At 38.1% G+C, this 45,054-nt stretch carries 39 protein-coding genes, 1 rRNA gene, 1 CRISPR repeat array and 1 riboswitch; of the genes, 38 read left to right on the forward strand and 2 right to left on the reverse strand.

Going from position 1 to position 45,054, the window contains the following annotated elements; translation table 11 throughout:
* From rrf to BAZO_RS10865, 5 genes are all read left to right on the forward strand, one after another.
* Positions 1-71: ribosomal RNA gene (gene rrf, locus BAZO_RS23430) — 5S ribosomal RNA — on the forward strand; the annotation flags it as partial.
* A gap of 241 nt (positions 72-312) precedes the next feature.
* Positions 313-1,263, forward strand: coding sequence for an ABC transporter permease (locus BAZO_RS10850; protein ID WP_003331551.1), 951 nt, complete (start codon positions 313-315; stop codon positions 1,261-1,263).
* Positions 1,256-2,203, forward strand: a complete 948-nt coding sequence (locus BAZO_RS10855; RefSeq protein WP_003331552.1) for an iron chelate uptake ABC transporter family permease subunit — start codon at positions 1,256-1,258, stop codon at positions 2,201-2,203. The genes BAZO_RS10850 and BAZO_RS10855 overlap by 8 nt, the downstream gene beginning before the upstream one ends.
* Positions 2,200-2,961 carry an iron ABC transporter ATP-binding protein gene (locus BAZO_RS10860; RefSeq protein ID WP_003331553.1) on the forward strand — a complete coding sequence of 254 codons (762 nt, stop codon included), beginning with the start codon at positions 2,200-2,202 and terminating at the stop codon, positions 2,959-2,961. The genes BAZO_RS10855 and BAZO_RS10860 overlap by 4 nt, the downstream gene beginning before the upstream one ends.
* Positions 2,962-2,995: 34 nt before the next feature.
* The gene (locus BAZO_RS10865; protein ID WP_003331554.1) at positions 2,996-3,973 is read left to right on the forward strand and encodes a siderophore ABC transporter substrate-binding protein; all 978 of its coding nucleotides are present in this window, start codon (positions 2,996-2,998) and stop codon (positions 3,971-3,973) included.
* A 107-nt stretch (positions 3,974-4,080) separates the two neighbouring features.
* On the opposite strand, the gene BAZO_RS10870 is transcribed toward BAZO_RS10865, so the two are convergent.
* A complete protein-coding gene (locus tag BAZO_RS10870; protein WP_003331555.1) occupies positions 4,081-4,515 on the reverse strand; it encodes an Hsp20/alpha crystallin family protein in 435 nt (144 codons plus the stop codon).
* A 217-nt stretch (positions 4,516-4,732) separates the two neighbouring features.
* Here BAZO_RS10870 and BAZO_RS10875 point away from each other — a divergent pair, with 217 nt between their 5' ends.
* The 14 genes from BAZO_RS10875 to purD all read left to right on the forward strand — a co-directional run bounded on the left by BAZO_RS10875 (position 4,733) and on the right by purD (position 18,832).
* Positions 4,733-5,275, forward strand: coding sequence for a DUF2179 domain-containing protein (locus BAZO_RS10875; RefSeq protein ID WP_003331556.1), 543 nt, complete (start codon positions 4,733-4,735; stop codon positions 5,273-5,275).
* Positions 5,272-5,484 (forward strand): NETI motif-containing protein, encoded by a 213-nt coding sequence (locus BAZO_RS10880; RefSeq protein ID WP_003331557.1) that lies wholly within the window; start codon positions 5,272-5,274, stop codon positions 5,482-5,484. The genes BAZO_RS10875 and BAZO_RS10880 overlap by 4 nt, the downstream gene beginning before the upstream one ends.
* Before the next feature lie 92 nt (positions 5,485-5,576).
* A riboswitch (purine riboswitch) is annotated at positions 5,577-5,678 on the forward strand.
* 140 nt (positions 5,679-5,818) lie between these two features.
* Positions 5,819-6,310, forward strand: a complete 492-nt coding sequence (gene purE / locus BAZO_RS10885) for a 5-(carboxyamino)imidazole ribonucleotide mutase (protein ID WP_003331558.1) — start codon at positions 5,819-5,821, stop codon at positions 6,308-6,310.
* The gene (gene purK, locus BAZO_RS10890) at positions 6,303-7,430 is read left to right on the forward strand and encodes a 5-(carboxyamino)imidazole ribonucleotide synthase (protein ID WP_003331559.1); all 1,128 of its coding nucleotides are present in this window, start codon (positions 6,303-6,305) and stop codon (positions 7,428-7,430) included. The genes purE and purK overlap by 8 nt, the downstream gene beginning before the upstream one ends.
* Before the next feature lie 33 nt (positions 7,431-7,463).
* Positions 7,464-8,759 carry an adenylosuccinate lyase gene (gene purB, locus BAZO_RS10895; RefSeq protein WP_003331560.1) on the forward strand — a complete coding sequence of 432 codons (1,296 nt, stop codon included), beginning with the start codon at positions 7,464-7,466 and terminating at the stop codon, positions 8,757-8,759.
* Between the two features lie 142 nt (positions 8,760-8,901).
* Positions 8,902-9,627, forward strand: coding sequence for a phosphoribosylaminoimidazolesuccinocarboxamide synthase (purC, locus tag BAZO_RS10900; protein WP_003331562.1), 726 nt, complete (start codon positions 8,902-8,904; stop codon positions 9,625-9,627).
* Complete coding sequence (purS, locus tag BAZO_RS10905; RefSeq protein ID WP_003331563.1) at positions 9,615-9,869, forward strand: phosphoribosylformylglycinamidine synthase subunit PurS; 255 nt, start codon at positions 9,615-9,617, stop codon at positions 9,867-9,869. The genes purC and purS overlap by 13 nt, the downstream gene beginning before the upstream one ends.
* On the forward strand, positions 9,866-10,552 hold the full coding sequence (purQ, locus tag BAZO_RS10910) for a phosphoribosylformylglycinamidine synthase subunit PurQ (protein WP_003331564.1): 687 nt from the start codon (positions 9,866-9,868) through the stop codon (positions 10,550-10,552). The genes purS and purQ overlap by 4 nt, the downstream gene beginning before the upstream one ends.
* Positions 10,536-12,767 carry a phosphoribosylformylglycinamidine synthase subunit PurL gene (gene purL / locus BAZO_RS10915; RefSeq protein ID WP_003331565.1) on the forward strand — a complete coding sequence of 744 codons (2,232 nt, stop codon included), beginning with the start codon at positions 10,536-10,538 and terminating at the stop codon, positions 12,765-12,767. The genes purQ and purL overlap by 17 nt, the downstream gene beginning before the upstream one ends.
* Before the next feature lie 13 nt (positions 12,768-12,780).
* Positions 12,781-14,184, forward strand: a complete 1,404-nt coding sequence (gene purF / locus BAZO_RS10920) for an amidophosphoribosyltransferase (RefSeq protein ID WP_003331567.1) — start codon at positions 12,781-12,783, stop codon at positions 14,182-14,184.
* Between the two features lie 50 nt (positions 14,185-14,234).
* The gene (gene purM / locus BAZO_RS10925; RefSeq protein ID WP_003331568.1) at positions 14,235-15,275 is read left to right on the forward strand and encodes a phosphoribosylformylglycinamidine cyclo-ligase; all 1,041 of its coding nucleotides are present in this window, start codon (positions 14,235-14,237) and stop codon (positions 15,273-15,275) included.
* Complete coding sequence (purN, locus tag BAZO_RS10930) at positions 15,272-15,850, forward strand: phosphoribosylglycinamide formyltransferase (RefSeq protein WP_003331569.1); 579 nt, start codon at positions 15,272-15,274, stop codon at positions 15,848-15,850. Before purM ends, purN begins: the two co-directional genes overlap by 4 nt.
* A gap of 87 nt (positions 15,851-15,937) precedes the next feature.
* Positions 15,938-17,476: a bifunctional phosphoribosylaminoimidazolecarboxamide formyltransferase/IMP cyclohydrolase gene (gene purH, locus BAZO_RS10935; protein WP_003331570.1), complete on the forward strand. Its 1,539-nt coding sequence runs from the start codon at positions 15,938-15,940 to the stop codon at positions 17,474-17,476.
* Between the two features lie 81 nt (positions 17,477-17,557).
* Positions 17,558-18,832 (forward strand): phosphoribosylamine--glycine ligase, encoded by a 1,275-nt coding sequence (gene purD, locus BAZO_RS10940; RefSeq protein WP_003331571.1) that lies wholly within the window; start codon positions 17,558-17,560, stop codon positions 18,830-18,832.
* A gap of 46 nt (positions 18,833-18,878) precedes the next feature.
* On the opposite strand, the gene BAZO_RS10945 is transcribed toward purD, so the two are convergent.
* Complete coding sequence (locus BAZO_RS10945; RefSeq protein WP_003331572.1) at positions 18,879-19,166, reverse strand: YgaP family membrane protein; 288 nt, start codon at positions 19,164-19,166, stop codon at positions 18,879-18,881.
* A 115-nt stretch (positions 19,167-19,281) separates the two neighbouring features.
* Between BAZO_RS10945 and BAZO_RS10950 the strand changes: the two genes are divergently transcribed.
* The 19 genes from BAZO_RS10950 to cas2 all read left to right on the forward strand — a co-directional run bounded on the left by BAZO_RS10950 (position 19,282) and on the right by cas2 (position 44,347).
* Positions 19,282-21,021, forward strand: coding sequence for an adenine deaminase C-terminal domain-containing protein (locus tag BAZO_RS10950; RefSeq protein WP_003331574.1), 1,740 nt, complete (start codon positions 19,282-19,284; stop codon positions 21,019-21,021).
* 86 nt (positions 21,022-21,107) lie between these two features.
* Positions 21,108-22,187 (forward strand): DUF3048 domain-containing protein, encoded by a 1,080-nt coding sequence (locus BAZO_RS10955; protein WP_003331575.1) that lies wholly within the window; start codon positions 21,108-21,110, stop codon positions 22,185-22,187.
* 19 nt (positions 22,188-22,206) lie between these two features.
* Complete coding sequence (locus BAZO_RS10960) at positions 22,207-22,524, forward strand: YerC/YecD family TrpR-related protein (RefSeq protein ID WP_003331576.1); 318 nt, start codon at positions 22,207-22,209, stop codon at positions 22,522-22,524.
* 191 nt (positions 22,525-22,715) lie between these two features.
* Entirely contained in the window at positions 22,716-23,408 is a 693-nt protein-coding gene (gene pcrB / locus BAZO_RS10965) for a heptaprenylglyceryl phosphate synthase (RefSeq protein ID WP_003331577.1), read from the forward strand.
* A 186-nt stretch (positions 23,409-23,594) separates the two neighbouring features.
* Positions 23,595-25,823, forward strand: a complete 2,229-nt coding sequence (gene pcrA / locus BAZO_RS10970; protein ID WP_003331578.1) for a DNA helicase PcrA — start codon at positions 23,595-23,597, stop codon at positions 25,821-25,823.
* A gap of 204 nt (positions 25,824-26,027) precedes the next feature.
* The gene (gene ligA, locus BAZO_RS10975; RefSeq protein ID WP_003331579.1) at positions 26,028-28,034 is read left to right on the forward strand and encodes an NAD-dependent DNA ligase LigA; all 2,007 of its coding nucleotides are present in this window, start codon (positions 26,028-26,030) and stop codon (positions 28,032-28,034) included.
* Between the two features lie 15 nt (positions 28,035-28,049).
* Entirely contained in the window at positions 28,050-29,186 is a 1,137-nt protein-coding gene (locus BAZO_RS10980; RefSeq protein WP_003331580.1) for a CamS family sex pheromone protein, read from the forward strand.
* Positions 29,187-29,568: 382 nt separating this feature from the next.
* A complete protein-coding gene (gene gatC, locus BAZO_RS10985; RefSeq protein WP_003331581.1) occupies positions 29,569-29,859 on the forward strand; it encodes an Asp-tRNA(Asn)/Glu-tRNA(Gln) amidotransferase subunit GatC in 291 nt (96 codons plus the stop codon).
* A 17-nt stretch (positions 29,860-29,876) separates the two neighbouring features.
* Positions 29,877-31,337, forward strand: coding sequence for an Asp-tRNA(Asn)/Glu-tRNA(Gln) amidotransferase subunit GatA (gatA, locus tag BAZO_RS10990; protein ID WP_003331582.1), 1,461 nt, complete (start codon positions 29,877-29,879; stop codon positions 31,335-31,337).
* A gap of 15 nt (positions 31,338-31,352) precedes the next feature.
* Positions 31,353-32,783, forward strand: coding sequence for an Asp-tRNA(Asn)/Glu-tRNA(Gln) amidotransferase subunit GatB (gatB, locus tag BAZO_RS10995; RefSeq protein ID WP_003331583.1), 1,431 nt, complete (start codon positions 31,353-31,355; stop codon positions 32,781-32,783).
* A gap of 258 nt (positions 32,784-33,041) precedes the next feature.
* Complete coding sequence (locus tag BAZO_RS11000; protein WP_003331585.1) at positions 33,042-34,724, forward strand: methyl-accepting chemotaxis protein; 1,683 nt, start codon at positions 33,042-33,044, stop codon at positions 34,722-34,724.
* Between the two features lie 245 nt (positions 34,725-34,969).
* Positions 34,970-35,875 carry a formyltetrahydrofolate deformylase gene (gene purU / locus BAZO_RS11005; RefSeq protein WP_003331586.1) on the forward strand — a complete coding sequence of 302 codons (906 nt, stop codon included), beginning with the start codon at positions 34,970-34,972 and terminating at the stop codon, positions 35,873-35,875.
* Between the two features lie 376 nt (positions 35,876-36,251).
* On the forward strand, positions 36,252-38,684 hold the full coding sequence (locus BAZO_RS11010; RefSeq protein WP_003331587.1) for a CRISPR-associated helicase/endonuclease Cas3: 2,433 nt from the start codon (positions 36,252-36,254) through the stop codon (positions 38,682-38,684).
* Positions 38,685-38,884: 200 nt separating this feature from the next.
* Positions 38,885-39,607 carry a type I-C CRISPR-associated protein Cas5c gene (gene cas5c / locus BAZO_RS11015; RefSeq protein ID WP_003331588.1) on the forward strand — a complete coding sequence of 241 codons (723 nt, stop codon included), beginning with the start codon at positions 38,885-38,887 and terminating at the stop codon, positions 39,605-39,607.
* Positions 39,604-41,493 carry a type I-C CRISPR-associated protein Cas8c/Csd1 gene (gene cas8c, locus BAZO_RS11020; RefSeq protein WP_003331589.1) on the forward strand — a complete coding sequence of 630 codons (1,890 nt, stop codon included), beginning with the start codon at positions 39,604-39,606 and terminating at the stop codon, positions 41,491-41,493. The genes cas5c and cas8c overlap by 4 nt, the downstream gene beginning before the upstream one ends.
* 16 nt (positions 41,494-41,509) lie before the next feature.
* Positions 41,510-42,373, forward strand: a complete 864-nt coding sequence (gene cas7c / locus BAZO_RS11025; RefSeq protein ID WP_003331590.1) for a type I-C CRISPR-associated protein Cas7/Csd2 — start codon at positions 41,510-41,512, stop codon at positions 42,371-42,373.
* Positions 42,363-43,019 (forward strand): CRISPR-associated protein Cas4, encoded by a 657-nt coding sequence (gene cas4 / locus BAZO_RS11030; RefSeq protein ID WP_003331591.1) that lies wholly within the window; start codon positions 42,363-42,365, stop codon positions 43,017-43,019. The genes cas7c and cas4 overlap by 11 nt, the downstream gene beginning before the upstream one ends.
* Positions 43,016-44,047, forward strand: coding sequence for a type I-C CRISPR-associated endonuclease Cas1c (gene cas1c / locus BAZO_RS11035; protein WP_003331592.1), 1,032 nt, complete (start codon positions 43,016-43,018; stop codon positions 44,045-44,047). The genes cas4 and cas1c overlap by 4 nt, the downstream gene beginning before the upstream one ends.
* Positions 44,048-44,056: 9 nt before the next feature.
* A complete protein-coding gene (gene cas2, locus BAZO_RS11040) occupies positions 44,057-44,347 on the forward strand; it encodes a CRISPR-associated endonuclease Cas2 (protein ID WP_003331593.1) in 291 nt (96 codons plus the stop codon).
* Between the two features lie 168 nt (positions 44,348-44,515).
* Positions 44,516-45,004: a CRISPR direct-repeat array (repeat unit 32 nt; unit sequence GTCGCATCCCACGCGGATGCGTGGATTGAAAT).
* The last annotated feature ends 50 nt before the right edge of the window (positions 45,005-45,054 follow it).

Consider the following 45,054-nt stretch of genomic DNA (forward strand, 5'->3'; position numbering starts at 1 on the left):
CGGAAGTTAAGCTCTTCAGCGCCGATGGTAGTTGGGGGCTGTCCCCCTGTGAGAGTAGGACGTTGCCAAGCAAACAAAAAGAGTAGCAGAGATGCTACTCTTTTTGTTTGCATATTTTGGGACAGAGAACCCGACCCTGTGGCTCTGGCTCACCCAAAATTTTCATAATTCTAATTGACAATGATTATCACTACTGTTAAGATAAAAATAGGTTATAAATGATAACGAATCTCATTATCAACTGACGATCTTATTATCAATTAACAATATATACATAAAATCGATGAAGTAAACTACAGGGGAAAGTAAGTTATGAAAAAACGATATCTTGTTTTCGCGTTAATTGTATTATCGGTGGCTTCGATTTTTATCGGGGTTACCGATCTATCTCCAAAGCACATTTTCAATTTAAGTAATGATCAAACGCAAATCTTATATGTCAGTCGTATACCGCGTTTATTGAGCATTATTATTGCAGGAATGGGTATGAGTGTTTGTGGATTGATTATGCAGCAGCTGAGCAGAAATAAGTTTGTATCACCGACAACTGCCGGGACAATGGATTCGGCAAGATTCGGGATTTTAGTTTCGCTTATGCTGTTTTCTTCAGCAGGACCACTTGAAAAAATGCTGATTGCCTTTGTATTTTCACTTGCGGGGACATTTTTATTTATGAAAATTCTCGACAAAATTAAGTTTAAAGATGCCATCTTTATTCCTTTAGTAGGGTTAATGTTTGGGAGTATCGTAAATTCAATGACAACCTTCTTTGCTTACAAAAATAATCTCATTCAAAATATGTCATCGTGGCTGCAAGGAAATTTTTCACTCATGATTCAAGGGCGGTATGAACTCCTATACATCAGCATTCCGTTATTGATTGTTGCCTACCTTTATGCAAATAAATTTACGATTGCTGGGATGGGGGAAGAATTTTCGACGAACTTGGGTCTGAAGTATAAGCAGGTTGTTAATATTGGTTTAACAATTGTCGCCTTAATTACCTCATTAGTTGTGCTTACCGTAGGGATGATACCTTTTCTCGGGTTGATTATTCCTAATATTGTGACAATATATCAAGGGGATAACCTTCAGAAAAATCTTCCGCATACCGCATTATTGGGCGCAGTGTTTGTGCTAGCCTGTGACATTCTAGGTAGGGTCATTATTTATCCTTACGAAATTGCTATCGGCGTAACCGTAGGCGTCATTGGGAGTGGAATCTTTCTTTACCTGTTATTGAGGAGAAAAGCTTATGAGTAATAAGGTCAAAATAATCGTTCTTGTCGTATTATCAGCTTTATTAGTAACGCTATTTTTGTTTGTCGACATCGGCAGCAATTGGGATTACATCCTGCCAAGTAGGGGGAAGAAGATTCTTGCCATTATGTTAACGGGAACTGTTATCGCCTTTTCAACGATGGTGTTTCAAACGATTACGAATAATAGAATTTTGACTCCCAGTTTAATAGGTTTGGATTCACTTTACTTGCTCATCCAAACATTTATTATATTCATGTTTGGGTCTACCAGCCAAACGGTTACAGATAAAAACATAAATTTTATCATCTCAGTTGGCTTGATGATGATCTTTGCGGCGGTGCTGTTTAAGGTTCTTTTTAAACGTGAAGGCCAAAATATTTACTTCTTATTATTAGTAGGGTTAATATTTGGAACTTTTTTCGAAAGTGTTTCTTCCTTTATGCAGGTGCTCATTGATCCAAATGAATTTCTTGTTGTTCAGGATAAGATGTTTGCAAGCTTTAATAATGTAAATACCGACCTACTCGTCATATCGTTCGTTATTGTAATCATCGTTGCTATTTATTTTAAAAAGTTTGCAAGATACCTAGATGTTTTATCTCTAGGAAAAGAACAGGCTGTAAATCTAGGGGTTGATTACGATTATGTAGTAAAAAGGCTGTTAATCATTATCTCTGTGTTAGTTTCTGTTTCAACCGCGCTTGTTGGTCCGATTACATTTCTAGGGTTGCTTGTCGTCAATGTCGCTCATGAATTTTTAAAAACATACCGTCATTCACAGTTGATTTTAGGTTCAATCTTCATAAGTATTATTGCCTTAGTCGGTGGTCAATTGCTTGTTGAACGAGTATTTACTTTTTCAACAACGATAAGTGTCATCATCAATTTCATTGGTGGAGTTTATTTCATTTATCTTCTTTTGAGGGGGAGAAAATTATGATCGAGGTAAGAAAACTGAGGAAGCAATATGGAAGTAAAAATGTCATTGATAATGTTTCTATTAACATTCCTAAAGGAAAAATTACTTCTTTTATTGGACCGAATGGGGCCGGTAAAAGTACCGTCCTTTCCATGATCAGCCGTTTGATTACGAAGGATGATGGAGATGTATTGGTTGATGGAGCTGAACTTAGCCGCTGGAAAAGCAATGAACTTGCTAAAAAGATTGCTATTTTAAAACAATCGAATCATATTAATATTCGTCTCACCATTAGGGAGTTAGTAAGTTTTGGGCGTTTTCCGTATTCACATGGCAGGCTTTCGAGAGAGGACTGGAAATATGTCGATGAAGCTATTAACTATATGGAGTTAAAAGATATCCAACATAAATATCTGGATCAATTAAGTGGTGGTCAAAAACAAAGAGCCTATATTGCGATGGTTATCGCTCAGGATACGGAGTATATCCTTTTGGATGAACCGCTCAATAATTTAGACATGAAGCATTCCGTTCAGATCATGAAGGTGTTGCGAAAACTAGTTGATGAGTTGGATAAAACCGTTGTTATTGTCATTCATGATATTAATTTTGCCTCTTGTTATTCAGATTATATTGTTGCTTTAAAAGGTGGCAAAGTGATCAAGGAGGGCACTACAGAGGAAATTATATCAAAGCAGGTTTTGAAAGAGGTTTATGATATGGATATCCAAATTGAAACAATTAACGAGAACAAAATTGGGATTTATTTTGCAGGTTAAAATACAATAAAAAAATTTTAGAGGTGGAAAGTAAATGAAAAAGCTAGCATTATTATTTTTAGTATTCGTATTAACAATTGTTACTGCAGCATGCGGTACCGGCAGTTCAAGTCAACCAGCTGGGCAAACAGAAAATAATACAACCGCAAACAATGCAACTGAGCCCGGAGCTACTGAATTAACGATTAAGCACAAGCTTGGAGAAACCCCTGTTACAAAAAATCCTGAGAAAGTAGTCGTATTTGATTTCGGTGTATTAGACACATTGGATAAACTTGGGGTTGAGATAGCAGCTGTTCCGCAAGGCGGCACCATTCCTATATATCTATCAAAATATGAAGATTCTAAGTATGTGAATGCTGGAGGTTTAAAAGAGCCGGATTTTGAAACGATTGCCGGTCTTAATCCAGATTTAATTATTATTTCAGATCGTCAGGCTGATCTTTATGAGGAATTTAATAAAATTGCACCAACCATCCACATGGGGGTCGATTACACAAGATATATGGATTCATATAAAGAAAACTCTATAACATTAGGTCAAATTTTTAATAAAGAGGCAGAAGTAGAGGCAGAACTCGTCAAGGTGGATGAAGCAATTAAATCCCTTCATGAAAAAGCAACAGCAAGTGGTCAAAATGCCCTAATTGTTTTAGCAAACGCAGGTAACCTAAGTGCATACGGACCAGGATCAAGATTCGGATTAGTTCATGATGTATTTGGTTTAAAAGCTGTAGATGAAAATATCGAAGTTTCTACACACGGTCAAAATATTTCGTTTGAATATATTATGGAAAAAGACCCGGATTACTTATTTGTAGTTGACCGTGATGCAGTAGTGGGCGGTGATGCCTCTGCAAAACAAACGATCGAAAACGAGTTAATCAAAAATACAAAAGCATATAAGAATGGAAATATCGTTTATTTAGATCCTAATTATTGGTACTTATCCGGAGGTGGACTTGTTTCCGTTGCTGGGATGGTAAAGGCAATTGAGGCTGCCATTCAATAAAGTTGGCTGGGTCAGAAATCCCTGGGCCAGAGTTCCCGACCCTGTGGGTCGCTCAAAAGAAAAAATGTCTGACATGATGTCAGGCATTTTTTCTTTGTCAGCTTTTCCTATTCTTCAATTTTCTTAATAGAAATCTTTTGTCGCCGCATATCATCGGGAATTAGGCGGTGAAGATGGATAATAAGTAAACCATTTTGATAAGTGGCATCTATTCTGTCATCCTTAACAGGGTATGGCAACTCGATGCTTCGTTCAAAATGCCCGTTAAATAACTCATCTTGAACTAAGTTATAGCCTTTGTAACGTAAATTAATATCACCCTTTAATTCGAGTGACTGGTAATCAATATACACATCGACGTTGTTAATATCATTTAACCCAGGAATGTTAGCTATTACCAATATTTCATTTTCAGTTTTACATACATTTACTAGAGGGAAATGATTATATTGAAGAATGCTTTCAAAACTGCTTAAAAAACCGTCACCTAAAAAAGTATCGATATTTTTATGCCATTCCTGCCAATTTTTAAATGGATCCATAGGATATAGGCCCCCTTCCTGCTTTTGCTATTCTATTTTTCATCATATGCTATTTGTGGTTTTGGGTGATTGTCTAATGTCAGATATCTGTGACAAATTGGTACTAATTAACAGGAGATTTTTAGTTAAAATGCAACATGAGGAGGATTCCTTTTCATAAATAGTCGAATGTTGTAGAATAGGGGAAATAAACCATTAGGTAAGGTGGAATCTCCGAATGCTGCAAAACTCTGTAGTGATGGTTGCCATTATTCTTTCTATAAATATTGTCTATGTATCATTTTTTACAATTCGAATGATTTTAACGTTGAAGGGTCAGCGGTACCTTGCAGCTGCGATAAGCTCAGTTGAGGTTGTCATTTATGTAGTTGGTTTAGGTCTAGTATTGGACAATCTGGATCAGATTCAGAATTTGATTGCTTATGCCGTGGGATATGCTTTAGGGGTTTTAGTAGGCATGAAGATAGAAGAAAAATTAGCACTAGGTTATATTACCGTGAATGTAATTTCCAATGAGTGGGAAAAGCCTTTCACAAAGCTGCTTAGAGAAAAAGGATATGGCGTGACAAGCTGGATGGCTTATGGGATGGAAGGCGATCGGCTGGCCATGCAAATTTTAACACCAAGAAAGTATGAAGAATCCTTATACAAATTAATTAAAGAAATCGATCCAAAAGCATTTATCATTGCCTATGAACCTAAAACAATTTATGGCGGTTTTTGGGTGAAGTCAGTTCGAAAAGGGAGATTAGGTCAATGAGCGATAAACCAAAAAAGAAAAGGTTTGAAGTTGAGGATCATGAGAGTATTTCCGATTGTTTAGACAGAATGGATAAAGAGGGCTACCAGCCGGTAAGGCGAATGGAAGAGCCAGTGTTTATCGAGGTAAAAGAAGGAAAAACAATCGTTCAAAAGGTCCATAAGCAAAAAATAGTGTTTGAAGGTATATTGAAACAAGAAAATAAGTGAAGCAAAAACCGAACATTAAAATCTTAATAAAATAATATTGTTCGATATTTGTTGACATTTTTAAGAATTGCTTGTTAAAATTAAGAAGGTAAAATGAAAAGCCAACATCGCCTCATATATCATTGGGAATAAGGCCCGAAAGTTTCTACCCGATTACCGTAAATGATCGGACTATGAGGAAGGTATATTTCATCAGTGGCACGACCCTTGCATAAGGAATGGCTATTTCTCTTTATTTCTTTATGTAATCATGTCCAGGTGTGGATTCCTTTCTCATTCATGAAAGTATCTGCCCTGGACTTTATTTATTTCATTTAGTAGGAGGATTTTTTCCATGGAGCAACCTTTAGTTGGGGTTATTATGGGTAGTACATCTGATTGGCCAACAATGGAACATGCATGTGTTATTTTAGATGAATGTCAAATCCCTTATGAGAAAAAAGTAGTTTCTGCCCATCGGACACCAGATTTAATGTTTGAATATGCGGAAACAGCAAAAGGTAGAGGAATTAAAGTTATCATCGCTGGTGCCGGGGGTGCGGCACATTTACCGGGTATGGTTGCGGCAAAGACGACATTACCTGTTATTGGCGTTCCGGTCCAATCAAAGTCGTTGAATGGACTTGATTCATTGCTATCGATTGTACAAATGCCGGGTGGTGTACCGGTAGCAACAGTAGCAATCGGGCAAGCAGGTGCAATGAATGCAGGCTTACTTGCGGCCCAAATTTTAGGGACACAATTTCCTGAAATCGATGAACGCTTAGTAAATAGACGTATTGCAACACGAAATGCTGTATTAGAAAGTAGTGATCAACTTGGCTAAAAGAATAGTACCTGGACAAACGATTGGAATTATCGGCGGCGGACAGTTGGGGCGAATGATGACTATTGCTGCAAAAGAAATGGGCTATCGGGTGGCAGTTATGGACCCAACAAAGGATTCCCCGTGTGCGCAAGTATCCGATATCGAAATTGTTGCGTCCTATGATGATCTGGATGCAGCTAAGAAATTAGCCGAGGTCAGCGATGTGATTACATATGAATTTGAAAATGTGGATCACATTGTCTTAGGGTGGCTTGAAGAGAATGCTTATTTACCACAAGGCAGTGAGTTGATAAAAATAACACAAGATCGTGCCAATGAAAAGAAGGCAATCGTCCGAAGCGGAGCTGAGGTTGCCCCATATTTTCTTGTTAATAATATAGAAGATTTACAGGCTGGACTAGAAGAATTAGGAATGCCAGCCGTGTTAAAGACATGTAGAGGCGGCTATGACGGAAAAGGTCAGGCTGTTATCAAAGAAACAAATGATAGAAGTGATGCTGAAAAACTTCTTTCACATGGTCAATGTGTATTGGAAAAATGGCTGTCTTTTGAAAAGGAGATTTCAGTCATCGTTACAAGAAGCGTATCTGGAGAAGTTAATACCTTTCCGATAGCTGAAAACATTCATGTTGAAAACATTCTTTCACAATCGATTGTACCGGCAAGAATTGATGCTCAAATCGCCCAAAAAGCAACTGAAAAAGCTATTAATCTTGCAAAATCAATCAATATGGTCGGTACTTTAGCGGTGGAAATGTTTTTAACAACCGATGGTGAAATTTTTATTAATGAATTAGCGCCAAGACCTCATAACTCAGGACATTACACACTGAACGCTTGTGAGACTTCGCAGTTTGAGCAGCATATACGTGCAGTTTGTGATTGGCCATTAGGAAAACCAGATTTATTGAAGCCGGTTGTGATGGCTAATATATTAGGGGAACATCTACAGCCTGTTCTCGAGAAAATTGATCAGTTTTCAGATTGCAAGCTTCATTTATATGGAAAAGCGGAAGCGAAAGTAAAACGTAAAATGGGTCATCTCAATATTCTTGCAAATACTATTGAAGAAGCTTTAGATAAATATGAATCCTTAAATATATGGAATAATAATTAAGCTAGGCATCGAAGGAACTGGAGGAATTATTTAATGATCGAGCGCTATACCCGCCCTGAAATGGGAGCAATTTGGACTGAGGAAAATAAGTTTAAAGCATGGTTGGAAGTTGAAATCTTAGCTTGTGAGGCTTGGGCTGAGCTAGGAGAAATACCGAAGGAGGATGTAAAAAAACTTCGTGAAAATGCATCCTTTAACATTGAGCGGATTAATGAAATTGAACTAGAAACAAGACATGATGTTGTTGCTTTTACACGTGCCGTTTCTGAAACGCTTGGCGAAGAAAGAAAATGGGTTCACTACGGTTTAACATCAACAGATGTAGTTGATACAGCACTTTCTTATTTAGTGAAACAAGCCAATGACATCCTTCAAAAAGATATTGAGAATTTTATTGAGATATTAAAAGAAAAAGCAATTGAGCATAAGAAAACTGTGATGATGGGCCGTACGCATGGTGTTCATGCAGAACCGACTACTTTTGGTTTGAAGCTTGCTCTTTGGTATGAAGAAATGAAACGTAACTTAGAGCGTTTTAAAAACGCAGCGGATGGAATTCGAGTTGGCAAGATTTCAGGAGCCGTTGGGACTTACGCCAATATTGATCCATTCGTTGAACAATATGTATGTGAAAACTTAGGTTTAAAAGCTTCTCCTATTTCAACCCAAACATTACAACGTGACCGCCATGCAGACTACATGTCAACATTAGCGTTGATTGCAACATCGATTGAAAAATTTGGTGTTGAAATTCGTGGATTACAAAAGAGTGAAACAAGAGAGGTTGAAGAGTTTTTTGCTAAAGGTCAAAAAGGTTCTTCAGCTATGCCACATAAACGTAATCCAATTGGTTCAGAAAACATGGCAGGACTTGCTCGTCTGATTCGTGGATATATGATGACGGCTTACGAAAACGTACCACTATGGCATGAACGAGATATTTCTCATTCATCTGCTGAACGTGTGATTCTACCAGATGCAACAATTGCTTTGAACTATATGTTAAATCGTTTCGCTAATATCGTGAAAAACTTAACAGTATTCCCTGAAAATATGAAACGCAATATGGAAAGAACATTTGGTTTAATTTATTCTCAACGCGTATTATTAGCGCTTATCGATAAAGGGATGTCAAGAGAAGAAGCCTATGATACTGTGCAACCAAAAGCAATGGAGGCATGGGAAACGCAAGTGCCTTTCAGATCACTTGTTGAGGCAGAGGAGAAAATCACAAGCAAGTTAAGTTCTGCTGAAATTGAGGATTGCTTCGATTATAATTATCACCTTAAGCATGTTGATATGATCTTCGAGCGTTTAGGTTTGGAATGAAAAATTTGTATTCAATAAAAGTAAATTAAAATAGATGTCAGGTATCAATAACAAAGCGATCCATGTTTGTGATGCCTGACAATCAAAAATAATATTTTTTAATATAAATTTTCGCATATTTCCGAATACGGGGGAGTCTTTAGTGGAAAAAGGGCAGTTGTTATATGAAGGCAAAGCAAAAAGAATTTACACCACAGAAGAAGAAAATATCGTTTGGGTTGAGTACAAGGACGATGCAACTGCTTTTAATGGTGAGAAAAAGGCGCAAATCAGTGGAAAAGGCCGCTTGAACAATCAAATTACGACATTGCTTTTTGAAAAGTTAGCGGAGGCAGGCATTGAAAACCACTTTGTTGAAAAGCTTTCTGATACCGAGCAACTTGTAAAAAAAGTAAAAATCATTCCGCTTGAAGTCGTAGTTCGCAATATTATCGCAGGCAGCCTTGCAAAAAGATTAGGAAACGAAGAAGGCACTGAACTAAAAAACGCAATCGTTGAATTTTATTATAAAAACGATGCATTAGGCGACCCAATCGTTAATAACGATCACATTCAATATCTTGAAATAGCAACGGAAGCAGAGTTGCAAAAAATTAAACAGACGGCCCTTAAAGTGAATGACATTTTAGATCCATTTTTTGCAGAAAGAAATGTGATTTTAGTCGATTTCAAGCTTGAATTCGGTGTAACAGACAAAGGTGAATTGATTTTAGCTGATGAAATTTCACCTGACACATGCCGTCTTTGGGATAAAGCAACCAATCAAAAGCTTGATAAAGATATTTTCCGCCGTGATTTAGGTAATTTAACAGATGCTTATGAAGAAATTTTAAAACGTTTAGGAGGCGTAACTCAATGTTCAAAGTAAAGGTATATGTAACGTTAAAAGAAAGTGTTTTAGACCCGCAAGGTGCAGCAGTTAAAAATTCATTACACAGCATGTCTTACAAGGATGTAACTAATGTCCGTATTGGTAAATATTTAGAATTAACACTTGATCAAAATACAGCAGATGTTGAACAAACAGTTAAAGAAATGTGTGACCGTCTATTAGCAAATCCAGTCATTGAAGATTATCGTTATGAAATTGAGGAGGTTGTCGCTCAGTGAGATTCGCAGTGATCGTTTTTCCAGGATCCAATTGTGATATTGATATGTATCATGCGATTAAGGATGAATTAGGGGAAGAAGTAGAATACGTTTGGCATACAGAGTCAGATTTGAGCAGATTTGATGCAATTCTACTACCTGGTGGTTTCTCTTATGGAGACTATCTACGTTGTGGAGCCATCGCTCGTTTCTCAAACATAATGGAAGCTGTTATACAAGCAGCTGAAGAAGGGAAGCCGGTTTTAGGAGTATGTAATGGCTTCCAAGTATTGTTGGAATCTGGGCTTCTTCCAGGTGCGATGAAGCGCAACAATAATTTGAAATTTATGTGCCGTCCGGTTGATCTTGAGGTCGTTAATAACAACACCATGTTCACAAGCGGTTATGAACAATCCGAAATTATTTCTGTTCCGATCGCTCATGGCGAAGGAAATTACGAGTGTGATGATGAGACTTTAAAAGAACTAGAGGAAAACAACCGAATTGTCTTCCGTTACCATGGCACGAATCCGAACGGTTCAAAAGCTGACATTGCTGGAATTATCAATGAAAAAGGAAACGTATTAGGCATGATGCCTCATCCAGAACGTGCCGTTGATGAATTATTAGGTAGTGCAGACGGGCTTAAACTATTTCAATCAATCTTGAAAAAATGGAGGGAAGCACATGTCGTTACTTCTTGAACCAACAGCAGCGCAAATTAAAGAAGAAGCTATATATCGTGAAATGGGATTGAATGATGAAGAATTTGCAATGGTCGAAAAAATTCTTGGACGCCTTCCCAATTATACAGAACTAGGCCTATTTTCAGTAATGTGGTCAGAGCATTGCAGTTACAAAAACTCAAAGCCGGTCTTAAGAAAATTCCCGACTAAAGGTGAACGTGTATTGCAAGGACCTGGTGAGGGTGCTGGTATTGTTGATATTGGTGACAAACAAGCCGTTGTTTTTAAAATTGAAAGTCATAACCATCCATCAGCAATTGAGCCATATCAAGGGGCAGCAACAGGGGTTGGCGGGATTATCCGTGATGTCTTTTCAATGGGGGCACGCCCAATAGCAATCCTAGATTCACTTCGTTTTGGAGAGCTCACAACACCGCGCATGAAATATCTTTTCGAAGAAATTGTTCATGGGATTGCGGGATACGGAAATTGTATTGGAATCCCAACTGTCGGTGGAGAGATTCAATTTGATCCGTCTTATGAGGGAAATCCTCTCGTAAACGCGATGTGTGTAGGCTTGATCAATCATGAAGATATAAAGAAAGGTCAGGCAAAAGGTGTTGGCAATACCGTTCTTTATGTTGGAGCATCAACAGGCCGTGACGGCATCCATGGGGCAACATTCGCTTCAGAGGAATTAAGCGAGGCATCTGAAGCAAAACGCCCGGCTGTTCAAGTTGGCGATCCATTTATGGAAAAACTGCTTCTTGAAGCATGCTTAGAAATTATTAAATCCGACGCCTTAGTTGGTATTCAAGATATGGGTGCTGCTGGACTTACATCATCATCTAGTGAGATGGCAAGCAAAGCAGGCTCCGGTATTGAAATGAATTTAGACTTAGTCCCACAGCGTGAAACAGGCATGACTGCTTATGAAATGATGCTATCTGAATCACAAGAACGTATGTTATTAGTTGTTCAAAAGGGCCGTGAGCAAGAGATTATTGACATTTGCCATAAATATGGTCTTGAAGCAACAGCGATCGGAAAAGTTACCGACGACAAAATGCTCCGCTTATATCATAAAGGGGAAGTAGTGGCAGATGTTCCGGTAGATGCACTTGCAGAAGATGCACCCGTCTATCATAAGCCATCTAAAGAGCCAGCTTATTATGGTGAATTCCAAAGGATGGCCTCATACGTTCCAACAGTAATAGATTATAAAGAAACGCTTGTACAGTTATTAAGCCAGCCTACCATTGCAAGCAAGGAATATGTATATGATCAATATGATTATATGGTTCGCACAAATACAGTAGTTGCACCGGGATCTGATGCAGCTGTACTAAGAATTCGCGGTACAAGAAAAGCATTGGCAATGACAACAGATTGTAATTCACGCTACTTATATCTTGATCCGGAAGTAGGCGGAAAGATTGCTGTAAGTGAGGCTGCACGTAATATCGTGTGCTCCGGTGGTGAGCCACTCGCGATTACAGATTGCTTGAATTTTGGAAATCCAGAAAAGCCGGAAATCTTCTGGCAGCTTGAAAAAGCTACAGATGGAATGAGTGCAGCATGTGAAGCATTAAGTGCACCGGTTATCGGCGGAAACGTCTCACTTTATAATGAAACAAATGGGGAAGCTATTTACCCGACACCTGTTGTTGGTATGGTAGGTTTAATTGAAGATATTGAGCATATTACGACTCAAAGCTTCAAAGAAGCTGGAGATCAAATTTATGTAATCGGTGAAGCAAAACCGGAATTTGGCGGCAGTGAATTACAAAAGATGCTTGAGGGGAAGATCTACGGAAAAGCACCTGAACTTGATCTTGAACTGGAAGTTAAGCGCCAGCAGCAATTGCTATCTGCAATCAAATCCGGTCTTGTTCAATCAGCCCATGATATTGCAGAAGGCGGATTAGCTGTTGCCATTGCGGAATCTTTAATGAATGATGACAAGTTAGGTGCTGATGTCCAAATCAAAGGTGATGCTGTAACAGCCTTATTTAGTGAAACACAATCACGTTTCATCGTTACAGTTAAAAAGGAAAATCAAGAACAATTTGAAGCGATTGTAAAAGATGCCAGCTTAATTGGGGAAGTTACCCAAACAGGTGTTTTAACGTTCGTCGACGAAAAAGAAGTAGAGTTGTTATCAGCTGAAACCGAGCAACTTAAACGTGCTTGGCATGAAGCTATACCATGCCTGTTGAAATCAAAATCATAAGGAGGAATGTGGTGTGTTTGGAGTTTGGGGACACCCTGAAGCAGCGCGTTTAACCTATTACGGATTACACAGTCTTCAGCATCGCGGCCAAGAAGGTGCTGGAATTGTCGTAACAGATGGTGAAACGTTAAAAATATCCAAAGGCCCAGGCCTCTTAACGGAAGTGTTTGGTACAGGTGAATTGGATAGTTTAACTGGAAAAGCAGCTATTGGTCATGTACGATACTCTACTGCCGGAGAAGAAGGTTATGAAAATGTTCAACCTTTACTATTTAACTCACAAACCGGCAGTTTAGCTTTGGCGCATAATGGAAGTCTCACGAATGCGGATGCATTAAAAAGTCAATTAGAATACCAAGGTTCTATTTTTCAAACGACATCGGATACAGAAATACTAGCACATTTAATTAGACGGGTTGGCTTTGGAAACATAGAGGATCAAGTAAAAAGTGCATTGTCCATTTTAAAAGGAGCCTATGCATACCTTATTATGACTGAAAAGAAACTATTGGCTGCTCTTGATCCAAATGGATTTCGTCCACTTTCCATTGGACGCCTTGATGGTGCCTATGTATTAGCGTCTGAGACATGTGCGTTTGATGTTATTGGGGCAACATATGAGCGTGAAGTAATGCCAGGTGAGCTTATTATCATTGATGATACTGGCTTGCGTTCTGAACGATTTACAATGAATGCTAATCATGCAGTTTGCAGTATGGAATATATTTATTTTGCTCGTCCAGACAGCGATTTTGACAACATTAATGTTCACAGTGCACGCAAGCGCCTTGGTAAACAAATGGTAGCAGAAGCACCAGTAGAAGCAGATGTTGTAACAGGTGTACCTGATTCTAGTATTTCAGCAGCAATTGGGTATGCGGAAGCTTCCGGCATTCCATATGAATTAGGACTCATAAAAAATCGATATGTTGGCAGGACATTTATTCAACCTACACAAGAAATGCGTGAGCGCGGTGTGAAAATGAAATTGTCACCAGTACGCGGTGTTGTGGAAGGGAAACGTGTTGTTATGGTTGATGATTCGATTGTGCGCGGAACCACGAGTAGAAGAATCGTTCAACTACTTCGCGATGCAGGTGCAATTGAGGTTCACGTAAGAATCACCGCACCACCAATCGAGTTTCCATGTTTTTATGGTGTCGATACAACTTCAAAAGAAGAGTTAATTGCTGCATCAATGTCAATAGAAGAAATCCGTCAGGAAATTGGCGCAGATTCCCTTGAGTTTTTATCAAAAGAAGGGTTATTAAAAGCAATTGGAAGACAAGACCAGGATGAAAACTGCGGTCAATGTTTGGCATGTTTCACAGGCAAATATCCAACTGAGGTCTTTCCTGATGAAGCCACAAATTCTAATATGGCGGCTCAAAAAAAAACTAAGGCCCCGACGTCGTAAGTAGGGGCCTGTAAGTTGCAAAAAAATAGCTGAAAGAGGAGATAAAAGACATGTCAAATGCTTACAAGAACGCCGGTGTAGATATTGAAGCAGGCTATGAATCTGTTAATCGCATGAAAAAACATGTTCAAAAAACAGTCCGTCCTGAGGTGCTTGGTGGTTTAGGCGGCTTTGGTGGTATGTTTGATCTTTCAAAAATGAATGTGAAAGAGCCGGTTTTAATTTCTGGTACAGATGGTGTTGGTACGAAGCTAATGCTTGCTTTTATGATGGATAAGCATGATACGATCGGCATTGACTGTGTGGCCATGTGTGTGAACGATATTGTCGTTCAAGGAGCAGAACCACTTTATTTCTTAGACTATATTGCCTGCGGTAAGGCACTTCCTGAGAGAATTGAAATGATAGTAAAAGGTGTAGCGGATGGCTGTGTTCAGGCAGGCTGTGCTCTAATCGGCGGAGAAACAGCAGAAATGCCTGGTATGTATGATGTAAATGAGTACGATCTAGCTGGCTTTGCTGTAGGTGTTGCTGAAAAGTCAAAGATGATTACAGGAACAACGATTGAAGCGGGCGATGTGTTAATTGGGATCGCTTCAAGCGGAATCCATAGTAATGGCTACTCATTAGTGCGTAAGGTCCTTCTTGAGGATGGGAAGCTTGACCTTCATGTAACATATGAAGGCTTAAACGGTACATTGGGTGAAGAATTACTCCGTCCAACAAAAATTTATGTAAAACCACTTTTGGAATTAATCAAAAAGTTTAATATAAAAGGTTTAGCTCACATTACTGGTGGTGGATTTATTGAAAATATTCCTAGAATGCTTCCGGAAGGCGTAGCTGCAGAAATCGATTATGGTACATGGCCAATATTGCCAATCTTCAATTTGATCGAAAAGACTGGAAACTTAAAGCAAAAAGATCTATTCAATGTTTTTAACATGGGCATCGGCATGGTAGCGGTTGTTAATGAAAGTGAAGCAGATGATGTTTTAGCGACACTTGAAACTCTTGGTGAAAAGGCATATAAGATTGGTCGTGTTAAAAACGGTGAAGGAGTTTCCTTTAGTGGAGGCAATCTAGAATGAAAAAAATAGCGGTGTTTGCATCAGGCAGCGGATCTAACTTTCAGGCATTAGTAGATGCAGCAAAGGCTAATCAGCTGTCCGCGGAAATTGTCTTGATGGTTTGTGATAAACCAAGAGCTTATGCAATCGAGCGGGCAGATAAAGCGGGTGTACCATCTTTGGTGATTTCTCCTAAGGATTTCGCTTCAAAAACAGATTATGAAAAAGAAATTTTACAAAAGCTTAATGAGAGCGGAGTAGAATTAATTGTACTCGCTGGGTACATGCGTTTGATCGGTGAAACATTGTTATCGGCCTATGAAGGAAGAATTGTAAATATCCATCCGTCCCTATTGCCGTCTTTTGCTGGAAAAGATGCGATCGGACAAGCCTTCCAAGCAAAGGTGAAGATTACTGGCGTAACGGTTCATTATGTTGACGAGGGTATGGATACAGGTCCGATCATTGCTCAAGAAGCGGTGAAGATGGATGAACATGAGACACGGGAAAGCCTTGAAGCGAAAATCCATCAAGTTGAGCATTTATTATATCCACGTGTTATACAAAAATTATGTTCCACTGATAGGAAAGTATAAATTTCGGTGGAAATCAGTATAAGAAAGGACATCAACTTCCGCCATTATGGGCGGAAAGTCGTGTCTTTCTAAGGGGGAGAAATAGTAATGGCAATTAAACGTGCACTAGTTAGTGTTTCTAATAAAGAAGGGATCGTTCCTTTCGTGCAAGCACTTGTTGAAAATGGGGTTGAGGTTATCTCAACTGGCGGTACAAGCAAGGTTTTAAAAGAAAATGGTGTGAAGGTCATTGGAATTTCTGAAGTAACAGGATTCCCAGAAATTATGGATGGACGGGTAAAAACACTTCACCCCAATATTCATGGTGCATTGCTTGCGGTTCGTGATAATCCTGAACATAGTAAAGCGCTAGAGGAGCATAATATCACTCCAATTGATCTTGTTGTAGTAAACCTCTATCCTTTCCAAGCTACGATTGCGAAGCCGGATGTTGCATTCGAAGATGCAATTGAAAATATTGATATCGGTGGTCCAACAATGCTTCGTTCTGCAGCCAAGAACCATGGTGATGTTGCTGTTGTTGTTGATCCTCTTGACTATGACCGCGTATTAGCTGATATTAAGGAAACTGGAGATGTAAGTAAGGAACTAAAACAAAAGCTTGCTGCAAAAGTTTTCCGTCATACAGCTGCCTATGATGCGGTTATCTCTGAATACTTAACAAAACAGGCTGGTGAAGAAGACCCGGAATCACTAACTGTAACATTTGAAAAGCGTCAAGACTTACGTTACGGAGAAAATCCACACCAAAAAGCTACATTCTATAAAAAACCATTAGGCTCAGAATCTTCGATTGCGGCAGCAAATCAACTTCATGGAAAAGAGCTATCATACAATAATATTAACGATGCAGACGCTGCTTTAAGTATTGTTAAAGAATTTACGAAACCTGCTGTTGTTGCTTTAAAGCATATGAATCCATGTGGAGTTGGTGTTGGTGAAACTGTTGAAGAAGCTTTTGACAAAGCTTACGCAGCAGACCCAGTATCTATTTTTGGTGGCATTATCGCAACAAATCGTGAGGTGGATGCAGCCACTGCCCTAAAAATGAAAGAGATCTTCCTAGAGATTATAATTGCTCCTTCCTTTAGTGAAGAAGCATTGGAAATTTTAACTTCTAAGAAAAACTTACGTCTATTAACACTTTCTTTTGCAGAAGATAAAAAGCCAGAGAAGAAAATGACATCGATTCACGGCGGCCTTCTTGTTCAAGATGAGGATACATTTGGTTTGGATGATGCAACCATCATAATTCCAACTAAACGCGAGCCAACTGAGGAAGAGTGGAAGGATCTTGAGCTAGCTTGGAAGGTTGTTAAGCACGTTAAGTCAAATGCGATTGTATTAGCAAAGGATAATATGACCATTGGTGTTGGTGCTGGCCAAATGAATCGGGTTGGTTCAGCAAAAATTGCGATTGAACAAGCTGGTGAAAAAGCTAACGGCTCAGCAATGGGCTCGGATGCCTTCTTCCCAATGCCAGATACTGTTGAGGAAGCAGCAAAGGCTGGCATCACTGCGATTATTCAACCAGGTGGTTCGATTCGTGATGAAGACTCCATTAAGAAATGTGATGAGTTCGGAATCGCAATGGTATTTACAGGAGTTCGTCATTTTAAACATTAGGAACAAGGGGATGGTTCGTGTGTTCCAAGAAATGAAACAAGAGAACCGTCCCCTTGTTTCAGTAAAGGAGATGTAGTCCAAATGAAAGTACTTGTTGTAGGACGTGGCGGTCGTGAACATGCGCTTGCGTGGAAATTTGCCCAAAGTCCAAACGTTGAAAAAGTATATGTAGCACCTGGTAATGACGGTATGACGGACGTTGCCGAGCTGGTAGCCATTGATGAAAATGATCACAACGGCCTTATTGCTTTTGCGAAGGAAGCGGAGGTATCCTTAACTTTTGTCGGACCGGAAGCCCCTTTATCAGAAGGAATTGTCAATCGCTTTGAGGAGGCGGGATTGCGTGCCTTTGGACCGCGTAAAGAGGCAGCAATCATAGAGGGAAGTAAATCTTTCGCTAAAGATTTAATGAAAAAGTACAATATTCCAACTGCAAAATATGAAACCTTTACTTCTTACGAAGAGGCAAGAGCCTATATCGAGGAGCAAGGTGCTCCAATTGTTATTAAAGCAGACGGTTTAGCAGCGGGTAAAGGTGTAGTTGTTGCGCTAACACTAGAGGACGCACTTGCTGCCATCGATGAGATGATGAATCAAGCGAAATTTGGTGAAGCCAGCAGCAAGGTTGTTGTTGAAGAATTCCTAGAAGGTGAAGAATTTTCTTTTATGGCCTTTGTGAAGGGAGAGAAGGTTTATCCAATGGTCATTTCTCAAGACCATAAGCGCGCCTATGATGGGGACCAAGGTCCGAATACAGGTGGCATGGGTGCCTACTCACCTGTACCGCAAATTCCTGAGGAAGCACTTGATACTGCCTTTAAAACAATTTTACAATCAACAGCCAATGCGATGATTGCTGAAAATCGTTACTTTACTGGCATTTTATATGCTGGTCTTATTTTAACAGCAACTGGACCAAAAGTTATTGAATTTAATGCACGCTTTGGCGATCCGGAAACACAGGTTATTTTACCTCGACTTGAAAATGATTTGGCAGAGCTTATTAATGATATTTTAGATGACAAGCCGGTTGAACTAAGGTGGTCGAATGAAGCTGTAATAGGGGTTGTTCTTGCAGCAACAGGGTATCCAAATGAGTATGAAAAAGGACATGTGATTCATGGCCTACATGCTATGTCAGATGACATTTTTGTTTTTCATGCAGGAACGAAGAAAAGAGATGACTCTTTTGTAACTAATGGTGGACGTGTCCTCCTTGCTGCGACTAAAGGAAATGACCTTGCTGAGGCACAGAATCAACTCTATAAACAATTAGAAAAAGTTCATTGTGATGGTCTATTTTATCGCAAGGATATAGGCTATCGCACGATTGCTTATGCAAAGGCTCATCAATAGAAAATTAGATCAAAGTGGCTAACCCAATGGTTAGCCACTTTTACTTTTATGTTGGATTTGTGATGCCTTCAGTAATGTCATCCGGTAATGCCAATGGTGTTTCCTCGACATGGACTTTGTCCTGTTGTTTATCCTGATATTGCTCAAAAAGAGCGGTTAAAGGGCAAAATTTTGTAATTCCTTCAGCCACTTTCATGGCAGCCATGACAGCAACCCAGAAATAGGAATCGCGCCAAGGGTTTTTTACCATTTTTGCTGTTGCCCATGCCAGCATTGTAAAACCGAATGTCATGCGAATAAGGGCGTTAATAGTACCAATATTAGGTTTAACCATAAAGAAAATTTTACCTCCTTTATTTTGTCAAAAATTCTTAAGCCTCTTTAGTGCGTTAAATTAAGAAATATGGTACGATAAGAGTACGAATGTGTTATGAGAATGGAGGATCACTATGCCTGATCGTTATCGATGGAGGACAAAGCTCATCCGTGAACAAATTTCGATACTCAATGGAAAAAAGTCACCATCAATCGTACTAAAAAATGCGACCTATTTAAATCAAGCGTTACGTAAGTGGCTAAAGGCCAATATTTGGATTTACGAAGACCGCATTGTATACGTAGGAAGCGATCTCCCTGAGATTTATGAGCAAACCGAATTTGTAGATTGTGAAAATAAATTTGTTGTTCCTGGTTATATTGAGCCACATGTTCATCCTTTTCAATTATATAATCCCCTAACATTTGCTCAATATGCATCACAAACTGGAACAACAACATTGATAAACGACAACTTAATGCTTGTACTAATGTTACCTAAAAAGAAAGCGTTTTCTTTGATTGATGAACTAAATTGTTTACCAAGCTCCATGTATTGGTGGTGCAGGTATGACCCGCAGACAGAGATTCCGGGGGAGGAACAAATTTTTTCTCCAGAAAATATTAAAGAATGGCTTGAACATGATTTGGTCATGCAGGGAGGGGAATTGACCTCTTGGCCAAAGGTTTTAGACGGGGATGATTTACTGCTTCATTGGATGCAAGAAACGAAGAGATTAAGAAAGCCAATTGAAGGACATTTACCAGGTGCATCTGAAAAAACACTTACAAAAATGCGCCTGATGGGTGTAGATTGTGATCATGAGTCAATGACAGGTGAAGATGTATTAATGAGGCTTACCCAAGGTTATACGGCTTCTTTACGGTACTCATCGATACGCCCTGACTTGCCTAAGATTTTAGAAGAAATCTTGGAACTCGGAATCGATAATTTCGATCGATTAACATTTACAACTGACGGTTCACCACCTGCCTTTTACAAGGATGGGGTCCTGGATAAAATGATAAAAATCGCCATTGACAAAGGTATCCCTGAAATAGACGCTTATAACATGGCAACCTATAATGTTGCCAAGCATTATGATCTTGATCATGTTCATGGTATGATTGGACCTGGAAGAATCGCACATTTAAATATTTTAGATGATATTAGAAATCCGAGTCCGGTTTCCGTTATTGCTAAAGGGAAATGGGTGCGAAGAGACGGTAAACCAATCGTTAATGTTTCTGAATTCCCATGGGATAAGTACAGCTTGGAACCGCTAAAAATAGATTGGGAACTAACAGCGGATGATTTGCAATTTTCAATGCCGTTTGGAATGGAAATGATAAACTCAGTGATAACGAAGCCTTATTCTATCGGTTTTGACGTTTCTGTGGATGAACTGCCAATGGACCATGATGAAAGCTTCTTAATGCTTGTTGACAAAAACGGAAAATGGAGAATCAATACTGTTATCAAAGGATTTGCCAACAAAGTATGTGGTTTTGCAAGCTCTTATTCCAATACAGGTGATATCGTATTAATTGGGAAGAATAAGAAAGACATGTTGACAGCATTTAATAGAATGAAAAAAATTGGCGGCGGTCTTGTTCTTGTGGAGAATGGTGAAATTATTCATGAAATTGAACTAAAGCTGAACGGAATCATGTCTTCTAAAAATCTTGAAGAATTAATAAAAGAAGAAAATACATTGTTTGCATTATTAAAAGAGAGAGGCTATAAGTTTGTTGACCCAGTATATACTTTGTTATTTTTATCATCAACTCATTTACCATATATTCGGGTTACACCTCAAGGAATTTTCGATGTTATGAAAAAAACTATACTCTTCCCTTCGATTATGCGTTAAACTGATAAAGTATAAAAGAGAAAGACATAGTATTTGTCTTATTAGATAGATGTTATGTCTTTCATTTAAAAAGGGTCGTGGATTAGATGAAGAATCCGATGAAATTATTATGCACAGTTGCAGCAATTGCTACTATTTTTGTAACCGGCTGTAGCAAAAGCACTTCAGGTACCCCGGTTGATCAACCTGCTATTGAATATGTAGATCCACAGTTAAGAGGAGAAATTTTAAAAAAATCAAACATACCGTTTTCTGGGTACTATCCATTGACGGGAATAGGTACATATAATGAAGTTAATCAGCGTGCATTTGCAGTGATGGTTAACAACCACCCTAAGGCACGCCCACAGTCAGGACTGCATAAGGCGGATATCGTCTATGAAATTTTGGCCGAAGGTGCTGTTACTAGATTTTTGGCTGTTTTTCAAAGTGAACTACCTGAAGTTGTCGGCCCTGTTCGCAGTGCAAGGGATTATTACATTTATTTGAGCAAAGGTTTAGGGGCTATTTACGTTAATTATGGTGGAAGTCCGGAGGCCTTTGATTTGCTGCAGTATCGTGAAATTACTGATTATATCGGAGGCATCGTTCGTAAAGGGTATGCAGATGATCAGTTTTTTTATCGGGCAAACTTTCGTAGTGCCCCCCATAACGTGTATACGACAGCTGAAAAATTGATAGAGGGTGCTGAAAAAAGAAATTTCTCGCTTACGAAAGAAATCAAGCCTTTCTCATTTTTATCGGTAGAAGAAATGAAAACTGTAAGTGGGGAAGAAGCTAGTGAAGTTGCGGTAACCTATTCGAATTCGTATAAAACGAGCTTTATATATGATGAGAATTCAGCAAAGTACCAACGTTTTGTTAACGGCAAAGAATACAATGACCGTGAAACAAAAACTCCGATTACTGTGGATAATATTTTAATTATAGAGGCTCCGCACAGGGTTGTTGATAGTGCGGGACGAAGAGATATCGATCTTGACGGGAGCGGCAAAGGCTATCTAATTCAATTAGGTATTAGGCATGAAGTAGAATGGAAAAATGTTAATGGCCGCATTATCCCTTACATGGATGGCAAGGAAGCCGGGCTTGTTCCAGGTAAAACATGGGTAAATGTGATTCCAACTAGTCCAGGTCTAGAAAAAATGGTTTCTTTTGATTTTTAGAACAGGAGTGACGAAAGACATGCAAATAGATAAACTAAGAGGGAAATCACTTGATCAGCTTTTCGAAGCCATTCTTTCTTTGGAAAATATTGAAGAGTGCTATCGTTTCTTTGATGATTTATGTACGGTGAACGAAATTCAATCACTAGCCCAAAGACTTGAAGTTGCACGAATGTTACGAGAAGGCTTTACCTATCACAAAATTGAAACGGAAACAGGCGCAAGTACTGCCACAATCTCTAGAGTAAAAAGATGTTTGAATTATGGAAACGATGCTTATACGATGGCGTTGGATCGGATTCAAAACGAAAACGAAGATGTCGAAGTCGAAAAGTAAATAAAAGGTTGAAAATAAGTCGATTTCTAATTGTGAGTCGGCTTTTTCTGTTTTTATATTAGATTTCTGGGTAAATGACCCGAACTTACGGGCATACGCAGTTAATTTCTAGATAAGTGTACTGTAGTAAGTTTTCGATAAAAAAATTTGGTATAATACATTTTAGTTATGTAAGCAGGAGGATCTAATTCATGTATGAAATTAAACAATGGAAACACATTTTTAAAATAGACCCCAATAAAGAAATCTCGGATCGAGATTTGGAATTAATTTGTGAATCCGGCACGGATGCTGTCATGATTGGCGGAACGGATGGGGTCACACTTGATAATACGATCTATATGCTTTCAAGAATACGAAGATATCAAGTCCCATGTGTTTTAGAAGTATCCAATATTGAATCGATTACACCGGGATTTGATTTTTATTTTATCCCAACGATACTTAATAGTACGGATACAAAGTGGATTGTGGGATTGCATCACGAGGCTGTAAAAGAATATGGTGCGATTATGAATTGGGATGAAATTATGGTTGAAGGCTATTGTGTATTAAATGCCGATTCCAAGGTCGCTGTGCAAACGGAAGCCATTACGAATTTGGAAGTGGATGATATTGTGGCTTATGCAAGTATGGCAGAGCGGATTTACAATCTTCCTATTTTTTATTTAGAATATAGTGGCTCCTACGGGGACCCTAATGTTGTGAAAAGCGTAAAAGCAGCATTACATAATACTCAGCTATTTTATGGCGGCGGTATTACAAATGAAGAGGAAGCTGCGGTAATGGCACAATATGCCGATACCATTATTGTTGGAAATAGTGTTTATGATGATGTGAAAAAGGCTTTGAAAACTGTAGATGCGGTTAAAAAAAGCAAATAGTATAGTAAATTATTGTCTAGCTCCAGCGCCTATCGCCTAGCAAACTTCAGGTCTCCTCCCTACGATAAGTCAACAGAGGGAATCACTTCGTTCGTAGCCGGATATCCTTTATCTCAGTCGAAGACCCTCCAGTTTGTACGGCGATGAACAAGGCGCTTGCGCTTTTCTAAGATTGGAGTGTTCGTTTTGCAAACAAGTGAAAGGTTATTAAGCGGGTTAAATCCTGAGCAGCAGGCAGCAGTACGTTCAACAGAAGGCCCTTTGCTCATTATGGCAGGCGCGGGTAGTGGAAAAACAAGAGTGTTGACACATCGCATTGCCTACTTAATGAGTGAGAAGGATGTTGCTCCATGGAATATCCTTGCGATTACATTTACAAACAAGGCTGCCCGCGAGATGAAGGACCGTGTTGCCAATATTGTTGGACCAACGGCAGAAGAAATTTGGATTTCGACTTTCCACTCGATGTGTGTGCGAATTTTACGTCGGGATATTGATCGAATCGGTATGAATCGTAATTTCTCGATTCTTGATACAAGCGACCAGTTATCAGTAATCAAGAAAATTTTGAAGGAAAAAAATATCGATCCGAAAAAATTTGACCCAAAGACGATTTTAGGGTCCATAAGCAGTGCTAAAAATGAGCTTATTACAACTGAAGAGTACGAAAAAAGTGCTAGTGACTACTACAGAAATACGATAAGTGATGTTTACAAAGCCTATCAGGACAGATTGAAGAAAAATCAATCATTGGATTTTGATGATCTCATCATGATGACGATTCAACTCTTTGACCGTGTTCCGGAAGTGCTCGAATTTTATCAACGTAAGTTCCAATACATCCATGTTGACGAGTACCAGGATACAAACAGAGCGCAATATATGCTCGTGAAATCAATGGCTGCCCGCTTTAAAAACCTTTGTGTAGTTGGTGACTCCGATCAGTCCATTTATCGTTGGCGTGGCGCGGATATCGCCAATATTTTATCGTTCGAAAAGGATTATCCAAATGCAAACGTCATTATGCTGGAGCAAAACTATCGCTCAACGAAGCGAATTTTGGATGCAGCCAATAAAGTGATTGAAAAAAACTCAAATCGGAAGCCGAAAAAACTATGGACTGAAAATGATGAAGGTAAAAAATTAGTCTATTATCGTGGTGATACGGAGCGGGATGAAGGCCATTTTGTAGCAGGGAAAATAAAAGAAATCGTCGAGAGCGGAAAACACAGCTACCAAGATATTGCGATTTTATACCGAACAAATGCCCAATCTCGGGTAATGGAGGAAGTTTTACTAAAATCCAACATTCAATATAACATCGTCGGCGGCATGAAGTTCTATGATCGCAAGGAAATTAAAGATCTTCTAGCTTATCTACGCCTGATTGCTAATCCTGATGATGATATAAGCCTGGCCCGGATTATTAATGTTCCAAAAAGAGGGATTGGTGCTTCAACATTGGACAAGATTGGTGAATATGCCCTTCAAGCGGGTATGTCTGTTAATGAAGCATTAAATGAAGTAGACTTCATGGGTCTTTCAGCAAGATTTACAAATACATTAATAGAGTTCCGTGACCAGATTCGTAACTGGAATCAAATGCAGGAATTTTTATCAGTGACTGAATTAGTAGAAGAGGTTCTTGAAAAAACAGGCTACCGCGACATGCTGAAGGCTGAAAAGACGATAGAAGCTGAGGGTAGACTTGAAAATATCGATGAATTTTTATCTGTTACAAAAAACTTTGAAAAAACAAATGAAGATAAGAGCTTAGTATCCTTTTTAACAGATTTGGCGCTAATCTCTGACATTGACCAGGCGGATAAGGAAGAAGAAGGCAGTCAGGATTCTGTTATGTTAATGACACTTCATTCAGCAAAAGGACTTGAATTCCCAGTTGTATTTTTAATGGGCTTAGAGGAAGGTGTTTTCCCGCATAGCCGTTCCTTAATGGATGACGAGGAAATGGAAGAGGAAAGACGTCTTGCCTATGTTGGGATTACACGTGCTGAAAATGAATTGTTCCTTACAAACGCCCGGATGAGAACTCTATTTGGACGTACGCAAATGAACCCTGTTTCACGGTTTATCGGTGAAATTCCGGATGAGTTAATCGAAAACCTTGCTGAAGAGTTTGCTAAACAAACACAAAGACAACCAACTGCTGCGACGCCATTTGGAGTGTCAAAGCCAAGAATTCAGCAATCGGTTGTTCGCCCTGTTGCAACAAAAACAGGTGGAGACCAAGTTGGCTGGCGTGTCGGTGATAAAGTGGAACATAAAAAATGGGGCATTGGTACGGTTGTGAGTGTTAAAGGGGAAGGTACGGATAAAGAGCTTGATATTGCTTTTCCACAGCCAACCGGTATTAAGAGACTGTTAGCGCAGTTCGCACCAATTACAAAGATTTAATTTTATTCAGCGGTATCCACCACTTCCATAAGTGGTGGGATGAAAGAAAACCAGTATGCAATTCAGTGGGGGAGTTAAATCCCTGCTGAATAAAATTAAAGCCTCCGGCGGATGCCTCGGATTTTTTAAAGGTAGTTTTTCGAGCAAGATCGAAAAAAATCTGGGCGCAAATACGCCAAGGCGTATTTGATAGAGAGGTACTATATGACTTTACAAGAAGATAAAAAACGAATCGGTGAATTAAAGGATTTGTTAAATCAATACAGCTACGAGTATTACACGCTCGATAAACCGACAGTCCCTGATGCTGAATATGACAAGCTGATGCAGGAATTATTAGGATTAGAGGAAAAGTATCCTGAACTTGTAACAGCAGATTCCCCAACCCAGCGTGTTGGCGGTGAGCCACTTTCGTCATTTGAAAAAGTGGAACATCGTGTGCCGATGCTCAGTCTTGGGAATGCCTTTAATGAGGGAGATTTGCGTGATTTTGACCGCCGTGTTCGTCAGGATATCGGCGAGCAAGTTTCCTATGTGTGTGAGTTGAAAATAGATGGGCTGGCGATTTCACTTCGCTACGAGGACGGTTTGTTTGTGCAAGGGGCTACCCGTGGCGATGGTTACATTGGTGAGGATATTACAATGAACCTTAGGACGATTAAATCGATTCCGTTAAGGTTAAAAGAAAATATTGATATCGAGGTTCGCGGCGAGGCTTTTATGCCGAAGCGCTCTTTTGAAGCATTAAATCAAGAGCGGGAAGAAAACGGGGAAGAGTTATTCGCAAATCCGCGTAATGCGGCAGCAGGCTCTTTAAGGCAGCTTGATCCGAAAATTGCAGCGAAACGAAATTTAGATATTTTCCTTTATGGCATCGGCTCGACTGAAGAACTTCCCATCGATTCACATAGTGATGGACTTGACTTTTTAGAACGTCTTGGGTTTAAAACAAACCCTGAACGAAGAAGATGCGCTAATATGGATGAAGTTATTCAATTTATAGAGGGGTGGATGGAGAAGCGTCCAAACCTTCCTTATGAAATTGATGGTATTGTTGTAAAAGTAGATTCTTTCGAACAACAAGAGCAGCTAGGAACAACAGCAAAGAGCCCGCGCTGGGCGGTCGCTTATAAATTCCCGGCTGAAGAAGTAATGACAAAACTAATTGATATTGAGCTAAGTGTCGGTCGTACTGGCGTAGTAACGCCTACTGCGATTTTAGAACCAGTTCGTGTGGCAGGTACGACAGTGAAAAGAGCTTCTCTGCATAATGAGGACTTAATTCGTGAAAAAGATATTAAAATCGGTGACTATGTCATTATTAAAAAAGCAGGCGATATTATCCCCGAAGTTGTTAGTGTTGTTGAAGAAAAACGTACAGGCGATGAGCTGGACTTTATGATGCCAACAGGCTGTCCGGAATGTGGCAGCGAGCTAGTCCGTTTAGAGGATGAAGTGGCTCTTCGTTGTATTAATCCAAAGTGCCATGCCCAAATTCGTGAAGGCCTCATTCATTTTGTAAGCCGAAATGCCATGAATATTGAGGGCTTAGGGGAAAAGGTCATCACTCAATTATTTGCTGCCAATTTAATTGAAGATGTTGCCGATATTTATAGGCTCGATCGCGATGAGCTTTTAAAGTTGGAAAGAATGGGCGAGAAGTCGGTTGATAATTTATTAAATGCGATCGAAGCTTCGAAGTCCAATTCGTTGGAAAAATTGTTGTTTGGCTTAGGTATCCGCCATGTTGGGGCAAAAGCAGCCAAAACGTTAGCTCAAGCATTTGAAACGATCGATGCTTTGCAAAAAGCAACAATGGAAGATTTAATCAATATTAATGAAATTGGTGAAAAAATGGCTGATTCCGTTGTCACTTATTTTGAAAAAAATGAAGTTAGTCAATTGATTGATGAGCTGAAATCCTATGATGTCAATATGGTCTATAAAGGACCAAAAATCGTAAATGTTGAAGAAATCAATTCGATTTTTGCAGGGAAAACGATTGTTTTGACCGGAAAGCTTGAGCAGATGGGTAGAAACGATGCTAAAAAAGAATTAGAAGCACTCGGAGCAAAGGTAACAGGCAGTGTAAGTAAAAAAACGGATATTGTCATTGCTGGGGAAGATGCCGGTTCAAAGCTTGATAAAGCATTAGAGCTAGGATTAGAAGTTTGGGATGAGGCAAGAATGCTTCAAGAATTAAAGAGATAAAAGGGGGCTAAAAAAATGAAAAAAAGTTTTCAAGTGCTACTAGTCCTCTTACTAGTATTAACTGCATGTACCCCTAATTTTGGAAAAGATGAAGAAATTGTTCAAAAAACAGAAGAAACTACGGAACAAGCGATCATTCCAAAATATAAAATCTCAGATGAATATTATCGAACAATTTTACCATTCAAAACTGGAAAGGCTAGAGGCTTGGTAAATTACACGGTTTATAACCGTTTGGATATCGATGAGATCGAAATGGGTTTAATGCGAGTGGCACAGGAACATTTTGATCCAAATAATTATTATTTTCAAGAAGGACAATATGTGACCTCTGATATGGTAGAGGAATGGGTTGGAAGACAGAGTGAAAAAAATACGGAGGGTTTGAATCCGCCATTAAATGAAAAAACAGCAACTACTGAGCAGTTTCGGCAAAATCCGAAATACCTTTCCCATGTCATGGAGCATAATTATTTAAAAAAGGACAATGAAAATAAGGTAGAACTCGGTGGGGTCGTTATTGGGTTAGCATTAAAATCTGTTTATAATTTTAATGAGCCAACAATGGGGTATCCAAGAGAGGAACCAATACCACTAGAGGAAATTGAAAAGCAAGGAAAAGCAATTGCTACACAAGTTTTGCAAAGACTGCATGGAATCAAGGCGTTAGATGGTGTCCCAATCGTTATCGCACTATTTCAGGAAAAACCAAGGGAATCTGTTGTACCAGGAAATTTCTTTGCAAAGACTTATATTAGTGGAAACAGCAATTCAATTTCTAAATGGGAAAAAATTAATGAGCGGTACGTTCTGTTCCCATCTCAAGAAGGGAAAGACTCCTATTACGATGACTATCAACGAATGATTAACTTTAAAAGCGATATTGAACAGTATTTTCCGAACTTTGTTGGTGTAGTCGGCCGCGGCTACTATGTGGATGATCAATTGCAGGAAATGACAATTGATATTCCAATCCAGTTTTATGGGAAAGCGGAAATCATCGGCTTCACAGAATATATTACAGGGCTTATGCTAGATCATTTTCCTCCATACATATCTGTTCAGGTTTATATAACCTCCATTGATGGGCAGGAAGCGCTGATAAGGTGGAATGGCGGCGAGGAAAAACCATTTGTTCATATTTATAGGTAATGGAACATGGGGACGGTTCTAGTGTTCCATCCACTAATCCAATTATTGCTCCCAAGCTATTGATCGGACTTACTAATTTTCAGTAAGCAATAAGTCTCTAAGCTAACACGAATGAACATCTGGGTAGTTCAGGAAGTGAGACAACATTCGTGTCTTAACGCTTGGAGACTTAGTATGTGAAATATCAAGATTCCTATATAGTCCGATCAAAGGCTGGTCGCAATAATTGGTTCGTTTTCATCATCAATCCTAAGCAAATCTCGACATATCTTGAACAATTGCACAAATCTTTGGTATTATCATTGTATTGTGCTAATGAATTATGTCTAATTTAGTAGACTAATCTATAATTACATTTTTACATAAGATTGGGGGGAACGGTATGTCACGAATTTCAATAGAACAAGTAAAGCACGTTGCGCATTTAGCCCGTTTAGCGGTTACAGAGGAAGAAGCAGAAAAATTCACTCAGCATTTAGATGCGATTATTGAATATGCAGAACTTTTAAATGAGCTTGATACAGAAAATGTAGAACCAACAACACATGTTTTAGACATTAAAAATGTGTTAAGAGAAGATACTGCACGTCACTGGCTAACACAAGAGGAAGCATTGAAAAATGCGCCACAACAAAGAGACGGTCAATTTAGAGTGCCATCAATTATTGAATAAGGAGAGGAGGGCAAAGCATGTCTTTATTTGAAAACAAAATTTCAGAATTACATGGAATGTTACATAAAAAGGAAATTACTGTTACCGACCTTGTTGACGAGTCTTACAAGCGAATTGGTGAAGTAGAAGATAAAGTAAAAGCATTTATTACATTAAATGAAGAAGCAGCAAGAGAGCAGGCAGCAAAGCTTGATAGCGAAATTGGTGCAAAGGATCAGTTCGGTCTATTGTTTGGAATGCCAATCGGTGTGAAGGACAACATCGTAACGAAAGGGCTTCGCACAACATGTGCCAGCAAAATTCTAGCAAACTTTGACCCTGTATACGATGCAACTGTTACAGAAAAATTACATAATGCTGAAGCTATTATTATTGGTAAATGTAATATGGATGAATTCGCGATGGGTTCATCAAATGAAAACTCTGGTTTTTATCCAACAAAAAATCCTTGGAATGTAGACTATGTACCAGGTGGATCAAGTGGTGGTTCTGCTGCGGCAGTTGCAGCAGGTGAAGTACCATTTGCATTAGGATCTGATACAGGTGGCTCTATTCGACAGCCAGCTGCTTTTTGTGGTGTCGTTGGCTTGAAGCCTACATATGGATTAGTATCACGTTTTGGATTAGTGGCTTATGCCTCCTCATTAGACCAAATTGGTCCAATTACAAGAAGCGTTGAAGATAATGCCTACATATTACAAACAATCGCTGGACATGACAGAATGGACTCAACATCAGCTAATGTTGAAATACCTGATTATTTATCAGCCTTAACAGGAGATGTAAAAGGCTTGAAAATCGCTGTTCCAACGGAATATATTGGCGAAGGCGTTCGTGCAGATGTTAAAGAAGCAGTTATGAATGTATTGAAGGTACTTGAAGCACAAGGTGCTGTATGGGAAGAGGTTTCACTGCCACATTCTAAATATGCTGTTGCAACTTATTACTTATTAGCTTCTTCAGAAGCATCTGCAAACCTATCACGCTTTGACGGTGTCCGCTACGGTGTCCGTTCTGATAATGCGAAAAATATTATCGAGTTATATAAAAATTCACGCAGCGAAGGCTTCGGTGAGGAAGTAAAACGCCGCATCATGCTTGGAACTTTTGCATTAAGTGCCGGTTATTATGATGCTTACTATAAAAAAGCACAAAGGGTACGTACATTAATTAAAAATGATTTTGACAAAGTGTTTGAAAAATATGATGTCATCCTTGGACCAACAAACCCAACACCAGCCTTCAAAATTGGTGAAAAAACAAATGATCCGTTAACAATGTACGTTGAAGATCTCTTAACGATTCCTATGAACCTTGCAGGTGTGCCAGGAATTTCAGTTCCATGCGGATTTTCAAGTGAAGGTCTGCCAATCGGCTTACAAATCATTGGAAAGCACTTTGATGAAAGTACGGTCTACCGTGTAGCACATGCTTATGAACAAGCAACTGATTTTACACGTCAAAGACCGAATCTGTAAGGGGGGGAACGAGAAATGGCTTTTGAAACAGTCATTGGACTTGAAGTCCATGTTGAGCTAAAAACAAATACAAAAATCTTTTGTGATTGTCCAAATGAATTTGGTGCAGCCCCTAACAGCAATACTTGTCCGATATGCCAAGGGCATCCGGGTGTACTTCCAGTAGTCAACAGTCAAGCAGTTGAGTTTGCATTGAAGGCTTGCATGGCATTAAATTGTGAAATTACGCAGAATACAACATTTGACCGCAAAAACTACTTTTATCCAGACAATCCGAAAGCATATCAAATTTCTCAATTTGAAAATGCAATTGGGAAAAATGGCTGGATCGATATTGAAGTGAACGGGGAAAAGAAACGAATCGGAATTACGCAAATTCATATGGAAGAGGATGCTGGTAAGCTAACACACACAGGTGATGGCCATTCATTAGTGGATTTAAACCGTCAAGGTACACCGCTGATTGAAATCGTATCTGAGCCTGATATGCGTTCACCCGAAGAAGCTTATGCTTATTTAGAAAAATTAAAGTCTATCATTCAATATACAGGTGTGTCTGATTGTAAAATGGAAGAGGGTTCTTTACGCTGTGACGCGAACATTTCTCTTCGTCCTGTTGGCCAAGAGAAATTTGGTACTAAAACGGAATTAAAGAACTTGAACTCCTTTGCATTCGTGCGCGATGGCTTGGAATATGAAGAAAGACGTCAAGAACAAGTGCTTATCGCAGGTGGTGTCATTCAGCAGGAAACACGCCGTTATGATGATGCGAAGAAGAAAACAATCTTAATGCGTGTCAAGGAAGGTTCCGATGATTATCGCTACTTCCCTGAGCCTGACCTAGTTGATATTCGAATTGATGACGAATGGATGAATCGTGTTCGTGCTGAAATTCCTGAGCTTCCAGATGCACGTCGTGAGCGTTATGTTGGCGAGCTTGGCTTACCAGCCTATGATGCTGCTGTTTTAACTGTTTCAAAGGAAACTTCTGATTTCTTCGAAGCAGCGGTTGCAGCAGGTGCAGAGCCGAAGCAAGCATCCAACTGGATTATGGGTGAGCTTTCAGCTTATTTGAATGCTAACAACGTTGAGTTGCATAATGTGAAGCTAACAGCTGAGGGATTAGCAAAATTAATTGGTCTAATTCAAAAAGGAACGATTTCTTCAAAAATTGCCAAAGATATTTTCAAAGAGTTAGTTGAAAACGGCGGCGATCCTGAAAGAGTTGTTGAAGAAAAAGGTCTAGTGCAAATTTCGGACGAAGGTAAGCTACGTGGCATCGTTGCCGAAGTAGTTGCCAGCAATCCAAAAGTAATTGAAGACTATAAGAGCGGCAACAAAAAAGCCGCAGGCTTCTTTGTAGGTCAAATCATGAAAGCAACAAAAGGAAAAGCCAACCCGCAAATGGTTAACCAACTGATTGCGGAAGAGTTGGAGAAATTGTAATCGAGTAGCGAGCCCTAGGGGATGGGTCCCTTGGCCTGCAACCTTGTAAAGTGAGCACCCTTACTGATGCAGCAAAATGTATTGGTAAGGGTGCTCTTCGTGTTTTATAAAAATTCACTATTTGTTATGATTAGTCATTGTTTGTGATATATTATATAATTCAAATAAAGGTTGATATAAAATTATATTAATAAAACTATACTGCTATATTTGGCTATATTTTTACCTCGAGATTTGGAATGTAAGAGGAGGATTTTTGTGAAAATTAAAGTTAAATTAATTTTGTTAGTATCATTATTAATTACGGGACTAATCATTACAGGTTTACTTTCGGCCCGCCAGCTGAAAAGTGCGGGGGAAGCATATCTTGAAATGCAAGAGGATGAAGAAATACAACTAATGCTAAAATCACTGCAGTATAGAATCACTGGTTTATCCAATGATGAAAGATCCCTTCTTCTTACTGGAGATGAAGAATTAATTTCTGGAATAGTTGATAAAGTTGAAGAAATAAATGGATATTTTGAAAACCTTTTAAAAATGCGACATTTAGATAAAGAGCCTATTAATAAAATTAAAGAAAACTTCTTAGTCTATAAAGAAGAAAATAATAAAATGGTAGAAGCATTTTTAGGTGGGGAAAGGGAAAAGGCCTATAAAATCCATTTTGAAGACGAGAGAAGCATCCGTAAAAAATTATTGGATCCAAGTATTGAAGCGACTATAAGTGAAATTACTAGTGAAATAAATAATGATAAAATTTTATTAGCTAAAAAGCAAAAAACGGAGGCGTATATACTAATTTCAACCATTCTATTATCTACTATTGCTGGAATTATTATAGCGTTTTTCATCATTAGATCCATTAGTAAACCGATTACTATAATGAATGCACGCTTGAAAGAAATTGCTGAAGGAGAAGGAGATCTTACTCAGACCATTGATTTAGATTCAAGGGATGAACTCGGTGAAATGGCATATTCATTCAATAACATGATTGGAAAGTTACGCGAATTAATAATACAGGTAGGTTATAGTGCCGAACAAGTGGCAGCGGCATCTGAACAGTTAACCGCAAGCTCTGAGGAAACCACAAGGGCGACAGAGCAAATAGCTTTAACAGTACAGGAGGTTGCTATTGGAACAGCTAAACAAGCTGAAAGTGTGAAGGGAACCTCAATAACTGTTCATGAAATGTCAACTTCATTAAGCCAATTTGGCACTAGTTCGGAAGTTGTAAAATCTACAGCCCTTCATACTTCAGAGAAGGCAGTAGAAGGAAACAAAGCGGTGGCCACTATTGTTGCCCAAATGAATGAAATTAATGAAACAGTTCAAGAACTTTCGGTGATGGTTAAAACATTAGGCGCACGTTCAAATCAAATAGGCAAAATAGTTGCAGCTATTACAGGGATTGCCGAACAAACAAATCTACTAGCACTGAATGCGGCCATTGAAGCTGCGAGGGCAGGGGAACATGGGCGTGGATTTGCTGTTGTTGCTGATGAAGTTCGTAAATTAGCCGAACAGTCAGCAGGTTCAGCTCAAGAAATCTCTCAGCTCATTTCAACTATCCAATCGGATACGAACGAGACAGTAAAAGCAATGGAGGATACAACGAATAAAGTAACGGAAGGAATAAATTTTGTTCACGATGCTGGTAAATTATTCGAACAAATAAAACAGGCAGTTCTTGAAGTTACTTCTCAGATACAAGAAGCTGTCTCAGACGTTCAAAAAATGGCAGTAGGTGCGGAGCAAATGGCTCAATCAGTTGAATTAATTGCTGAAACCGCTGATTTGGCTGCAATTGGAACCCAAAACATGTCAGCAGCAACGGAAGAACAACTTGCATCAATGGAAGAAATCACAGCCTCATCTTCTTCATTGTCTAAAATGGCTGAGGAGCTAAATGAGATAGTTAGAAAATTCAAGGTGTAAATGATGGATAAATATTGGCAACATCCGATTATAAAGATAGTTGTTAAATAAACGTTTAATTAGCCATTTCAGTTTAAACACTATAAAAAATCTTTTTTTAGATATCTTAATTCTATGCTGACTTTACTTGCAAAGTTATAGGAAATGGCTACCTTATTATAGTATAATCTGATTTATCCATTACTAATTCAAAATGAATAGTTTTTTATATTGGAAGATTTTGAAACTTTACATCGGAGGTAGAAATGACAAGCTTAAGACAACGCAAGATACAACTTTTTCAAGAAAATAATAAGGATAAGGCACGGCTTTTAATATCATGTCCCGACCAACCAGGGATAGTAGCAGCCGTATCAAAGTTTTTATTTGATCATGGGGCTAATATTCTGCAATCGGATCAGTATTCGATAGATCCAGAAGGCGGCGGACGCTTCTTTATGAGAGTAGAATTTATATTGCCAAATCTATCTGAACGAGAAAAACATTTAGAAGAGGAATTTTCAATTATCGGAGAAAACTTCAAAATGGATTGGCATTTTGCCTACGCCTATCACATCAAAAGGATGGCGATATTTGTTTCCAAACAGGATCACTGCTTAATGGAGCTACTATGGCAGTGGCAAGCAGGGGATTTAGTCGCAGATATTCCTGTTGTCATTAGCAACCATCCTGATCTTGGACCAACAGTGGAGCAATTAGGCATTCCTTTTTATCATATCCCGGTGACAAAGGAAACTAAGCAAGAGGCTGAACAAAAACAATTAAAACTACTAGAGGAATATAAAATAGATGTATCTGTGTTGGCACGGTATATGCAAATTCTTTCACCAGAGTTCATCGCTGCTCAACCGTTAAAAATAATCAATATCCATCATTCATTCCTGCCAGCATTCATTGGTGCAAGACCTTATGAACGCGCGTATGAACGGGGAGTAAAAATCATTGGTGCAACCTCCCATTACGTGACAGATGATTTGGACGAAGGACCAATCATCGAACAAGGGGTGCAGCGTGTCAATCATAGTAATAATGCCGAGGATTTAAAACGAATCGGTCGTTCTGTTGAACGCAGTGTGTTAGCAAGAGCAGTAACATGGCATTTGGAAGATCGAGTTATTGCATTTAAGAATAAAACGGTTGTGTTTGGGTAAATATTTTTTGCAAATGTAATAGCAAGTACCACTAATTAAGAGTAGCAAAACTCTATTGGTGGTGCTTGTTTTTTAGGGCAAGGATCATTTGGTTATGTTTTTATTTCTTTAAATATCAAATTACTTTTTTGCTTTCCATAAGTTCTCCAAAATAAACTTTATAAATTCACCTTTGTTATTAGTGTTTTCTCTTTCAAGACCTATAGAAAAATGTCTCTCTGAATTATGACAATTTTTCGAAATGTAATATAAAAGTAAAGGGATTTGGAAAAGTGTACCGAAAATTGTATTAATATTACAGTAGTAAAATTATTTATGCAAAAATGCTTCAGTATGGAATTTTACTAAAAAATTTTTCTTAATGTGGAGGGAAAAGATGACTTTTATTGCTCATATTCGTGAAAGTGATAACCAAATACAAACTGTTGAACAACATTTATTAGAAGTAAAAAACTTGGCAGAATCTTTTGGGGAAAAGCTTGGTGTAAAACATCTTACTGGTCTTGCTGGTGTACTTCATGACTTGGGGAAATGCTCAAATGAATTTACAGATTACATATTGGAAGCGGTAAAGAATCCTGATGCTCCACCTAAAAGAGGTAGTGTTGATCATTCAACTGCAGGTGGTAAACTTTTATATGACTTTTTCCATACAGACAATATTTCTCGGTATAAAGGGATAGTCGCTGAAATTGTTGGAAATGCAATTATTTCACACCATTCATATCTTCAAGATTTTTTAAATCCCAATTTAGAATCAAATTATTTAAGTAGAGTACGTGATAAGGAAATAACGAATTTTGAAATGACTAAGCAATACTTTTTTAACAATGTTATGAATAAATCTGAATTTGATAGTTATGTTGAAGATGCTGCTACTGAAGTTGAAAAATTTCTCGCAAAAGAGTCATCAGAACATAATGAAAAGCAATTGATGTTTTTAACCAAATTTATCTTCAGTGCGTTAATTGATGCTGACCGAACTAATACAAGATTATTTGAAGAAAATAAGACAACTGAAACCGAAACTAATGTTGATTACCAGGAATTATTTGATACGTACTATCAAAGATTAATGAAAAAAATGAATTCGTATAAATCGCATCCGAAAGCTAATACACCTATAAATCTCTTAAGAACAGAGATGTCTAATCAATGTGAGAAATTTGCAGAGAACCCATCTGGAATTTATACACTTTCTATTCCTACTGGTGGTGGAAAAACATTGGCTAGCTTAAGGTATGCATTAAAGCATGCTATAAAGTATAACAAAAAGCGGATTATTTATGTTGTTCCGTTTACAACAATCATTGAACAAAATGCTGAAGAGGTTCGAAAAATATTATTGGATGACGGAAATATACTAGAACATCATTCTAATGTGATTGATGATATTAATATTGATGACGAAAGCCAATCAGGTAGGATGAGTGTGCAACAGAAACTAAAACTAGCCAAAGATAATTGGGATTCTCCGATCATATTTACAACAATGGTCCAGTTTTTAAATGTCTTTTATGCTAAAGGAAGTAGAAATATTAGAAGACTGCATAATTTAAGCGAGTCCATCATCATCTTTGATGAAGTACAAAAAGTGCCAATTTCATGTGTATCTTTATTTAACCAAGCATTAAATTTCCTTAAAATATATGCTCGTACTAGTATCATTCTTTGTACTGCAACCCAGCCAGCTTTGGATTTCGTTGAACACAAACTTGAGATAAATACTGATAATGAAATTGTTAACAATCTGGACAATGTTATTGATGCGTTTAAGCGGGTTGAAATTATAGATAAAGCAACATCTGAAACATTTAATAACGAAAAACTTAATGATTTTATTGAAACCATAATGGAAGAAGTTCAAAATGTTTTAGTCATTTTAAATACAAAAACAGTTGTTAAAAATTTGTATAATCTCTTAAAAGAAAAGGAAAATGGCATTCCTCTTTATCATTTAAGCACATCAATGTGTGCTACACATAGAAATAATATATTAAAAGAAATAAGAGAACACCTTAGGGAAGGAAATAAATTAATTGTTATTAGCACACAGCTGATTGAGGCTGGTGTAGATGTTAGTTTTGATTGTGTCATTCGTTCCTTAGCCGGATTAGACTCAATTGCACAAGCAGCGGGTAGATGCAATAGGCATGGTGAAAACGAAATACGAAATGTATATGTTATTGATCATGAAGAGGAGAATTTAAAGCACTTAAAAGAGATAAAAGTAGGAAAGCAAGTGGCAAGAAAAATTTTAATTGATATGAAACGAGATAATACATGCCATGGTGGAGATGTTTTATCTACGCAAGCTATGGAGCGGTATTTTCAAGAGTATTACACTGATTTTAAAGGCAATTTGAATTACTATATTCCAAAGCTAAAAAAGGAAATGATGGAGTTATTGACTGCAACAAAAGGAAAATATAGTTTTTATCAAGACTATCTTCATAATGAGCAGAAGCATATTCCTTTATTCATTGTAAATAGTTATAAAACAGCCGCAGAATACTTTCGCGTTATTGATGATAAAACGACTTCAGTTATTGTTCCTTATGGAGAAGGAAAAGATATTATTGCAGAATTAAACAGTAGTAGATCAATTGAGGACCTGACGCGATTATTGCGGAAGGCTCAGCAATATACGATTAGTGTATATGAGTATGAGAAAAAATTGTTAGATAAAAATAATGCGTTAGTCCCTTACCTCGAAGGGAAAGTTTTAGCTTTAAAAGAAGGGGCATATAATCAGGAATTTGGACTTGATCTTGAAAACGATAGCTGGTCTGGATTGAATATATTTTAAAAACCTATCTTTGCTTTAAGATAGGTTTTCAAATAATATATTATATTTTTCAATCCACGCTTTAAAAGCGACAATTCATTATAACAAATTTAGAAAGTATTATCTATAATTCATATAATATATGATTTAATTTGATTTTGTGGTTATAATAGGATAAGATATAGTTAAGTGAAAAATCAGAAAGTTAGAGAGGTGAGATTATGCGAAATGCAATAGAATTTGAAGTTTATGGTAAGTACGCCCTGTTCACTGATCCTCTTACAAAAATGGGTGGTGAAAAACTTTCGTATCAGGTACCTACGTATCAGGCATTAAAAGGGATTGTTGAGTCAATCTACTGGAAGCCAACACTGTTAATGGTTGTGGATGAAGTCAGAATCATGGAGGCCATACGAATGGAATCAAAAGGTATCCGACCAATTGAATATGGTGGTGGAAATACACTTGCAAATTACACGTATTTAAAGGATGTGCGCTATCAAGTTAGAGCTCATTTTATATTTAACCCCCATCGCCCGGATATGGCTTTTGACCGTAACGAGCATAAACACCATAACATACTAGTGCGTTCTCTTAACGCTGGAGGACGAAGGGATACTTTCCTAGGTACTAGAGAATGTCAAGCGTATGTAGAACCATGTGTATTTGGTGAAGATAAAGGCTTTTATGACAATTATGATGGTGAAATTCATTTCGGTACAATGGTTCATGGTATTAATTATCCCGACGAGACAGGGAGAAACGAAATGGAAGTACGGCTTTGGAATCCAGTGATGAAAAACGGGATTATCCAATTTATAAGACCTGATCAGTGCACACAAATCCGAAAAATTAACTATATGAATCCGAAGCATTTTGATGATTCAAATGTTGAAGCAGTTGAAAATCTATTAAATATGCTTGAAGAGGGGGGGAATCAATGAGTTGGCTATTAAATCTATATGAAACCTATGAATCTAATTTAGATCAGGTAGGGATAATTGAAAAAAAGTATAATGACCAGGAATTTACACTTTTGCCTATCTCTCATACAACTCAAAATGCCCATATTGAAGTGGAAATAACAGAAGATGGGGAATTTCATTCTGCTAGGGTTATTGATAAGAATGATGCTGGTACATTAATTCCATGTACTGAAGATTCAGCAAGCCGTGCTGGCTCAAAAATTGCACCTTATCCATTGCATGATAAATTAAGCTATGTAGCGGGCGATTTTGTTGCATATGGTGGCAAAATTAAAAGAGAAGAGCCGTTTACATATTATATTAAGCAATTAGAAGAATGGGCTAAATCTCCATATGCCACGGCAAAAGTTAAAAGTATTTATACCTATTTGTCTAAAAAACAATTGATTAAAGATTTAGTTGAAAATGGGATTTTATTTTTAGATGATAAAGGTAACTTGATAGAGAAATGGGATAAAAAATATGAATCTGTGCATAAAGAAAAACCTCTGATATTTTCAGTTATTAGCGGTGAACAGGAAAGTGCGTTTATTCGATTTAATGTTTATTCACCAAATAAGATCTTAACGAAGGTATGGAAGGATCAAGAGATGTATGATTCTTTTATTCGATATTATAAAGATTTATTAGGGGATGAGGATCTTTGCTATGTAACGGGAAAAAGATCGCCAAGTACGGACAAACATGCGAACAAAATAAGAAACCCGGCAGACAAGGCGAAATTAATTTCGTCAAATGACTCCAGCGGATTTACATTTAGGGGTCGCTTCAACAATAGCGATGAAGTAGCAAGCATCAGCTATGAAGTTTCCCAAAAAGCGCATAATGCATTGAAATGGCTAATTAACCGGCAAGGGAAAATAGTCGATAATCGCGTGTTTCTGGTTTGGGGTAATGACGGTTCTGAGATACCTGATCCTATGGAAGATACTTTCTCAATAGATCCAACAATAATTGAAAGAAAAGAACGAATATCTTTTACAAACCAAGGATTTGCAAATGAAGTTGCCAAAGCTTTAGACGGATTTAAAAGTAATTTGTCGACTAAAGCAAATGTAAATATATTAATACTGGATTCAGCTACAACAGGTCGAATGGCAGTTTTATACTATCGAAATATGGATAAAGAACTTTATTTAAATAGATTAATAAAGTGGCATTCAACTTGCAAATGGCTTCACCGATATCGGAAAGATGCTCATGGTGAATATGTTCAGTTTTATGGGGCTCCAGCTACTAAAGATATAGCCTTTGCTACATATGGGCCTAAAGCGAGTGATAAAGTAGTTAAAGGACTGATGGAGCGTATGCTTCCTTGTATTATTGATGACAAAATTATACCTTTGGATATTGTTAGAAGTGCATTATATCGGGCTTCAAATCCAGTAGCGATGGAAAAGTGGGAATGGGAAAAAACGCTTAGTATTACATGTGCATTAATTAATAAAAAGGAGGGATATAAAGTGGCATTAGATACTGAAAATAATAATCGTGACTATTTATTTGGCCGTTTATTAGCAATTGCTGATGTTTTGGAAAGACGTGCGTTAGGTTCCGAAGAAACAAGGTCAAGCAATGCAATTCGTTATATGAATTCCTTTTCTAAAAATCCTGCAAGAACTTGGAAAACAATTCAGGAAAGTTTGCAGCCATATCAAGCAAGACTTGGAACAAAGGGATTATATTTATCAAAAATGATAGATGAAGTGGCTTCAAGAATAAACTATGAAGACTTTAATAATAAACCACTATCAGGTAAATATTTATTAGGATTTTACAGCCAGCGCCATGAATTATATCAAAAAAAGGAAAAAAGTGATTCTATTGAAGAATCTATAAACTAGCAGGGGGAAAAAGAAGATGACTATTTTAGACCATAAAATTGATTTTGCAGTTGTGTTATCTGTAACAAAAGCCAATCCAAATGGAGATCCGTTAAATGGCAATCGCCCTAGACAAAATTATGATGGCCATGGTGAAATTTCTGATGTAGCAATTAAGAGGAAAATTAGAAATCGCTTGCAGGATATGGGTGCATCTATTTTTGTACAATCAAATGATAGGACTGTAGATAATTTCAAAAGTTTAAGAGAGCGTGCCGATTCTAAACCAGAACTGAATAAAATTTTTAAATCAAAAGACAGTTCAGTGGATGAATTTGCGACGATAGCATGCAGAGAATGGATGGATGTTCGTTGTTTTGGTCAAGTTTTTGCCTTTAAAGGTGCAGGTTCAGGATCTGGTGTCTCTGTAGGTGTAAGGGGCCCGGTTTCTATACAAACGGCAACGAGTATTGATCCAATTGATATTACAAGTATGCAAATTACGAAAAGTGTCAATTCGGAACCGGGAAAGGACAAAGGGTCTGACACAATGGGAATGAAGCACCGTGTTGATTTTGGAGTTTATGTTTTTTATGGCAGTATTAACACACAACTGGCAGAAAAAACTGGATTTACTAATGAGGACGCAGTAAAAATTAAACAAGCTCTTGTTACATTGTTTGAAAATGACGTTTCGTCAGCACGCCCAGATGGAAGTATGGAAGTACACAAGGTCTACTGGTGGGAGCATAATTCAAAACTTGGTCAATATTCTTCAGCTAAAGTACATCGATCATTAGACATTGAAAGCAATGTTGAAGAACCAAAAACAATTGCTGATTATACAATAACTTTAAAAGAACTAGAAGGATTAAAGGTTGAGGTTATTGATGGACTATGATGAAGATAATTATCTGATGTTATCTGGCATTCAGCATTTTCAGTTTTGTAAACGCCAATGGGCTTTAATCCATATTGAACAGCAGTGGGAAGAAAATGTTAGAACAATCGAAGGGCAGCACCTTCATGAAAAGGCTGATAATCCTTATATCAGAGAAAAACGAGGGGATCGACTTATTGTACGAGCGATGCCAGTTAAATCTAGTAAACTTAAAATATCAGGAATATGTGATGTAGTGGAGTTCATTAAAGATAATAGTGGCGTTGAAATTGATGGTGCAGAAGGAAAGTATGTCGCTTATCCAGTAGAATATAAACGTGGGAAGCCTAAAATGAATGATTCGGATGTTTTACAATTGGCAGCACAAGCGATGTGTTTAGAGGAAATGCTACTTTGTGAAATTAACAGAGGTTATTTGTTTTATAACGAAACAAAGCATAGAGTTGAAGTGCCATTAACAAATGAAATAAAAAATAAAGTAAGATCTATTTTTAAAGAAATGCATGAATATTATAAGCGCAACTATACACCGAAAGTAAAGACTGGATCTTTTTGCAATAATTGTTCCCTTCAAGATATTTGTTTACCAAAAATAATGAATAAACGCTCGGTAAAAAGTTATATTGAAGGGATGATCAATGAATGAAAAAGCTCCTTAATACATTATTTATAACTCAAACCGATGTTTATTTATCATTGGAGGGAGATAATGTCGTAGCATTAAAGGATCAGGAAAAGTTGGGGAGGGTACCTCTCCATAACTTAGAATCCATTGTTTCCTTTGGTTACACTGGTGCAAGTCCGGCACTAATGGGTTATTGTGCTGAAAGAAATATTTCATTAGTATTTCTAACAATGAATGGACGATTTTTAGCAAGAGTGATTGGAAAAAGTAAAGGCAATGTTGTTTTAAGAAAGAAACAATATTTAATGTCTGAAGATGAAGACGTGTCAGCTAAGATTGCTAGGAATTTTATTATTGGAAAAATATACAATAATAAATGGATAATTGAAAGAATGACTAGAGATTATCCATTGCGGATAGATGTCTCCCAATTTAAAGAAATCTCTCGACATTTATCATCTCTTATTCAGGAAGTAAGAGTTTGTGATGACTTAGAAAGATTAAGAGGTTTAGAAGGGCAAGCAGCTATTAGTTACAATAGAATATTTAATCAGATGATTTTACAACAAAAAGACGATTTTTATTTTCATTCTCGTTCACGAAGACCTCCGTTGGATAATGTAAATGCTATGCTATCATTTGCTTATACATTATTAGCAAATGATGTGGCATCGGCATTGGAAGGAGTAGGCCTTGATGCATATGTTGGTTTTCTGCACAGAGATCGGCCAGGAAGGGTATCATTGGCTTTAGATGTTATGGAAGAACTGCGAGGGGTTTATGCAGATCGTTTTGTACTATCATTAATTAATAAAAAAGTTGTAAATAAGGACGATTTTTATCGGAAAGAAAATGGTGCTGTTATTATGACGGAGGAGGCTAGGAAGAAATTTTTAGCCGCTTGGCAAAATAGAAAGCAAGAAAAGATAACACATCCATATCTAAGTGAAAAGATATCTTGGGGCTTAGTGCCACATGCTCAAGCCATATTGTTGGCTCGGTTTTTGCGTAATGATCTAGATGAATACCCACCATTTTTGTGGAAGTAGGTGTAATATTTGTTAGTGTTAATTACGTATGATGTCAGTACAGTTAGTGGTTCGGGGCAGAAAAGATTGCGGAAGGTTGCAAAAGTGTGTCAAAACTATGGTCAGCGGGTTCAAAACTCAGTGTTTGAATGTATTGTGGATGCTGCACAATTTACAGCATTAAAATATGAACTTGCCGATATCATTGACCACAATCAAGATAGTCTTAGATTCTATCAGTTAGGTAATAATTATAAAACAAAAGTAGAACATATTGGTGTAAAAGAATCAATAGATTTGGAAGGACCTTTGATTTTTTAGTGCGAATGTATAGTGAACATAGAATTCCATATACATTCGCACCGGTTTTTCACTGTTTTTTTTGTGGATTTTGTGTATTTTTGTTAAGTGTTCTTTATTTATTTAAAGAAAATAGCGAGTTTTAGAACAAAAAGTACAATATTATGCTATTTTTGTTCGGGATTCGCTGTCGCATCCCACGCGGATGCGTGGATTGAAATATGCCGAATGACGAGACATTACTGGAACCTAGAGTCGCATCCCACGCGGATGCGTGGATTGAAATGTCACTCATGACTGGGTAAGCCGCAATTTAGGCGTCGCATCCCACGCGGATGCGTGGATTGAAATGACATCAAGCCTGCAGCTAAACCGTTTAATATGGTCGCATCCCACGCGGATGCGTGGATTGAAATTGCCCAATCCTCGTACATATCATCTTGCTCTTGGTCGCATCCCACGCGGATGCGTGGATTGAAATCGAACAGGTGGCGACATGCACCGAAAGACTGCCGTCGCATCCCACGCGGATGCGTGGATTGAAATGCCATTGACTCTCATAAAGAAAATACTTTTACTTGTCGCATCCCACGCGGATGCGTGGATTGAAATTGACCAATTGTCAATATCAATTAAGCCCTGCAAAGTCGCATCCCACGCGGATGCGTGGATTGAAATTGTTCAGCGTAGATTGGATTGCCACAAGCGATAGGTCGCATCCCACGCGG

The organism is Schinkia azotoformans LMG 9581 (assembly GCF_000307855.1).
Classification (GTDB): Bacteria; Bacillota; Bacilli; order Bacillales; family Bacillaceae_J; genus Schinkia; species Schinkia azotoformans.

Coding starts and splice junctions, on each gene's coding strand:
- BAZO_RS10870 (WP_003331555.1), bottom strand. CDS start 4,515: ATGGATCCATTTAAAAATTGGCAGGAATGGCATAAAAATATCGATACT.
- cas1c (WP_003331592.1), top strand. CDS start 43,016: ATGAAAAAGCTCCTTAATACATTATTTATAACTCAAACCGATGTTTAT.
- BAZO_RS10950 (WP_003331574.1), top strand. CDS start 19,282: ATGCCTGATCGTTATCGATGGAGGACAAAGCTCATCCGTGAACAAATT.
- cas5c (WP_003331588.1), top strand. CDS start 38,885: ATGCGAAATGCAATAGAATTTGAAGTTTATGGTAAGTACGCCCTGTTC.
- BAZO_RS10880 (WP_003331557.1), top strand. CDS start 5,272: ATGAGCGATAAACCAAAAAAGAAAAGGTTTGAAGTTGAGGATCATGAG.
- BAZO_RS10980 (WP_003331580.1), top strand. CDS start 28,050: ATGAAAAAAAGTTTTCAAGTGCTACTAGTCCTCTTACTAGTATTAACT.
- purE (WP_003331558.1), top strand. CDS start 5,819: ATGGAGCAACCTTTAGTTGGGGTTATTATGGGTAGTACATCTGATTGG.
- BAZO_RS10850 (WP_003331551.1), top strand. CDS start 313: ATGAAAAAACGATATCTTGTTTTCGCGTTAATTGTATTATCGGTGGCT.
- BAZO_RS10855 (WP_003331552.1), top strand. CDS start 1,256: ATGAGTAATAAGGTCAAAATAATCGTTCTTGTCGTATTATCAGCTTTA.
- gatA (WP_003331582.1), top strand. CDS start 29,877: ATGTCTTTATTTGAAAACAAAATTTCAGAATTACATGGAATGTTACAT.
- BAZO_RS10955 (WP_003331575.1), top strand. CDS start 21,108: ATGAAGAATCCGATGAAATTATTATGCACAGTTGCAGCAATTGCTACT.
- purU (WP_003331586.1), top strand. CDS start 34,970: ATGACAAGCTTAAGACAACGCAAGATACAACTTTTTCAAGAAAATAAT.
- gatB (WP_003331583.1), top strand. CDS start 31,353: ATGGCTTTTGAAACAGTCATTGGACTTGAAGTCCATGTTGAGCTAAAA.
- BAZO_RS10960 (WP_003331576.1), top strand. CDS start 22,207: ATGCAAATAGATAAACTAAGAGGGAAATCACTTGATCAGCTTTTCGAA.
- purB (WP_003331560.1), top strand. CDS start 7,464: ATGATCGAGCGCTATACCCGCCCTGAAATGGGAGCAATTTGGACTGAG.
- BAZO_RS10875 (WP_003331556.1), top strand. CDS start 4,733: ATGCTGCAAAACTCTGTAGTGATGGTTGCCATTATTCTTTCTATAAAT.
- purS (WP_003331563.1), top strand. CDS start 9,615: ATGTTCAAAGTAAAGGTATATGTAACGTTAAAAGAAAGTGTTTTAGAC.
- purM (WP_003331568.1), top strand. CDS start 14,235: ATGTCAAATGCTTACAAGAACGCCGGTGTAGATATTGAAGCAGGCTAT.
- cas4 (WP_003331591.1), top strand. CDS start 42,363: ATGGACTATGATGAAGATAATTATCTGATGTTATCTGGCATTCAGCAT.
- purH (WP_003331570.1), top strand. CDS start 15,938: ATGGCAATTAAACGTGCACTAGTTAGTGTTTCTAATAAAGAAGGGATC.
- purD (WP_003331571.1), top strand. CDS start 17,558: ATGAAAGTACTTGTTGTAGGACGTGGCGGTCGTGAACATGCGCTTGCG.
- purN (WP_003331569.1), top strand. CDS start 15,272: ATGAAAAAAATAGCGGTGTTTGCATCAGGCAGCGGATCTAACTTTCAG.
- BAZO_RS10945 (WP_003331572.1), bottom strand. CDS start 19,166: ATGGTTAAACCTAATATTGGTACTATTAACGCCCTTATTCGCATGACA.
- ligA (WP_003331579.1), top strand. CDS start 26,028: ATGACTTTACAAGAAGATAAAAAACGAATCGGTGAATTAAAGGATTTG.
- BAZO_RS11010 (WP_003331587.1), top strand. CDS start 36,252: ATGACTTTTATTGCTCATATTCGTGAAAGTGATAACCAAATACAAACT.
- BAZO_RS10865 (WP_003331554.1), top strand. CDS start 2,996: ATGAAAAAGCTAGCATTATTATTTTTAGTATTCGTATTAACAATTGTT.
- BAZO_RS10860 (WP_003331553.1), top strand. CDS start 2,200: ATGATCGAGGTAAGAAAACTGAGGAAGCAATATGGAAGTAAAAATGTC.
- pcrB (WP_003331577.1), top strand. CDS start 22,716: ATGTATGAAATTAAACAATGGAAACACATTTTTAAAATAGACCCCAAT.
- cas8c (WP_003331589.1), top strand. CDS start 39,604: ATGAGTTGGCTATTAAATCTATATGAAACCTATGAATCTAATTTAGAT.
- purL (WP_003331565.1), top strand. CDS start 10,536: ATGTCGTTACTTCTTGAACCAACAGCAGCGCAAATTAAAGAAGAAGCT.
- gatC (WP_003331581.1), top strand. CDS start 29,569: ATGTCACGAATTTCAATAGAACAAGTAAAGCACGTTGCGCATTTAGCC.
- cas7c (WP_003331590.1), top strand. CDS start 41,510: ATGACTATTTTAGACCATAAAATTGATTTTGCAGTTGTGTTATCTGTA.